At 44.1% G+C, this 57,671-nt stretch carries 36 protein-coding genes (1 of these 36 only partly in view); 24 read left to right on the top strand and 12 right to left on the bottom strand.

The window, feature by feature from the left end; genetic code table 11:
* The 10 genes from B4G81_RS06715 to B4G81_RS06670 all read right to left on the bottom strand — a co-directional run.
* Positions 1-2,593: the 5' portion of a SusC/RagA family TonB-linked outer membrane protein gene (locus B4G81_RS06715; RefSeq protein WP_294081217.1), read on the bottom strand. The gene continues 533 nt to the left of window position 1, outside the view; only the first 2,593 of its 3,126 coding nucleotides appear in the window; it begins with the start codon at positions 2,591-2,593; its stop codon lies off the left edge, out of view.
* A 392-nt stretch (positions 2,594-2,985) separates the two neighbouring features.
* Positions 2,986-5,016, bottom strand: coding sequence for a hypothetical protein (locus B4G81_RS06710; protein WP_294081216.1), 2,031 nt, complete (start codon positions 5,014-5,016; stop codon positions 2,986-2,988).
* Positions 5,017-5,080: 64 nt separating this feature from the next.
* Positions 5,081-8,320, bottom strand: a complete 3,240-nt coding sequence (locus tag B4G81_RS06705; RefSeq protein ID WP_294081215.1) for a glycosyl hydrolase — start codon at positions 8,318-8,320, stop codon at positions 5,081-5,083.
* A 66-nt stretch (positions 8,321-8,386) separates the two neighbouring features.
* Positions 8,387-10,156 carry an alpha-L-rhamnosidase C-terminal domain-containing protein gene (locus tag B4G81_RS06700; protein WP_294081214.1) on the bottom strand — a complete coding sequence of 590 codons (1,770 nt, stop codon included), beginning with the start codon at positions 10,154-10,156 and terminating at the stop codon, positions 8,387-8,389.
* 21 nt (positions 10,157-10,177) lie between these two features.
* Positions 10,178-11,086 carry a glycoside hydrolase family 43 protein gene (locus tag B4G81_RS06695; RefSeq protein WP_294081213.1) on the bottom strand — a complete coding sequence of 303 codons (909 nt, stop codon included), beginning with the start codon at positions 11,084-11,086 and terminating at the stop codon, positions 10,178-10,180.
* A gap of 157 nt (positions 11,087-11,243) precedes the next feature.
* A complete protein-coding gene (locus tag B4G81_RS06690) occupies positions 11,244-13,496 on the bottom strand; it encodes an alpha-L-rhamnosidase C-terminal domain-containing protein (protein WP_294081212.1) in 2,253 nt (750 codons plus the stop codon).
* Positions 13,497-13,535: 39 nt separating this feature from the next.
* Entirely contained in the window at positions 13,536-14,444 is a 909-nt protein-coding gene (locus tag B4G81_RS06685; protein WP_294081211.1) for an AraC family transcriptional regulator, read from the bottom strand.
* Between the two features lie 66 nt (positions 14,445-14,510).
* Positions 14,511-15,539, bottom strand: coding sequence for an L-rhamnose/proton symporter RhaT (rhaT, locus tag B4G81_RS06680; protein ID WP_294081210.1), 1,029 nt, complete (start codon positions 15,537-15,539; stop codon positions 14,511-14,513).
* Positions 15,540-15,542: 3 nt separating this feature from the next.
* Entirely contained in the window at positions 15,543-16,808 is a 1,266-nt protein-coding gene (locus B4G81_RS06675; protein WP_294081209.1) for an L-rhamnose isomerase, read from the bottom strand.
* Positions 16,809-16,856: 48 nt separating this feature from the next.
* On the bottom strand, positions 16,857-18,341 hold the full coding sequence (locus B4G81_RS06670) for a rhamnulokinase (RefSeq protein ID WP_294081208.1): 1,485 nt from the start codon (positions 18,339-18,341) through the stop codon (positions 16,857-16,859).
* Between the two features lie 255 nt (positions 18,342-18,596).
* Between B4G81_RS06670 and B4G81_RS06665 the strand changes: the two genes are divergently transcribed.
* The 7 genes from B4G81_RS06665 to B4G81_RS06635 all read left to right on the top strand — a co-directional run bounded on the left by B4G81_RS06665 (position 18,597) and on the right by B4G81_RS06635 (position 29,728).
* Entirely contained in the window at positions 18,597-19,895 is a 1,299-nt protein-coding gene (locus tag B4G81_RS06665) for a class II aldolase/adducin family protein (protein ID WP_294081207.1), read from the top strand.
* A 543-nt stretch (positions 19,896-20,438) separates the two neighbouring features.
* Positions 20,439-21,014, top strand: a complete 576-nt coding sequence (locus B4G81_RS06660) for a DUF3575 domain-containing protein (RefSeq protein ID WP_294081206.1) — start codon at positions 20,439-20,441, stop codon at positions 21,012-21,014.
* A 9-nt stretch (positions 21,015-21,023) separates the two neighbouring features.
* Positions 21,024-22,466 (top strand): OmpA family protein, encoded by a 1,443-nt coding sequence (locus B4G81_RS06655; protein ID WP_294081205.1) that lies wholly within the window; start codon positions 21,024-21,026, stop codon positions 22,464-22,466.
* Between the two features lie 119 nt (positions 22,467-22,585).
* Positions 22,586-24,193, top strand: coding sequence for an Mfa1 family fimbria major subunit (locus B4G81_RS06650; RefSeq protein WP_294081204.1), 1,608 nt, complete (start codon positions 22,586-22,588; stop codon positions 24,191-24,193).
* Between the two features lie 87 nt (positions 24,194-24,280).
* The gene (locus B4G81_RS06645) at positions 24,281-25,240 is read left to right on the top strand and encodes a FimB/Mfa2 family fimbrial subunit (protein WP_294081203.1); all 960 of its coding nucleotides are present in this window, start codon (positions 24,281-24,283) and stop codon (positions 25,238-25,240) included.
* Position 25,241: 1 nt separating this feature from the next.
* Positions 25,242-26,738, top strand: a complete 1,497-nt coding sequence (locus B4G81_RS06640) for a hypothetical protein (RefSeq protein WP_294081202.1) — start codon at positions 25,242-25,244, stop codon at positions 26,736-26,738.
* Between the two features lie 56 nt (positions 26,739-26,794).
* Positions 26,795-29,728 carry a hypothetical protein gene (locus B4G81_RS06635; RefSeq protein WP_294081201.1) on the top strand — a complete coding sequence of 978 codons (2,934 nt, stop codon included), beginning with the start codon at positions 26,795-26,797 and terminating at the stop codon, positions 29,726-29,728.
* Here B4G81_RS06635 and B4G81_RS06630 read toward each other — a convergent pair.
* Positions 29,721-30,695, bottom strand: coding sequence for a hypothetical protein (locus tag B4G81_RS06630; protein ID WP_294081200.1), 975 nt, complete (start codon positions 30,693-30,695; stop codon positions 29,721-29,723). The two genes, B4G81_RS06635 and B4G81_RS06630, sit on opposite strands and share 8 nt — an antisense overlap.
* A gap of 283 nt (positions 30,696-30,978) precedes the next feature.
* On the opposite strand from B4G81_RS06630, the gene B4G81_RS06625 reads away from it, so the two are divergent.
* The 10 genes from B4G81_RS06625 (at position 30,979) to B4G81_RS06580 (ending at position 44,352) form a co-directional block, all read left to right on the top strand.
* Positions 30,979-32,361, top strand: a complete 1,383-nt coding sequence (locus B4G81_RS06625) for a dihydrolipoamide acetyltransferase family protein (RefSeq protein ID WP_294081199.1) — start codon at positions 30,979-30,981, stop codon at positions 32,359-32,361.
* A 269-nt stretch (positions 32,362-32,630) separates the two neighbouring features.
* Entirely contained in the window at positions 32,631-33,983 is a 1,353-nt protein-coding gene (lpdA, locus tag B4G81_RS06620; protein ID WP_294081198.1) for a dihydrolipoyl dehydrogenase, read from the top strand.
* 42 nt (positions 33,984-34,025) lie between these two features.
* Positions 34,026-36,485, top strand: a complete 2,460-nt coding sequence (locus tag B4G81_RS06615; protein ID WP_294081197.1) for an alpha-ketoacid dehydrogenase subunit alpha/beta — start codon at positions 34,026-34,028, stop codon at positions 36,483-36,485.
* Between the two features lie 8 nt (positions 36,486-36,493).
* Entirely contained in the window at positions 36,494-37,645 is a 1,152-nt protein-coding gene (locus B4G81_RS06610) for a PHP domain-containing protein (protein WP_294081196.1), read from the top strand.
* Between the two features lie 11 nt (positions 37,646-37,656).
* The gene (locus B4G81_RS06605) at positions 37,657-39,627 is read left to right on the top strand and encodes an SDR family NAD(P)-dependent oxidoreductase (RefSeq protein ID WP_294081195.1); all 1,971 of its coding nucleotides are present in this window, start codon (positions 37,657-37,659) and stop codon (positions 39,625-39,627) included.
* 50 nt (positions 39,628-39,677) lie between these two features.
* Positions 39,678-40,001 carry a four helix bundle protein gene (locus B4G81_RS06600; RefSeq protein WP_349678741.1) on the top strand — a complete coding sequence of 108 codons (324 nt, stop codon included), beginning with the start codon at positions 39,678-39,680 and terminating at the stop codon, positions 39,999-40,001.
* A 77-nt stretch (positions 40,002-40,078) separates the two neighbouring features.
* Positions 40,079-41,347, top strand: coding sequence for a zinc-binding dehydrogenase (locus tag B4G81_RS06595; RefSeq protein WP_294081194.1), 1,269 nt, complete (start codon positions 40,079-40,081; stop codon positions 41,345-41,347).
* A gap of 77 nt (positions 41,348-41,424) precedes the next feature.
* Complete coding sequence (gene tal, locus B4G81_RS06590; RefSeq protein ID WP_294081193.1) at positions 41,425-42,381, top strand: transaldolase; 957 nt, start codon at positions 41,425-41,427, stop codon at positions 42,379-42,381.
* Positions 42,382-42,559: 178 nt separating this feature from the next.
* On the top strand, positions 42,560-43,624 hold the full coding sequence (locus tag B4G81_RS06585) for a substrate-binding domain-containing protein (protein ID WP_294081192.1): 1,065 nt from the start codon (positions 42,560-42,562) through the stop codon (positions 43,622-43,624).
* Positions 43,621-44,352, top strand: a complete 732-nt coding sequence (locus B4G81_RS06580; protein ID WP_294081191.1) for a lipoate--protein ligase family protein — start codon at positions 43,621-43,623, stop codon at positions 44,350-44,352. Before B4G81_RS06585 ends, B4G81_RS06580 begins: the two co-directional genes overlap by 4 nt.
* A gap of 78 nt (positions 44,353-44,430) precedes the next feature.
* Here the strand turns inward: B4G81_RS06580 and B4G81_RS06575 are convergent, their stop codons facing one another.
* Positions 44,431-45,804 carry an MATE family efflux transporter gene (locus tag B4G81_RS06575; protein ID WP_294081262.1) on the bottom strand — a complete coding sequence of 458 codons (1,374 nt, stop codon included), beginning with the start codon at positions 45,802-45,804 and terminating at the stop codon, positions 44,431-44,433.
* Positions 45,805-46,089: 285 nt separating this feature from the next.
* Here B4G81_RS06575 and B4G81_RS06570 point away from each other — a divergent pair, with 285 nt between their 5' ends.
* The 7 genes from B4G81_RS06570 (at position 46,090) to B4G81_RS06540 (ending at position 57,532) form a co-directional block, all read left to right on the top strand.
* Positions 46,090-47,742: a DUF6377 domain-containing protein gene (locus tag B4G81_RS06570; RefSeq protein WP_294081190.1), complete on the top strand. Its 1,653-nt coding sequence runs from the start codon at positions 46,090-46,092 to the stop codon at positions 47,740-47,742.
* 250 nt (positions 47,743-47,992) lie between these two features.
* Complete coding sequence (locus B4G81_RS06565; protein WP_294081189.1) at positions 47,993-48,520, top strand: DUF5004 domain-containing protein; 528 nt, start codon at positions 47,993-47,995, stop codon at positions 48,518-48,520.
* 96 nt (positions 48,521-48,616) lie between these two features.
* On the top strand, positions 48,617-49,711 hold the full coding sequence (locus B4G81_RS06560) for a hypothetical protein (RefSeq protein WP_294081188.1): 1,095 nt from the start codon (positions 48,617-48,619) through the stop codon (positions 49,709-49,711).
* 11 nt (positions 49,712-49,722) lie between these two features.
* Complete coding sequence (locus B4G81_RS06555; RefSeq protein ID WP_294081187.1) at positions 49,723-52,653, top strand: SusC/RagA family TonB-linked outer membrane protein; 2,931 nt, start codon at positions 49,723-49,725, stop codon at positions 52,651-52,653.
* Between the two features lie 20 nt (positions 52,654-52,673).
* Positions 52,674-54,188, top strand: a complete 1,515-nt coding sequence (locus tag B4G81_RS06550; RefSeq protein WP_294081186.1) for a RagB/SusD family nutrient uptake outer membrane protein — start codon at positions 52,674-52,676, stop codon at positions 54,186-54,188.
* Between the two features lie 12 nt (positions 54,189-54,200).
* Positions 54,201-55,457, top strand: coding sequence for a glycoside hydrolase family 71/99-like protein (locus B4G81_RS06545; protein ID WP_294081185.1), 1,257 nt, complete (start codon positions 54,201-54,203; stop codon positions 55,455-55,457).
* A 71-nt stretch (positions 55,458-55,528) separates the two neighbouring features.
* Complete coding sequence (locus tag B4G81_RS06540) at positions 55,529-57,532, top strand: glycoside hydrolase family 97 protein (protein ID WP_294081184.1); 2,004 nt, start codon at positions 55,529-55,531, stop codon at positions 57,530-57,532.
* Positions 57,533-57,671: the final 139 nt, after the last annotated feature.

Below are 57,671 nucleotides of genomic sequence, written 5' to 3'. Positions count from 1 at the left end.
TGTCGTTTTCGTCAATCTTCCCGTCTTTGTTGATGTCTTTATATTTGATATCTCCGGCACTATATTCTCCGAACGTCTGGGTGGGCGAATTCTTTACTTCCTCGTCGTCCAGGAACAAGCGTTCGGCAATATACCCCCATCTTTGCGATATCTTTTGTCCGACATGCGAACGCCACGGTGTTGCCGAATAGTCGGATTCTTCATACAGATCGTATTTGCTCGTGGCATACGTGAAGTTCCCCCTCAATACGGCCCATAAGTCGGGCGTGAAGGATTTGTTATAGTCTAAGGATACTTCTACACCGTCCCCGCTTGCCTTGCCTATATTCGCTTTGGGCGTAGCCTGTAATCCCATTGAGGTAGGGATATCCGCCCGGGTTTGCAGTATCTTGCTCCGCTTTTCGGTAAAATAATCTACCTGGAGTTCCAGACTGTTCCACAAATTGAGTTCCAGTCCCAGGTTACTTTTTTTGCTGACTTCCCAGGTAATGTTGAAATCTTCGTAACGCGATATGGAAATTCCCGGGCGGTTGTATCCCCACGTGTCGCCAAACGAAATACCCCTGCCGCCATCGCTCATGTTTACTTCCGACAAATAATAAAACCGGTCGCTGTCACTCCCGATCTGATCATTGCCCACTAATCCGTACGTTGCTTTCAATTTCAATTTTGAGATGGTCTTCTCGAAAGGTTTCATGAACGCTTCGTTGGATACGATCCAACCGATTCCCGCGGAGGGGAAAAATCCCCACCGTTCGTTTTGGGCAAACCGTTCCGACCCGTTATAACCGAAGTTCCCTTCGAAAAAATAGCGGTCGTCGTAGCTGTAGGTCGCCCTGCCGGCCAGACCTGCATTGCGGAATGGAAGTGATAGTTGCAGCGTGTTGTATGTATTGTTCTTTTTTTCCCGTACCGTTCCTACCAGCAAACCACTAACGGAATGTTTTTTGGCTATGGTCTTATTATACTGCGCGGCTCCTTCGAAATACATGGTGTTTTCCATTTCCCGGTCCCCCGGCACATAGTCGAGGTAGTCCGTTCCGCCATCAGGGTTCAATGCGGTCAACAGGTGTTCCTTGGAAAGGGTCTCTGACATGGCATAATAAAACGGAGTATATTGTCGCCTCACCTCTAATTGGGCGAACCGGTTGACATTGAGCATCGCCCTTGCCGAAAGGCCTTTTGTGATAAAATCGAAATTTTGTTTCAGTTCAAACTGTACATACATCGAAGAGCGGTCATTCGATTTATACCCTTTCAGCAGATCAGCATAAGGGTTCAGGTAGTCTCCCGATGCGGTGTTGCCAAAAAGGATGTGTTTGGTATGTATGTGGGCTGCATCCGGTTCGTAATAGGGCAGGAAATAAACGGGATTTGCCAGCACGGCTTTGTTATACATGGCCGTTCCTCCGTCCAGCGGTCCCTGGTAATCGTCGAAAACGCCGTTTAGACGGACTATTGCTTCAGTTGTCGGGGTCAAATTCACGTTCACGTTTGAACGCAGGGAGTATTTGTTGATTTTGATGTTATTGTTGAAGTTTTGCCGTTTATCAACTTTCAATATCCCCATGTCCCGCGTGTACGAGCCTGCTATATAGTATTTGGCAATTTTTCCTCCACCGCTGATATTCAGGTTGTAGCGTTGGTTAAAAGTGTTTTTGTCAAACAGCAAATCCTGCCAATCCACGGCCGGATAGAGTACCGGATCGATACCCCTTTCCGTATAATTGATTTTCTTTTCATCGTATGGGAGCCGTGTTTCGGGTGTTCTTGTCCGGACGGCTTCATTATGAAGCTTCATGAAAGTGACGGGATCGGCCAACTTGATATTGTCCGTTGGGGAAGAGAATGAACCTTCTGCCCTGAACTGCACTTTCGCGCTTCCTTCGCGTCCTTCTTTGGTAGTGACAAGGATTACCCCGTTTGCGCCGCGCGCGCCATACAGGGCGGTTGCGTTGGCATCTTTCATGATGGAGAAACTTGCGATGTCGTCTGTGGTCAGACGTGAAAGGTCTTCCGTGGTCATTTCTACCCCGTCAATCAAAATGAGCGGATCTACTTTCCCGGTTCCGAAACTTGTTACCCCGCGGATAAAAAACTGGGCGTTGTCCTGTCCAGGCTCCCCGGTCCGTTGATAGGAAATCAGTCCGGCAATTCTTCCCGCAAAGGCTGTGGTTAGGTTGCTGGAAGGTACTTTCAAATCCGATGGTTTAACGGTGGAGACGGATGCAATCACACTCTCCTTTTTCTGTTTTCCGAAAGCTACGACGGTAACCTCATCCAACTCACTGGTTTGTGGTAGCATCTTTATTTCGAAAAAAGTTTCATTGTTTACGTGCACAGATTGGCTCTGCATACCCAAAAATGAAAATATCAATTTTTCGGAAGGAGTCACTTTAATTTCAAAAGTTCCGTCCAAATCGGTTATGACTCCTCTTGTAGATTTGTCTACCAGTACACTGACACCCGGTAAAGGTTCGTCAGTTCCTGCTTCTATTACTTTTCCCTTCACCGTGACCTGTTGCTGGGCAAACAGATACAGCGGAAAAAGGAGAAGTGCGAATACAACGTAAATGTGCTTTCTACTTTTCATTCTTTCACTTGTTTAGATAAATAAGTACAGTTGTTTAATGTGTTGATATTTTGACTGTTAGTCAAGCCTTGCTCTTTGCCCTTTCAATCATACTAAATATGATATTTTTGATTAACATAATACAATTATAGTGTGTGAATATTAATTTTTAATATACAAAATGATTTAAGAGGTGAGATGGATGATATTTAACAAAAATATGTGATGAAAATATAATCTGCACATCACTGACATGCTGATGGTACAGCCATTGCGAACGTAGCAGTTTTTCAAACTATTGATCAATTGTTATACACAGTGTAAAGATGTGAGCAAAACATTTCATACGATGGGGGAAAACCGCCATCACATTCATTTATCTGATTTTTTTAATACTGATTCACATATTTATTTTATTTTTTCCAGATCAACCTGTAATTGAATCTTCTGTTGGGAGCTGTATCTCCGTTCAAGCAGAAGGAAATAGGATATGCCAGTTCCTCCGGGTTATCACTCCATTTAAAGTCGATCACCAGTTGATCCCGGCTGATATTCATCAGGCTGCGAGGAATCTCGATTTCCATTTCGTTACCTGCATAGTGGTAAGCAAGGTCACCGGCTTCAATCCACTGTTGGCCGTCATATTTCATCAGGGTTGTCAGGTTTTCACTCTTCACATTTTGGTTAACTATATAATCATAGCCATACCATCCTGTTTCGGAGTTGTTGTCGGCATCTATCAGCAAGAGCATCCAGTTGCTATCGGTATGTGGTGTAAGGGGTTCTGTCGTTTCCACGTAGAAATAGATATATTCTTTTCCCACTGCGACTTTGCTGGTGATGATATCATTCCTGCCCGAATTGTTGGTATACCTGATTCCGGCATAACCAATCGCATCCCTGTGGTAGGTGTCTCCGCGGGTATCCCTGAATTCATTCCTGATTTTTTTCCAGTCATTGAATTTCCCATCAACTTTGATTTTATCAAACCCCTTTTGTTCTGGAATCGGACGAGCGCCCTTATACCGCCTGATATTTTGTGCCATTTGCATATAATAGTTATCGGTATAACCCCCTTTCATGGGATGAATACCCCGGTTGAATTCGGCATTGTACTGGTCTACAAAAAAGAAAGGATTATCCCTACCCAACCAGGGAGTGGTTTTTCCTCCCTCGGGATGATATTTGCCGGCAGTCCACTCATTCCAGTCGTTAATATACAGGAATTCGGGATTGGCTTCCAACGCTTCATCCCATCTTTCCTGAAAATAGATGCCGTAGTCTGTCGGATTCTCTACCTCTTTTCCCAGCCATGGCACATAAGCTGATTTGGGCATGTCCTGCTCATTCAATTCGGGTTGGCCGAATTCCCTGGACCATGATTTTCCTACTCCCATATTCTCATTGGTCATGGTGACAGGGTGCTGTGCCGTAGTGACCGCTGCCTGCTCCCTTTTGCCATTATGCAATGAGAGAAGTTCTTCGGGAGGAAGGCTCTTCACACGAGGATCTGCCATACTGTAACCGAAACTCCAGTTATCTTCAGTACCGACAAACCGTTTTCCGCCCCATTCATAGTATCCCCACCACATGGTACGCAGGGTGAAGAACTCTTTTACTTCTTTGGTGTAGTCCTGATAAAATTCCTCCGCATAATCGGGATCCTGGTAATGAGGATGCGCAGGGTCTGTGGCCGCGGCCGGGTCATAATGGGGATTGGGATGCTGGATCCCTCCCCTGTTGGCATCTAATGACGGTGTTCCGTTATAGAGCAACAATGGCTTGCCATCCCAGTAAAACCAGAGGTCTCTGTACTTGTCCTCTTTGTAAATCCTGTCGTAGAGGTCTTGCACTACTGTGATAGCAGGGCCGTTAAAGGACCAGAATGCGAATTGAGGCACTTTGTTTCCCTCTTTCTTCATTTCTTGCATGATACGGAAAGTGACATCCCATTCATCCCAGTATCTGACCGCGTTGGTCACATCCATGATGAGCACGTCCACTCCGGCGTCGGCGAGCATCGACATATCCTTGCGGATCACATAGTCGTCCTGACTCAGGAAATAACCCATTTCCGGTTCTCCCCAATGATAAGAGTTGGTGTACCATAATGGATGGTCTGCTTTGAGTCGGGCAGAGGGATCTTTTTCCAATATTTTAGTCACATCCGCATTGTAGGGTTGTTCCAGGTTTGCAAGCCCCTGTGTATGCCATGTGATATAGAAGATCCCGACCACCCTTCGCTGATCTTTTTTCAGATCACCTACTTTCTGGTGATCAGGCATCTCCCTGCCGACACCATCCGTGGCTACCCAGGTGTCGGAAAAGATATCTCTATAATAACTCTCTTGCCCGCTGCCATTTCCTTTCTCTTGCGAAAGGGCACATGATAGAAGGAACATTGACAGCGAGAGGGACAGGATGATAAATTTGAATATATGCATATGCTTAAAAATTAGAACCAAGATTTTTAGAACCAAGAACCAAGACTTTAGGAATTTTACATTCTCAATACTTCACCGACTGGATGGTTACGGGACCGAAAAGACCGGAGGGTTGTAACGGGCTCTTTGCATTATATGGATTTACAAAGCACCATGTCTTCCTTTGTGCTTCAGGGAGCTGTTGGTCACCGATCAGACGGTTCATCCAATTGTTGACCACCTCGATTTCCAGTTCATTCTCTCCCGGTTCCACAAAATCAGAGATATCGAGTTTGTAGGGATAGGTCCAGACACCACCCGCGTAACTGCCATTCACACTCACTTTTGCCATTGCGGTGAGATTGCCCAAGTCGATTTCGACAGCCTTATTCTCTTTGGATTCCGGCATAGAGAACTTGATTTTGTAATGTGCCGTCCCCGAGTAGTATTTGATGGATTCATCCGATGATGTGGTCCAGTCATGAAGCGTTTCAAAGATCACCGGTTCGGCAGGTCCCCTGAATGCGGGGTTGAAACTGACACTCCATGGGCCTTTTAAATCCTCAATGACGTTAGGAGCAGGATAATTATCCTGAATATCAGTTAGGTTACTCTTTTTGGCTTTCTCCCTGAATACCATGAAAACGCTTTCATACGGAGCCAGTTTGGTTGGTACGGAGGTTGTTTGTGCCTTTATTTCAAAAGCAGGGAGGGTACGGATCGATCCGGAGGTTGCCTCCCATAATTCAGGCTGTTTTCCGGTTACCCTGAATTCAGGATGGATAATTTTCTCCTCCCCGGTCTGGTTGGAGATAAAGTAAATATCAATACCTCCCAGCGACCTATGGCCGTAATGAATGGAATTGTCTTCGGGCAGTTTGCAATCGGGTGGGAGTTGGATCATGCCAAATACCTCTTCCAGGGTGAGTCCGTTCATAATCTCCCCTTTTCCATATTTTCTGCTTTTCACGTTTACACCATCCACTTCACCCCATAATTCTGCGGCCATTTCCCGGACCTGCCGGTCGGCTTCCGGTTGGTTCTGGAGGCTGGGGGAGCGGTCTGGCGCCGCCCCGAGTACTATGGCTCCCTGGTAAACCAGTTCCTTGATTTTTGCCAATAACTCCGGCCGCATAGTCTCCTGTTTCGGGAGAACCAAGACCTTGTACTGCGTACCATGGGGTAGGGTTACCAATCCATCCTTCACCGTCATATCCCTGATGATTACTTCGGCATTCATATAATCGAACTGGTAGCCTATCGGTAGGGGAGGATCTGCCACGCCTGTCATTTTGGGGGCATCTTCACCGATAAAATAGGCGACATCGGCCACATTGAGCCCTTGTTGCAACATGAAATTCGACCGTTTAAGATATTGTGAAAAGAGATCCATTTGTGAGAACCATGTGTTCTTACGGTCGAATTCATTTCCGAACCAGGCATTCACTCCCGGATTCTTATCTTCATAAGGTTGCATGATATAGAGATGCAGCAGGGTGTTATTGATTCCCTCTGCAAAGAAGCGGTCGGTACGTTGTTTCATCATCGCCGGATAGCGTGAATAGGCAGGACCGCCCGATGTGTTGGATTCGGCGGATATCTTGGTTTTTCCGTAGATATGCCCGGCAGAGGTAGCCGCCCGGTTTTCAATATCACCCAGTTCACCCTGGCTCCAGAACTCCCCACCGATCTCATCGGACTGTCCGCCATACATCAGGAACTCTCCGGGGAATCCCCAATGACCGTAGTTCTCCAGCCAGGTGGTCAATCCATATTGGTGGCTTACGTCTCTCAGACCACCCACGTAATCATATGCCACCTTGTCCGCTATCATTCTCCTTAAATCCCATAAGAACCGGTCCGATTCCTGTGGGCTGTTCACCACATACCCCCTGTAGACCGGCAAGTAGGGAAGAGGGTCATAACCGTATCTTCCTTTGAATTCTTCCAAGAATCCATCGGTAAAGTTCTGGCCTCCGGTTTCATAGCTGTCCTGCACGACCACCTTGAATGTTTTCCGGTCGGCTTCCGGGATTTTCCTGAGTATTTCACCGATAAACGCGTCGAAATGAACGGCAACCCATTCCTTGCTCATTTTGTCTATCTCGAGGCCGGTCGCCTCGGGTGAGGCAGGGCCGTTGGTTACCTGTGTGGGAGTCATCCCCATACGTAATATTTTCCATTCTCCTTCCGGCACGTCCCAATTCAATGTTCCGTCGGGAGACATCTTGTCGGAGATATCAAGCACCTGATCGGCCGTGATCATCAGCGACTTGTCATCCACTTCCGGTTGATCTGCCCACATATAATCGCCCCAGTAGGGTAGTGGTGTAGGATGCATTTTTGCCAATATTTTTTCACTATAGCGTTCCACACGGGGGATGGCGCTCAGGTTCACTTCCGCTAGTCCCGCGTTCTGCGGATGGTAATTCAATACCAACCTGAATTCCGAAGCAGAGGTGGCCGGTAAAGAGATCGTGACCGGTGCATAGCGATCGAAGCCGACGTTGAGAGCAGGATTTGACCTGTTAATCACAAATCGGGATACAGTGCTGAACTCGTTATTATTCCCTTTTACCTGTAGTTCGGCATCTGCCTTGAAGGGCGAGGGGGTTGTCTGGATAGTCAGGCTTCTGGCAGTAAACGGTTTGTCCGTTGTAAAGGTGATTGCCATATTATTGCCGGGTAAATTGATACCGGTCCGGGGATTGTTATCCGTCAACGCCGATAGGTTGGAGATGACGGGAGATGCCACAATTTTGGCGTTGTTACTATTCAATACCATCCCTTCTCCGTTTATGGACGGGATGGCGATGACTTTCACATCCTGGAACATCTCATGTGGCTGTTCGAGCGGTTGTGTTATTTTCCGGGGTCCTTTCACCACTACTTCCGAGGAGGCGAGATAACGCATCGCCTGTTCAGGTTTGACCCATGGTCCACCCGATTGGCTCCAGCCGGGAGAGTTGAAAATGCCAATCTCTATGTCCAGTTCCGTAGCCGTTTTCAATGCGGTATGCAATATTTCCCACCACTCGTCGCTCAATACTTTGATCTTCCCGAAAGGGAGGTCGTCCACCCCAATATTCCCGATAAAAGCACGGTTAATCCCGGCTTCCTTCATGGCATGCAGGTCTTTTACAGCACCCTCTTTCGAAATGTTATCGGAGATCCAGTACCAATAGACACTGGTCTGGATTGAATCGGGCGGAATTACAAATCCATTTTCTAATGCAGCAGATAATTGCTCTGATCTTATTTCTGGATTATATGTACATGATCCACAGATAAGAAGTGATATAGTAAGATAATGAGTGATCTTCATTGGATTATATTTTACTTATATGGGGCATTTTATCAACAATTGTTACATATGATGATGTTTTAGTATTCATCTTACAACCTTTATCTCCTTTGGCGCATCTACTTCACTCTTTATTTTGCCGTCGGCTTGTTTTACATGCTTGACTGTCACAATACCATATGGTGTAGGGAATGTGCCCTCTGCAAAAGAGAGGTCGCCCAGATTGGGTTGAATTCGGATTACTTTAGCGCCCGGCTCCACGACCTGGATACCCAGTACGTGTGCGGTCAGCCAAGCAGTAGGTCCCGATGCCCATCCATGGCAGAGGCTGGCCCTGAGGCCGACATAACAATGGTCACCGCCATCGGCGTGGATATTGAACTTCGATGGTTCGGGTAGTTGGTCGATAGGGGTGGCATTCACGCGTTTGGCATAGTTGAAATCTTCCCAGAAGGTGGTGGCGCCCAAATCGAGCATCGCGCCCCAATAATCGGAAATAATATCCATCGCTTCCCGGTATTTACCGTCTTTAGCCAATGCCTCCAGCATGTAATAGCCGTAGAAGGTGGCAAAATCATTGGCTCCGTTGTTGAGTATGACCGGGGATGCCTTGGTAGGAGACAATATACCGGCCAAAGCGAGTAGTGAAGCGGCTTGTTTATTTCCATGATCAACCGGGCGATGTTTTCTCAATGATCCGGCTGTTTCTGCACATAGTTTGCTGATTTCACCGTCGTTCAGCCATCCGGCAATATCCTTTCCGGCTTCCATGGCCATAAGCGTCAGGGATTGGAGACCGGCGTGGATAACATCCTTCTCATTAGCCGTGGGCCAATCAAGGAAGCGCCCTCCATCAAGATTTTCCTTGCCGTTTTTATCTATTTTTGAAATGATCTGATTGAGCAACCCGGAGAGATAGGGCTGTTGCGCTTTCAAATAATCCAAGTCTCCGTTATAGAGGTAGAGATCGCGATGGGCGATGATCCACCATAGTGAGTAGGAGGAAATGCCGTTCATCCATCCGGGCAGGGGAGTGGTGTCCCTTCCGAAATCAAGACTTTTCCTCACCACTTCCTGATCACCGAACACGGTGCTGATGGTCATGATCTCCGGATGTATATCTCCCAGCCACACCAACCTGTCACGCTTTATCCCGTCCCACAGGTATTCCTGCATATTTAGGTGGACGGTATAGGCTCCCGTCTCCCATATTTCATTCAGTTGTTCGTTATCACATTTGAATGAACCCAAATAAGGGATGTCCCTGTACCGGAAGATTCCTCTTACAGACCGTATCGGCAGGTTGACATCCTTGTCCAAGAGGTCTATCCTGACAAATCGGAATCCGGAATTTCCCACCTCCACAGTGCCCAGCCAGGGTATCTCCAGCGTATAATCTCTTAACGAGTGGTCATTGGTGGCAGAATTCATCCCCGGTACACTATTGTCTATCGCGTTACTCATTGCTTCGGAAACCGATTCACCTAAGCGTACACGGACTTTCAACGCTTTCTTTTCTTCCCTTATCGCGGCGGCTATTTCTATTCCTCCATATATCTCCGTTCCGAAATCTAGTAGTATGGATGCCTGTGCTTCGTCATCCGACCGCAGTACGCACATGCCTGATCCATTAGTGGATAATTGCCCGTCGAATTTTGTAAGAAGCACTTCCGTATTTTTTACCTGTTGATTTTTATTGTCTGATTGCCATACGACTTTCACAGGGGTGATGTAACTCCTCGTAATTTCATCCTTGTCCAGATTATTCCGGAAATTTTCAGTCAGGACATTTTTTTGCGCATGGATACTTCCTGTAAATAATAGCGCGAAAGAGAGGGTGATAAAAATATTTTTCATATGGTTGTATATTTTTTTATTTTATTCTTTTTCTATACGGAGGTTTCCGTCTTCATTGAAATAGAGTTTGCTTATATATGCAATGCGGTCATCCGTCGGCTTCGGCGCATCGAAATCTCGATGTGCATGATATACAATAAACAACTCATTACCGTCGAATGATTCTACTATGGAGGAATGCCCGGGAGAGGAAATACGCATCTTTTCATTAGTGGAGAGTACGGGATTATTTTCGTCCTTGATCCATGGACCGAGTGGATGTTCAGCCCTCGCGGTTCCAATCCCGTAATGACTATAAGAAGTGTGGTTTGCTGAATAGGTCATGTAATAATTCCCTGCATATTTTAATACAAAAATACCTTCATTGCACCGGTTGGTTGCATAGTCCACTTTCTCCCATTCCTGTGAGGCTTCACCCACAAGCACCGGTTCACCTTCGAATCCTGATAAGTCTTTAGTTAAGCGCACAGCGTAATTTTTCCCATAGGAATAATTATCCTTTACTCCATTTTGACTGAAAAAGAGATATGGTGTTTGATTCCGGTCATCATCCACGAATATATGGCAATCGATGGCAGATTTCCCGATATTGAACCAGGGTGCGTAAAGTTCACTGAATGGCCCTTCCGGCTTGTCGCTTACGGCCAATGCGGAGAGGAGAAGACCACTCTCCTTGTCAAGGGATGAGTAGGTGAGATAAAACTTTCCCTGATAATATTTCACCTCGGGCGCCCAAAAGAATTCTTCCCCAAAATGATTTTCAGAAGGACGAAAAAGTGGCCCTTTATATTCCCATGTTGTAAGATTATTTGAGATATAGTAATCGAAGCCATTGTCGGGATTAGAAGTGCCGGTCATATAATAAGTTCCATTATGTTTGTATACAAACGGATCTCCAAGTGCGACAGATTCTCCGTCGCTTGTTTTCAATTGTATATTGAACTCAGAATGATGATTTTTACCCGTGCAATTAAGAAAAATCTGTATGATAAATAATAAAAGAGAGAAATTATAAAACTTCATTAGACATTATATTTATTCAAGAAATAAGTTAAATGATAATTGAATGATGATCGTAAATTTTTATTCAACGTTCTACTACAAAAGTCCATTTTCCTGAGCCAACATCCTCCATAACTGAAAAATTTCCTTTTTGTATATATTTCGCCGACTGGCCATTGATATATATAGTTTGGCTTCCGGTATAGAAAGGGAGGTATATCTCTGCGGTTGTATTGGCAGGAATATCCACTTCAAGCCGGAACGACTGTCCGGGATTATTGGTGAAACTGACCGTTACATCGCCTCGAATAGTGGGATGTTTGATTTCGGCCGATTTGAGTGGACCCGGCTGTGGCTTGATGCTGATCTTACGGAATCCCGGTTCCAGCGGTTCGATACCCATTAGTTTTCGCGGAATGAGGTTGGCAGGCGCGGCACCCCAGGCATGATTCCAATCCTGGTTAGGTTTGTATTTGTTGTCCCATGCTTCCAATGTGATCGTGGAACCTACCTGGATCATGTTGTACCAGCTCCTTTCTCCGGTAGATGTCAGTAGCTGCAATCCGTATTCCGGATCATTGGCATCATAGATGGCGTCAAGCAGGAATTGTGAGCCGTAAACACTGCAGGCCATCCCACGGGAACGGATAAATTTCAATACCCCGTCGATCTGTTTTTCGGGCACCAGCCCAAAAGCAAGCGGGAACATATTGGCATGAAGTGACGCATGATTCGTTCCGATGCCATCCATATACACGCCTCTTTTGTGATCGAAAAGATATGTATTAAAAGATTGCTTTAGTTTGGCGGCACGTTTGTCATAAAACTTCCGGTCATCTGTCTTACCCAATGTTTCCGCGATTTGCGCCATCAAAACCAGCGTCCTGTAATGGAAAGCATTGACTACCGTGTTGATATCGGTGAAGACAAATCCATCGGTTTCACCGCCTTCTTCCTTCTCCAACCCGAGAATGCCGGTATGGGGCCAATCGATAATATCACGTATTTCCCCGTTGAAATGGACTGATTGAAGTACTTCCGGCGTTACCTTCCCGGTACGTGTACTGATAAATCCATTCTCATCGGAGAGCGCCATCAGGGTTTTTGCCTGAAGGTCTTCATAAAAATGTGCCAAAGAGAGTGTATTACCGGTGTACATATAGTCCTCCCATGCTATGAGAACAGACTGTAGGTGCCATTCGGTCGGCCATGTCGGTTTCCGGATGAGGTATTCATGTGTGTATCGCGCCATGCTGTAGTCGCGTGCCACAGCGTAATGTGATAGTTGATTAATTAGCGCATCCGCCTCGTAGGGAATTCTTTCCCGGTCCCCATCGACATATATGCCGAGGAAAGAGGTCGCTTTAATAGAGTATTTGCTGATATCCCACACTTGGTTGAGTATGGTGTCGGAACTATGGAAGTGAGAGTCGAAATCGTTGAACGGATAAAAAACTGTCTCCCTTACCAAGTCCTTTTCCTGTAATGGATGGTTATAATTCTCAATTTCACAATAGCGGAACGGAGTTACTTCCCCGATATATTCAGGCATCAGTACCGCTTGTGCTCCGGTATTTCTTTTATCGGGACGAATGGTGACCAGATAAGTTTTCCACCCTTTATTCAATCCGATCTTGTATTGGGAGTAACGGATTGAAGCCCCCGGGGAGCGGTTCACTGCACCGTTTTTTTCTGTTTCACCCAAGTGGATGATTACACTGTCGGTTCCGGTATCAGAATAGAGATTCACCCTGATTCTGCCGAAAGCTGCTTTCCCGAAATCGGCAAAATGACGGATCTCGCCAATCCTGTTGATTTTTACGGGATATTCGTCTTGTTTCTGTATCGGGTATCGGTCTGTGGCGTAATCAGTTAGTTCCTCGGCTGTTTTAAAAGCTGAAATTTCAGAAAACCCTGATTCTTCACCCTGCTGATTCCACGTTTTCACTTTCCAGAAATAGACCTTTCCCGGTGCAAGTTGTTTACCGCTATAAAGAACATTGGCAGAACTGTTTTTATCCACTTTTCCCGAATCCCACAGATCAGCTGAATCTTTCAGTAAGAAATCCTTCCGGGAAGCAACCAGTAACCGATAAGCTGTTTGCCGAGTATTTTCTTTTTGTGCGGGCACTATCCATCCGAAGAATGGCACCCGGGCACTTATCTCTGTAAACTGGAAATTTTCCCTTTGTGAAACAGCTTTTTCTATGGGTGTAGTGGACGGATAACCGTTCAGGTACACCTTTCCGGTCCGGGATAACAGATTAACTGTTAATCCATGAGGAACAGATTGCTTCTGTGCATGAACAACAGTCAATAAGAAAAAATGTAAAGACATGAGTAATATTATTTTTTTTATGCCCATGTATGACTGATGTTAGCTGTTGTTATATTTTACCCTTCCCGCATTTCTGTATTCCATAGGGGTGACTCCGACTCTTTTTTTGAAAAATGATAAAAAGTATTCATAGGAACTAAAATTCAACTCGTAAGATATCTCCTTTATTGAATAATTGGTTTCAGCCAGTAATTCTTTCGCTTTTCTTAATTTCAACTCTTGAAAATATTGTGAGGGGGCATAACCGGTATACTCTTTGAATGATTTCCTGAATAAAGAGTAGCTGATTCCCAAATTCGTGGCGATACCTTGGATGTCAATATCTTTATGAATATTTTCGATCATAATGACTTTTGCCCGTTCAATTTTTTGTGCAGATTCCTTCGATTCGAAATTTCTGTTTTGTGCCAGCGAGAGAATGGTTCCTAAGATATTAAACACAATCCCTGCCAGATTCTGCTGGGCTGCCGTTTTATCCTCTTTCGCTACTTTGATGGCTGTAGAAAACAGGTTCACAAGATCTTCGTTCACACCTACATTCAGGATTTGATTCTCCGGAGATATGAACCCATTCTCTACAATATCATCAATGATTTTTCCTTCAAGGCCGATATAATATTCGTTCCACCCGGTTTCTTTCAACGGGCAATAGGTATGCCACTGGCCCGGGAAAAGGAAAATGACCTGCCCTTTGGCAATATTCGTCTTTTTAGTGGCATCGGAGGAGAAGACGCCTTTTCCTTTACTGATATATACGATCTGATATTCTGATAATACTCTCCCGCTATTGGGAGTGAAGTAGTAACTTTTAGGATGATCGGTGGAAGGATAGACCATATTAGGCGTTATGGGTTGAAAACCCACTGTGCTGACAGTCAATCCGAATTTTTTATCCCTTTCATTGACCAAAAGGTATTTAAAATCAATGCCGAAATCATTGTATCTCATGTTTTCTCCGTTTAGATTTGCCTTTTATTTCTATTGTGGTCGAAAGATAAAAAAAAAATCTATAAGCTAAAACATATTAGGTATCACCAAAGAGAATATCAATACCGCCATACCGATGACCAGGAAGAAGACTGCTTTTCTTCCTGCACCTTTCCATTCTTTCAGGATAATACCCCATACGTTGCTGAAAACTACATTCAGTGACATCAGTATACTCCATGAAAATGCCATCATCACGCTGCCCGGTTCAAAGAAGCTCTGTCCCATACCCAATCCGAAGAACTGGGTGTACCAGAGAAGTCCTGCCAGTGCACAAAACAGAAGATTATTTATTAAAACAGGTCGCGATGAACGTTTTATCTCACCACCGGTTTTATTTTTCCGGTTCATATAGAGGCAATAAACCAGATTGGTTATAAATCCGCCAATGGTGACCAGCAGCGTGACGGGATTCTGTGCAAATAGTCCTTTTGCTCCTGCTGCAATGGATGCTTCCTTTACCGGTGCTCCTGCACTCAATCCCAGATTGAAACAGGCACTCATTACGCCTGCAAACAACGCGATGAGAAGTCCTTTCTTGAGTGCAAAATCCTTGATTGCTTTTTTTCTTTCTTCTTCGGACATATTTTTCGAACGAAGGCTTCCGGCATACCCAACCAATGCGATACCTGCCAGGGTGACGGCAACGGCTAACAATAAAACCAATCCTTTGGGCGAGAAAAGATCCGTACCGGTAAGCATCGCAGGAATAATTGTACCGAAAGCGGCACAGGTTCCCAAAGCTACTGATTGACCGAGAGCAATGCCCAAAAAACGCATACTCAATCCAAAAGTCAATCCTCCTACACCCCAAAGTATTCCGTAACCTATAGCTTGCCATGAGGCAGAGGCGTTGGCGGTATAAATTCCGATTAAATCGGAAGGATTATTGGCCATGACTGCCCCCAAAAGAGGGAAGATCAGCCATGCGAAAACTCCCTGCATCAGCCAGAAGTTTTCCCACGACCATTCCTTTATTTTATTGATGGGGACGTATGAGCTTGATTGGCCCATACTTCCCACAGCAATAATGATTAACCCCAGAATTGTATTCATCGTTTAGACTCGTTTAGAGGTTACCCTGTCTTCATACTCCTGGATATCATTGATATATGCGTCACCGATAGGCCTTTTCTTCTGCAGGCAATAGTAGTTGTAAACAGTATTCCAAGGCATCGATTTCAATTCTTCCAGATAAGCCATCCGTTGGAAATTCTTATCCTGCTTCTCGAATTCCCTCAGCTTTTCAGTCGGTTCGAGAAACGCTTGCAGCATGGCTTTTTGTGTGGAGCGGATACCTACTACATAAGCACCCAGACGATTGATGGCCGCATCAAAATAATCAAGACCGACATGCACACGGTCGGCTTGTCCGGAGCGGATAATTTCCTGAGAGAGAGCCATTAGCTCATCGGTCAGGATTACCACATGATCACTGTCCCAGCGTTCCGGGCGACTCACATGCAGATTCAGTTCCGGAACAAAATTCAATATGGCAGAGATTTTGTCAGAAATTACCTCGGTTGGGTGGAAATGTCCTGCGTCGAGAGTCAGCATCATATTGTTTTTTACTGTGTATCCCATGTAAAATTCATGTGATCCCACCACATAACTCTCGCTGCCGATACCGAATAGCTTGCATTCCATACAATCTTTTAGATAATCGGTACTGATCTTTTCAGAAAGAACGTCATCGAGGGCTTCTTTTAAGAGTTGCCTGTGGGCGAAGCGGGAAACGGTTTTATCCTTCTCTCCGTCGGGGAGCCAGATGTTATGGACACAAGGATCCCCTTGTTGGCGTCCCATCTCTGCGGCAATGCGTCGACAACGGCGGAGGTGTTCTTTCCAGAATTCCCTGATCTCGGGGTCGAAATGCGACATGGTATATCCGCTTTCACTTTTAGGATGGGAGAAGAAGGTTGAATTGAAATCGAGTTTCACACCTACTTTCTTTGCCCAGTCGATCCATGATTGGAAATGTTTCGGTTCAATCCGGTCGCGATCCACGAACTCACCTCCAAAATCGCCATAAATGGCATGGAGGCTTATCCTGTGTGTGCCGGGAACTAATGAGACCACCTTCTCCAGATCGTTTCGTAACTCCTCTATTGTCCTGGCTCTTCCGGGATAGTTGCCGGTTGTTTGAATACCGCCGGAAAGCCCGCCGCCCGGATTTTCAAATCCCAAAACATCATCTGCTTGCCAACAATGGATGGATATGGAGAGATTGTCCAGTTTCTCCATGGCTTGCTCCACATCTACTCCTAAGGATGCATATTGTGCTTTTGCATCTTCATACGCTTTTTTCAATTGTTCTTCTTTCATACGATTATTTTATTTTTACATTCAATCATCATCACATCACCGAATCATCTATATTTCCCTGTAAACACTTAAGTAATCATTGTAGTGATTATTCCATAGTACTCTATCTTCGGGCTCGAATATGTCAAGATCAACAGAATTCCGTACGATTTGGCGCATCTCTTGTTTATTGTGGACTATGCCGGCGGCTTTAGCCTGCAGTAAAATATTTCCCATCGCCGTAGCTTCCGACGGTCCTGCTACTACCGGCATGCCGATAGCATTTGCCGTAAAGGCGTTGAGTAGTTTGTTTTGGGCGCCTCCTCCAATAATATGTACAGTATCGATAGGGAATGTGGCCAATTCTTGCAGATTTGCTAAAACCTGTCTATAACGGAAAGCCAGACTTTCGTAAATGCAACGGGCTATTTCTCCCATTGTTTGAGGAATAGGCTGGTTTGTATCTTTACAATAAGTCTGTATGGCGGTGGTCATAGAGCGGGGAGCTGCAAAGCAGGGTGAGTCGGGATTGATAAAACATTGAAATGGTGTTGATTGTTTTGCTGCAGCCATTATCTCCTCATACCTCACGGTTTGTTTATCTTCCCATTCCTTTTTACATTGCTCAATCAACCACATTCCACAGATATTTTTTAACAGGCGGATTGATCCGTCCGCTCCCCCTTCATTGGTGAAATTCAATGCAAAAGTCTCTTCGTTGATGACAGGCTCTTCCGATTCTATCCCCATCAGCGACCATGTTCCCGAACTTAGATAAGCGAAGTTTTCATTTCTTGCCGGTGTAGCCAGAACTGCCGAGGCGGTATCGTGACCGGCTACGGCAACGACGGATAAATCCTGTAATCCTGTAAGGCGCTGTACGGAAGAAGATATATTCCCTATTTTGTATCCCGGAAATACTTGCATGCCAAAGTGATTACTATTCAGTTGCAAGGCTTTGAGGAATGACTCTTCGAACTGTTTTGTGTAAGGATTGAGCATTTGTGCCGTGGAGGCGATCGTATATTCAGTGACCATTTCTCCTGTCAATAAATAAGAAAGCGCATCCGGCATAAATAATATCTTATTGATTATGGGGTAGATAGGTGAATTATCTCTTAGCAGGGTATCCAATTGGAACAACGTGTTGAAGTTCATGATCTGAATTCCTGTTTTTTTATATGCCTCTTCCCTGGGAATCTTGGTGAAAAAATGTGTCGGAGCATCCATTGTGTGGGGATCCCTATAACTATAAGGCATACGCAACGGCTCACCGTCCTTCCCGAAGCAAACGAAGTCTACCCCCCATGTATCAATACCCAGCGATTTGACAGGTAACTTATGTGATTTAACTTCCCGCAATGCCTCTATTATTTGATTGTACAAATGAAACAAATCCCAATATAAACGACCGTTTATTTCAATGATCGGATTGGGAAAGCGGCTTATTTCCTTCAACTCCAACTTGTCGTCCTGCATGGTTCCCAGTATGGCTCTACCGCTGCTGGCGCCTAAATCGATAGCCAAGAATGATATTGAATTATTTACGCTCATGATGAGGTTAGATTCGATTTTTTTTTTAGATTGTTTGCAAACGTACACGATAAATTGAATATATACAATCAGATAAATGATTTTATGACTGTGTTTTTTGATAATGCATCACGCATTTTTTTTATGCCAAAAATAATAGAAGAAAAATCAATTATTGAATGAACGGAAGAGCTGAATGCGATATATTTGTCAGGATTTTCACTTTTAATTATTAACTTAAAAAATCTTGGTTTTTGACTTTTGATTATAAGATATATGAAACAATTAGATGTCAATTTGATGCATCCGGTAGAACAAATCAATGTGATCATCGGAAGAATATATAGTAGAGGGATGACCACTACTTCGGGAGGAAATGTCTCTATTAGGGATAAGAACGGTGATATCTGGATCACCCCTTCGGGAGTGGACAAAGGTTCGCTCACTACCAAAGACATTATGCAGGTGAAAAGGGACGGAACCGTTCTCGGGTTGCACAAACCTTCTTCGGAACTCCCCTTTCATAAGGCTATTTATGAATCCAGACCGGAGATAACGGCCATTATCCATGCACATCCGCCGGCACTCGTCGCTTTCAGCATCGCCGGCATTGTACCGGATACCAAAATTGTCCCCCAAGCACATAATATTTGCGGTGATATCGGTTTTGCGCCTTATGGTACCCCGGGAAGTGAAGACCTGGGCGAGAAGATTGCTTTTGAATTCAAGGATAACCGTTATAAAGCGGTGATTATGGAAAATCATGGAGTGGTATTGGGTGGAACAGACATGATGGACGCCTATCAACGGTTTGAAACGCTGGAGTTTTGCTGCCGTACCATCGTGAATGCCAAAAGGCTGGGGCAGGTAATTTATCTGAGTGATGAACAGGTATCCCAATATGTAAATCACCTGCCAACCAATATTCCTGGTTTTATGGATATCGAGCATCCTTCTGAGGAGCGGGCAATCCGCACCGAAATGGTGAACATTATCCGCCGTGCTTGTGATCAGGGTTTGATGATATCAACATACGGTACGGTATCGGTACGCTGGAAGGGCAATGATTTTCTCATTACCCCCCGTAATGTGGCAAGATGGGATATTGTGCCCGGGGATATTGTGCAGGTAAAGAATGGCATGGCCGAAGCGGGGAAAACACCCAGCCGGTCGGTTGCCCTGCATCAACGTATTTATCAGTTGAACCCGCATATCAACTCTATCATCTGCACTCAGCCCATAAACTTGATGGCGCATGCGGTGAGTGGATCAAGATTTGATGTACGCACTATCCCCGAAAGTTGGATTTTCCTGCAGGACGTCCCCTCCATACCATTCGGGCTCATTTATAATGATGTGGACAGCGTGGCAAAAATGTTCAACAATAACCGGGTTATCCTGGTGGAGAACGACAGTGTTTTTGTCACCGGTGATAAATTATTGAATACTTTCGATTACCTGGAAGTGGCTGAATTCTCAGCGAACTCTCTGGTGATGGCCGCTTCAATTGGATCTCTGCAACCTATAGGTGACAAGGAGATCGATGAATTAAGAATTGCATTTAATGTAAAATGAGTGGGGACTAAGAAATATTATTACATGGAAAATCCGGTCCTACATACTTCATACTGTACGTAGGACCGGATTAAAAAATATATTTTACAAACAAGCCATGAAGGCAATAACATAAGTCTTGGGGAAATTCTTGCATTAATCTATTTATTCTATTTATTTTCGATTGGTTTCTTTTAGCGTTCACATTCATATTCTAAATATCATTTATTGCTTGCTGTTTTTTCGTATTTAGACTGTAATTTAAATTATTGTTTCGATAATCGAAATTACAAAAACTATTCATCTGTTTATTTCCTATATAAGCCATTTTTTAAGTCTGTCTGTTCCCTAAATAGAAAAATATAATTGGGGAAAACCTGAAAACCGGACGACTTATATTCTTATGGAATCATACTTTTGTGTGGCTCTATTGGAGCATGCTATGGTTGATAGAATGAGAAGATATATTCATATTCTTAATGTTTACGTGGTTATCGGTGGGTTCTCTTGTGATTAGAGATTGAAATTAAGGAATTACAGCTTTTTTATCGAAATAGAAGTTATATGTCAAGAAAGTTACGGATTTGTTTCGGAATCATATCGTTACTGATTTCGATATGTTCTAAATCCCAGACAATTGGGATAAAAACCAATATCCTTTATGATGCGTCCACCACCATTGCCGTGGGGACAGAGTTTAGAACCGGAGGAAAAACAACTTTGGATGTTCCTTTGGGGGTAAACTTATGGACTTTTTCCCAAAATAGGAAATTGAAACATCTGATGATCCAGCCGGAAATAAGATATTGGTTCTGTGAGCCTTTTATGAAACATTTTGTAGGATTACACCTTCATGGAATGCAATTTAATGTGGGTGGCATGGATATCCCGATGGGAAGATTATCCAAACTGAAGGATCATCGCTACGAAGGCTATCTCTATGGGGCAGGTGTAAGTTATGGATATCAATGGTTGATACATCCCCTGTGGAATTTAGAGTTGAGCATGGGAGGAGGATATGCCCGAATACATTATGATAAGTATCCATGTCAACATTGTGGTGCTAAAGTGAGCGAAGGAAAATATAACTATTTCGGAGTCACAAAAGCGGCTGTCTCCTTAATTTATTTTATAAAGTAAGTAACGATTATGAAACTAAAATACCTGCTTTTTCTATTATTGTTTTTTCCGATAGTTGTTCCCGGTCAAACAGGTTACTTACAGTATATTAGGGTCGATAATCAAGAATTCATTCAAGAGGAAGGAATGCTGTCGATTGCTTTCGATCTTATTCTAGACAGGTTGGAGGTTAAATCGGAGCAGATGATGTATATCACACCAAGATTAACCTCATCCCAAGGGGACCGGGAGATAATACTTAGTCCCGTGTTACTGGTTGGTTCCGCCAGAAGTAAAGTCCTGGAGAGGATGCAACGTTTACAGGGTAAGCTTGACTTGGATCCTATGCCCCGACAGATCATCAAACGGAGCAATGGGCGCCCACAACAGGTAGTGTATAGGGAAATCATTCCTTATGAGCCATGGATGAGAAAGTCTTCGCTAGACTTGTTGGCAAACCTCACAGGATGTGCTTCATGCGATGAAGGGAGTGATATCCTTCTTATCGCTGACAATTTCATAAAAGAGCCATTTATTCCAAAGATTAACTATGTATCTCCGGTAGTGCAACCGACCAAGAGGGCGGTCAATTTCTTGGGAATAATCAATTTTAGAGTAGATGAGGCGGATATACTACCTGACTATAAAAATAATGCTGTACCCATCAAGCGCGCCAACGATCTGGTGAGTGGAGTTAAAAATATTGAGGGAGCCCGGATCACAGCTGTCGAAATTGTAGGATATGCTTCTCCTGAAGCCTCGATGGATTACAACAAAAAGTTGTCGGTCAGAAGGGCTAATGCTTTTGCCGACTATATTGCCGCTGAGCATGAATTGCCAAGAAATATGATGCGTGTTTCCGGTCGCGGTGAAGATTGGGAAGAATTGAAATTGCAGATTGAGGCCTCTTCATTGAGGCACAAACAACAAGTATTGGATATTATTGACAATATCGCCAACCCCGACGAAAGAGATGAACCATTGAAAAAACTGGATGGCGGAAGTGTGTATCAAATCCTGCTTCATGATTACTACCCCCGGATAAGGCGTATTGAAATGAATATAGACTATGAGGTAGAGGAAAACTTCAACCTCGCACAAGTGAAGGAAAGATATAAGGAGAGACCGTCAGAGATGTCGCTCAACGAATACTATTTCCTGTCTCAGCAATATCAAGCCGGAAGCGACCGATTCAATGAACTCTTTGCTGAAGCTTTGAAACACCATCCCGATGATGTGATTGTCAGTCTGAATGTAGCAGTTGCCAAAATCGAGGATGGTGAATACAGTGTTGCGATAGAACGTCTGAAGCAATTCGAAAATGAACCAAAGGTATGGAACGTGTTGGGTGCAGGTTATGCGCTGATGGAAGATTATGATAAGGCCAAAGATTGTTTCTTCAAAGCGGCTGAGGAAGGGGATGCTCTTGCAAAACAGAATATGGAGCAACTGATAAAATATATAGGAGAATAGTCATTTTTATGAATTTTTATTTTGATGATTGGCTAATTTAAAAGCTTTGATAGCGTTTCGACCAATCTGATATATAGCGAATATAGAGCAATTTTAATTTTTTTAATTTTTATTTATTTATGAAAATAAGCAGATTTTTTTTGATGGGTGTCATGATTGCTGTTGCGGTATCTTGTTCCGACAAGGACGAAATCGACAACGGTGGAAATATGGCAAAAGGAACTACTTACTCCAGTGTAAGTATAACAGTGAAAAAGAATGGTACCCGTGCATTGGATGATTCTCAAGGAGACAATGCCGGAACCAATGCTGAACAGACAATGCGTACTCTCAAAATGCTGAGTACGGCAGGCAATGCAAGTTGGGCTTTCGCTGACAATGCGGGTGCCGATAATACTTTTTGGGCTGAAGGTAATACTAAATACAATACTGCCCCTTGGGCAACCAAAGAGGGTAAACACAAAATGGCCTTGGTATTTAATGACAATGGAGTTGCATTGGGGAATGCTGAAGCCACCGGTACCACCGTATATGAAGGAGAGGTAACACGGTTGATGTCTCCTAACTTCACCATGACTTCAGCTATGTTTGAAAAAGATATCCAACCGGGTATCACCAAACTGCAGGCAATGAATGGTACAAACGAAGATGATAACGTGTTTGCCGGAATAGCGGTGGAACGTGTTGTCAGCAAGGGAATCGTGAGGAAGTCGGCTGATTTTAATGGTGATATTAAACAAGGAAATACCAAAGTAGCTACTGTCAGTGATCTCACTTATGCGGCGGTGAACGGTGCTACCAAAACATATCTTTTTAAAGATAATGCAGGGGAGAGGACCTTGGGCGAAGAGGATGATAACTCATATGCGGATTTTACTTCGGCAATCCATGAGATAGCACCCGTTAAAGAAAGTGATGCAGCTTATACGGCCGGATTGGTTCGTCTTGGTGTTGATAACGTTTCTAAAGATATTTCTACTGCTAAAGAGGTAAACGCTGCGGGTGCCGCTGTAGATGCCGTTACTACCCGGGTGTTTTATTTCCTTGAAAATTCCGGCGATATCTCCGGAACCGATATGAAGGATTTGGGTTACTATCGCTTTGCGTATGCAAAAGTGTATGCTACTTATCATCCTGAATCGGTACTTACAGTCGATGGTGACGAATCGAATCTGGTATCCAAAGAGGGTACAGGGAAATATTATGTGAAGAATGATGATGGAACTTATAGTGAAGCCGGTAAAGACGACGCCGGCGCCGTTGAAGGTGTATTGGTATGGAAGTTAACGAGTGGATCAATAGAAAAAGGAAAAACCTTTTATAAAGGGGTGGAAGATGGACTGCTATATGCCTCTTCTAAGGCTGCCGAATCGAGCGTGACTGCACCGGGACAGAAATATTATACTTATACCGACGGACGTTGCGGTTACCGTACACTTTGGAATCGTCAAACGAAAGATGGTAGTAAACCCAACGTGATTGTAAATGCCGACACACGTCGTAATAATGCTTATATGCTGGATATTCTCGAGTTTGCAGGTTTAGGATTTCCTTGGGATGAATCAGATCCCAACGACCCGAACTTACCAAGACCTGAAGAAGATGAGAAAAACGATTTGCCGGATCCTACTGATCCCAATGTAGAACCTACCGAAACCTATATGAGAGTGGAAGCGGTTGTGCTTCCTTGGAATGTAGTAATACGCGAAGGTATTGTCCTGCAATAATTACTCTATTCAGATCGATACAATCAAACGGGAATTTCCCGTTTGATTGTGTTGATATTTTATCCTGTCTGCCAAATATAAACTCAAATGCGAAGAAAATTAAATATCTTGCTAATCCTGATTGGGATGCTGTTATTCACAACAGGATGCGAATCTCTTTTGTACGACGATTTAAAGGATTGTCCACAAGGTGTCTACTTTAGCTTTTATCGACAATCACCATGTGCAAGCGGGAGGGAATATCCCGAGGAAATCAAGCAGGTGAAAGTATTTGTATTTGATGAAAATGAAGTTTTGGTTGAGATGTTCCAAAGCGACAATATTAAAATTTCTGCCGATTACCGGCTTATGACATCATTCTACAGGATAGGAACATTTACATTTGTGGCATGGGGCGGAAGCGACCTGTCTACTTATGACTTTACACCATTTAAAAAGGGCGGAACAAAGAAAAATGAACTTTTGGTTGCCTTGCAAAGACAATCGTCTGAATATACCGGAAAACCTACGGTAATTTATTGGGGAGAGGCAGATCCTTTGACTATTGAAGACCGAACGGGTAAAGGAACTGTTTTCGATGAGGTCGAATTTAACATGCAGGAGCTCACAAACCGTATCCGTATTACTATTCATGGTTTATCTGAGAGTGATGATTATAGTGTGTCAATTACCGATAATAACGGAGTATATGACTTTAACGGTGATTTTGCCGAAGACTCACGTTTTGATTATTTGTCGACTGTCAGCCGTAACGGTAAATTATTAAAAACCGATTTTGTAGTGATGAAGTTAGCCGAAGGTAGGAATGTACGACTTGCCATCACGAATACTACAACCGGAAAGGTGGTATATGAGGTGAATATGGTAGACGATTTAATCATGTATCGGGGAGACTCGGGTGAACCTCCCTACAAATTGGAATGTGATCATGACTTTAATATTGTGATCGTTTTTCAGGAGAATCCTGAAAAAGGAGAAAATTATATGTTGATGAAAGTGGTCGTCAACGATTGGAATGTGATAAAAAGAGAGGTTATAGTTGAATAATATGCAAAAGAAATTGCTGCATAATTATATTTATCTTATTCTCTTTGTCTTATGTGCTTTGATTGAAGGGTGTGAAGTGGGAAGTGAGCATCTTTTGGCAGGAGAAGAGATGCCTGTCAGGATTCTTGCAACCATTGATGTCGGCTATGCGAAGCCTATGAATGGCGATGCTTCCTCTATCAGGAGTGGAATGGTGAATGAGGAGACTGCCGGATATGAAGAGCAAGAAGAAGAGGGAACTCAGCTGGAGAATAATATAGGTACTGTGCGTGTTATGGCTTTTGACCAAGACGGAGCGATACAACGTAATGTGTTGTTTAAAAAACCGGGAGTAGTAACCGACCCGGGAGAAAAATCTTATCAATATGCTGATGGTACCGGGACGACAATTACCAAGATTCAGATGGAACTGAAAATAGAACCGGCCGACTATCTCTTTGTGCTGGTTGCCAATGAGAAGAAGGAGTGGAAATTAGAGACAATTATCCACCAACAGGAATTACAAGATAATCAGCTACTGCAGAATATAGAAAATACCATTACCACAACGGAAGAATTATCTCTTGCGGTGACAGGCCGATCGGGTATCCCGATGCTGGGATTGCAAGAGATGACCATACCCTACGATCAATCGGCCTCCGAACTGACCCCGGCAGTGATAAATCCTGCCATAGAGCTCAAGCGTACGATTGCTAAGGTGGAGGTAAATATAAGTAATGTAGACACACAGACCGGAATGTTGTTCGAGACTGCCAAGTATTATACGATAAAGTCTGTCTCTCTTTTTAATGCCAACCGTCAATATGCACTACTTGAAGAGTTGACAGAACCGATAACCGAAGACAATTACGATGTGACAAATGATGTGTTCCACACAGAAGGCGCACCCTTTACCGGAAACATTCTTAACCGGTATATGGCGGAACGGAAAAATATTGATGGTAGCGAAACAGATGCCACAAAAATCAGAATCGTGGCTTCCGGTGGAGGTGAGGACTTTAATTACGATATTCCTCTATTCCAACACAGCGGAAATGGGAGGAATTATGATATCCGCAGAAACACAATTTATCGGCTGAATACATTGTTGCATGGTAAGTTGCTTACCTACGAACTGGATGTATATAATATAGTGGAAGGATGGAATAATATATATGGTGAGATTAATATTGCTGTACCCAAAGAGTCTTTCGTCGACATCAGTTCCAAATATATGCCTGTTACATCTGTAGCAAGCGGCGGCTTTTCCGGAGAAAAGCAATTCATTATATACACAAATCTTGATTTGACAGAGAGTGATTTTTATGAGGTGCAAGAGAGTGGTTTTTCATTGGAATGGACTGCGAACCCTTCCGGTCATCCCGGAGCCTCTTACCTGTTGACCGTCAAGTACCGGGGAGATGGCTTTGGAGGTAAAGAAAAAGTGCCGGTACTGGTCCATTTTTCCACAGCAGGGAAAAAAGTGTTCAGCATCACAATTGAAGCGGTTGTTGTTTGATTTTGGTTCAGACCTTTTCGAAGGTGTGCAGTATCAATCAGTCAAAAAATAATTATATGAAGATAAAAGTATTATTGATTTGGTCTTTGGCGCTACTCCTTTGCTCATGTATAAGTGAAGAAATTGACTCACCACATGTTGTGCAAAGTAATACTAATTTCAGTGTATATATTACAACTCCGGACGAGATACAGGTAGAGGGGGAAGTAAGAGCATCCCATGATGGACCTCATGACGGTGAAGGCCGAATAAACTCTTTGTGGCTGCTCGTGTTTGACGGGGCAGGGGAAGACAATACACTTTTAGAGAAAAAAGCTGTTACTTATACTACTGTAGAGGGAACGAAAATCAATGGAAAAGTTGAACTCGACAGCCCGTCGAACAATAACACGACGATTCGTTTTCTGGCAAATACGGCAACCGAAGATATATCCGTAGGACAAACCTGGACCGAAATTCGAAAATTGACCTATGCCGTTAATAATGGCAACGGACAACTCTTCCCGATGACCGGTGAGATACAAACCAATTTTCGTACCCAGACCTCGATAGGTACTGAACAGAACCGCATACGGTTAATCCGTTCATTGGCCAAAATTACTTTTAATATTCAAGAAGGAGGTGACTTTCAGTATTTGGGGAACAGGGTCTTTCGATTGAAAGATAAGGGGTTTGTTTTTCCTACCCCTGAAAATGATGCCCCCAACGAGGCGGAATTCTATAATGAGGCTGGTTATAACAAATATACTGTCACTTACTCGGCGGAACGTCTCAATGTTGCCGAGGAAGCGGAAGATGAAAAACTTCCGTTGGATAATCGCACATTCTTTATGCTGCACGGTCGTTATAAGGGAAAAGAGGGATTCTATCGCATAGATTTCTATAATGAGGCAAAAAAGGAATACCTCAATTTCACACGAAATACCAATTACAACTTAAAAGTTACTGTCAACGGATATGGGTTCGATACCGAAGCGGAAGCACTGGAGCATCCTCTCAACGGAAGTGTGGTACATATCATCGCGGATGTAAGTGATGCCTATAATTTTATTACAAACGGAGCAGGGAATTTTCTCGGGTTCTCTAATCTGGCAGTTACTATTTATGGGAAACCGACCTATTTTACCCGAGGGTTTGCGGGAAACAAGACGCGGTATGAATACGTATTGACTACCATTACCAATGAAAAAAACGGTGGATGGGATTCTTCCGACATCACAATCCTCAATGCCGGAAGTGTTTTAAACTCCCGAATAGTTGTGGTTGATAAATATGACGAATTTGGCAAACCTGTACCGGGAATGAAAGAATATCTGTTGGTGGGGAGTTTGCCTGATAATTTTAAGGCGGGAGATGAGACATCAGTGACAGTCAAATATACCACCTTGGCCAAAGATATTAAAGTCAGACGAGAGCAATATATCGATTGTCATTTTACCAATATTGCTTATCCTGCCGGTACTGCCTCTCCTTCTGTCTCTGATGTGAGGCTCATGCCAACGCGTAAAAGTGATGGAGGCTATGTGGAGAACGGCAAATTTCCTGCTGATGCCCCCACACATCTCAGCTGGGTGATGTTGGCTGATGCTCCTTCAACTTTTAATTGCAGGTCGACAGACTATAAAAATAGAACAACGGTCGAACAATGGCGCAGATCAAATAATGGACCTGTGAGAATACAATTCCATGAACATCTCAATACGATGAGGATGGGACGGTTTGCCGCAAAGAATGCCGAATTGGAAGGATTCAGATTTGCAGATGTGTATGTCTCGCTCAGTAAAGAAGGTGAGCGTCATAAATTGATTTTGGCACAAGCCAATGCCGATCTGGTGGGATTCTTCGGCCACGAAAGTATAAGACCTGATTATGCACGATTGGCGGCAAATGGCAGGTCTGTATCAGGTAATTACGGTCCGGATAAATATCAATACGATCGTTATCTGGTGGTGGAAAGAACGACTGACACTTATATCACGGGTAGTCTTAAGAATATTGCAGATTATTGTCGTTCACATTCTCCGGCCGATATAGAAAATTTGTGGTATGCACCCTCTTATTCGCAATTGTTGGGGGTGTGGGTGGCAGATAACAGTGACAGCCGTCATACCTCTCCTTTTCGAACAGAAGAAATGGCTGCCAGTGGGGATTATTCATCTCCTGCTTTCCCCTATTTTGCCAGATCTAACTTTAATAGCACACATGAAACTGCCTATCCCCAAATTAATGAACAGTTGCCCCCCCTGTTCGGTGATACAAATGTTCCTTGCGTGAACTTTGTATACGGAGAAACGATGAGGGGTTACCATTCAAAAGAATATATTGCTGTGAGGTGCGTCAGGAATTTGGATCCGAATCTGGAGCCTGACGGTTTGACCAATAACAATAGCCCTGTCAGTGCCGGGCATGAGGTGACGATGGATCCAAAAGATTTTTTGAGTGATGATTATTTTACCAATGACTCATGGAATGAACCCCAAATCAGAAACAACAAAGTTGCCCGGAAATTTTGGGTGGATCCCACACATCGCAGTGAACAAAATGTATATCGTTTTACGGCCAATCCCCCAAGATATACATCCTATTCGAGAAGAACAGAAAATGTTGAAGGAGAAGTAACTTTTAATGCGGCTACTCGAGAAGCGGGAAATGCCAACTTACGATTGCCTACAATGCGTGAGCTTAATTTGATCTACATTTATAAAGATTATTTGGAGCAAAACAGTAGATTTGAAAAATTTAATGTAGATATGCCGGATGCTTCAGGGATGTATAGTGTGGATGCAAAGTTTCCTCGTATCCTCAGGTATCCGGCAGCCGGAGCGTCCACTGCGCCTACCTATTTCTATTGGTCTTCAACGTTGAGAAATCCGGATCTTACCTATCCCATGCGCATGAGTATGGTGGTAGGATATGTAAATACAAGAGGAGCCGGTTACGGAGAAAATGACCAGTTAGATCATCGCAGATTTGTAAAAACGATCAAATAAAGGTTGAAAGATCGGTCATATTGGCGATATATTCCCTTTGGGTTTTCATGTACCTTATCCGCTCTATCTCCCCACTTTGGGAGATGAGTGTGGAGTACTTGATGAGGATATCGATCCATGATTTTTGTTTTCGGCATATATCCGGATTTTGTGACATAATCATGTTCATCGAAAAAAGCACCTGGTGACCGAAATAATAGGGGCCATATTCGATATATGCATGTGAAGAGGTGAAATCGATGTTGGAAAGATAGACCATTACCTTATTCCCATTGGGAAAACATCCTGACACAGTAAATCCTTCCAAATCATCCACTGCCCTGTTGAGTTCTTTTTGGATCTCCTTCATTTCATCCAAATTCAGTAATCCCAATTTATAAAAATGCTGTACCTCGTGGATAAATGAAGGAAATACAGTCCAGTCTATTATAAAAAAAGTGGATTTTATATTACGAAGAAGAGTGGCTATGTGATGTTGCTTCCGGCTCAGTTGACTTGGAATTGGTATCTCGGAATAAGGTGCGAACGTTGAATCCGATTTCAGCTGATATACATTCTTATATAAAAGAAAACGGAACAGCTCGTCATAATTGAGAAAACAAGAGGGTGGAAGGGAATTATAAACAATCATTAGTTTGGAGTTGTCATAAGATTCCACCTCGGTGAGTAGCTTGATATAATAGTCAAAAAAATGGGTGTAGTCTCTGACCATATCGGTCGAGTCTGGAAACTGCAATTCAAATACACCTCTGTTCTCCGACTTTACGGAGACGATTTGGTCTAATGAGATATTCAAAGCAAGGGCTATTTTGCCTGCTTCTGTAAAAGAAAAAGGCACTTCATCTCTCAATCGCCGATATACAGCTTCTTTTCCAATTGATAAGATATCAGATAACTGGTTCGCTATATTTCTGTTTGATTGAGCATGCTCAATGATGGCCTCAATAAGTCTATTATTCAGCGTCATGACTCGTAGTTCGGTTTTGCTTTAAATCAACAATATAACGGGAAAAGCGTGAAATTGTTCATAAAGGGGTTGCCACAAAATAAATACCTCTTCATCTTTTGACAATATTGAAAGGAATTCTTGTGATTGTAGATTAATTCTTTTTCTGTAGCAAAAATCACAGATAAAAAATCAATTATTTAATCGGAGTGAAGGACTAATTTCCATACTTTTGTCAATATTATCTGCAAGATTTGTATTCATATAGTGAAAGGAATGGATATGTACTTAAATCATAGTATAAATGGCAGTTGTAGTAATTATGCCCAAACAGGGCCAATCGGTGGAGAGTTGTATCATAACGGAGTTGAAGAAGAAAAAGGGCGATGCCGTTAAAAAAGGGGATATCCTTTTTTCTTATGAAACGGATAAGGCTTCCTTCGAGGAAGAATCTCCTGCGGGAGGTGTCGTGCTTGAATGCTTCTACAGGGAAGGCGACGAGGTGCCGGTTCTTGAAAATATGATGATTGTTGGGGAACCGGGAGAAGATATTTCTTCCTTGCTGATAGGGCATAAAGAGCCGAAAGAGCTGCTGAAGGAGGTAGTTGAGCCGGTTAGTATGCATTCCTCCGGAGATGATGTTACGGACCCGGAGGTAACTACTCGGTTAACCGGCGAAGTGCCGGGACAGAGGGAAAATCTTGCTCTGCAAAACGTACAGTCCGGTACAAGTCCGGTTTCACCCCGTGCCGGGAAATTGGCAGAGAAAAATGCCATTGATACTTCTGCCCTGTTAGGGAGCGGTCCCCAAGGGCGTATCATAGAAAAAGATGTACAGGCGATTTTGCAGAACCGACCGAAGATGACGTCACTGGCAAAGAAATTGGCTGCCGAAGAGGGTCTGTGTCCGCAATCATCCGGAACAGGCCTCGCCGGTACGGCTCGGGCTTCCGACCTGTCATCTTCTGTGAGCAGTGGCTACGGTAATGATTATGAAGACCGGAAAATATCCAACATGCGCAAGATTATTGCCCGGTCGATGCATGCTTCCTTGCAGCACTCGGCACAACTTACCCACCATCTGGGAGCAGATGCAAGGAATATCCTGGCATTGAGGAAAAAAATGAAAGCGATGCTGGATGAGGGTCAACTCGATACCAACATAACCCTCAATGACATGGTGTGTTTTTCGGTAATCAAAGCCTTAAAGAAGTTCTCCAGTGTAAATTCCCATTTTCTGGGTGATACCATCCGTTATTTTAATAAAGTGCATCTCGGACTGGCTGTAGATACCGAAAGAGGACTCATGGTGCCGGTGGTGCGAAATGCCGATGACCTGTCCATAACCGGTCTGGCCCGCCGGTTCAAGGAAATCGCTGCTGCCTGCAGGAATGGAAGTGTGAATCCGGATATCCTTTCCCCGGAAGCGGGCACTTTTACGGTGTCGAATCTTGGTAATTATGGGGTGGAGATGTTCACTCCTGTGATCAACCTTCCCCAATCGGCCATACTGGGCGTGAATACCGTCGTGCCGCGTCCCAAGGATATTGGCGATGGTGTGTATGCTTTTGTACCCTTTATAGGATTGAGCCTGACTTATGACCACCGTTCACTGGATGGCGGGGAAGCTACCCGTTTCCTGAAGCAAATTGCGATTGAAATAGAAAACCTGGAATTGGATATATAATGAGCCAATTTTCTTAGGAACGAGTGCATAGCCAAACTTGTTTGAGCTTTGTCGAGTGACGACAGAAAATGGACGAAGTCAATGTGACTAATGTGCCAATGTGTGAATAAGAAAATGCAAGTTTTGGTGAACAGTTTGGCGTTAGATTGTTATATATGGTAGAGCCTTTGGAAATTTTCACAATAACAAATTATGCCGATAACCAGTTTGAATATCGCTTTTAAAGTCTTGGCTCTTGATTTCTGGTTCTTGGCACTAAAGAAAATATTATGTATGATTTACTGATTATCGGTGGAGGTCCCGCCGGGTATGTGGCGGCAGAGAGAGCCGGACATAAAGGGTTGAAAGTGGCGTTATTCGAGAAAAAAGCGATGGGGGGCGTATGCCTGAATGAAGGATGTATTCCCACCAAGACCTTGCTTTACAGTGCAAAAACCTATGAAAACGCTTTGCATGGAGACTTGTATGGCGTTTTTGGGGATAATATCCGTTTTGATTATGCAAAAATGATTTCCCGCAAGAAGAAAATTGTCCGGAAGCTTGTACTCGGTGTGGAAGGTAAGATGAAATCCAATAAAGTGACGGTGATAAAAGGTGAAGCGCTTATCAACGGTCGCTCATCGGAAGGAATTGAAATAATCGGAGACGGTGAAAAATATATTGGAAAGAATCTCCTTATCTGTACCGGATCGGAAGCATCCGTACCACCCATACCGGGCCTTCAGGAAGCGGGTGAGATTATAGTGACCAATCGCGAGATATTGGAATTGACCGAACGGCCGGAATCGCTTGTGGTTATTGGCGGAGGTGTGATCGGAATGGAGTTTGCCAGTTTCTATAATAGCTTGGGGTCTAAAGTGACTGTGATAGAGATGCTTCCTGAGATACTCGGTGGTCTCGACTTCGAAATATCTGCCATGCTTCGGGGAATCTATGCAAAGAAGGGTATTACTTTCCACCTGAATGCGAAAGTAACACAGGTAGATGGTCATAAGGTCATTTTTGAGAAAGACGGGAAAACCGATACGATAGAAGGTGAAAAGATATTGCTAAGTGTCGGTCGACGCCCCGTTACACAAGGCTTCGGATTGGAAAACCTGGGGGTCGAACTGGTAAGGGGTGGCATCAAAGTGGACGAGAAGATGCGTACCAACATTCCCGGTGTGTATGCCGCGGGTGATGTGACCGGCTTTTCATTGCTGGCCCATACGGCAAGCCGCGAAGGTGAGGTAGTGGTGAATAATCTTGCAGGCAGGGCAGATATCATGCGTTATAATGCCATTCCGGGGGTGGTTTATACTAATCCCGAAGTGGCGGGAGTGGGGGAGACTGAAGAGTCGGCCAAAGCCAAAAAGATAGCGTATAAAGTACTTAAATTGCCCATGGCCTATGCCGGACGTTTTGTCGCTGAAAATGAGGGCGGAAGCGGACTCTGTAAAGTGCTGGTCGGTGAAAAGCATGGCGAGGTGATCGGTGTGCATATGCTGGGTAATCCTGTCAGTGAAATTATTTATGGAGCCTGTATCGCGATTGAGCAGGAAATGACGCTGAAAGAGATGCAGGAAGTGGTCTTTCCACACCCCACCGTGAGTGAAATTATCAGGGAAACCGTTTTCTTATGATGTGATGATAATTAAATCAATAAACCAACAAATCGAAATAAAATGCCCAAAATACAACTTATAGATCCGGCTGAAACACGCAAACCTGGATTTGTGGAGTTTCAACCGATACCTGTAAACCAGTACCGGAAAACAGTGCAGGACGAGAAAGAGAATTTTACCGCAGAGGAGTTCAAGGCGATCTATCATGATATGGTATTGATCCGTGAATTTGAAACCATGTTGAATCTGGTCAAAGTACAGGGTGAATACAATGGCACACCCTATAATCATCCCGGTCCGGCGCACTTATCCATCGGACAGGAATCGTCAGCGGTGGGTATGGCCTGGACATTGACGGTGGATGATTTTATTTTCGGGAGCCACCGTTCGCATGGAGAGATCCTGGCCAAGGGGATGTCGGCCATTCATAAACTGGATGACCGGAAGCTAACGGATATCATGGAGAATTTCTTTGATGGAGCGGTCTATAAGATTGTGAAAAAAGATTTTGAAGGATCGGTCAAGGAACTGGCGAAGAGATTCCTTGTGTATGGCACACTGGCAGAGATCTTTGCCCGTAAGACCGGGTTCAACAAGGGTTTGGGAGGGTCGATGCATGCCTTCTTCACTCCGTTCGGCGTGTATCCTAACAATGCTATTGTAGGCGGATCGGGCGATATAGCCGTCGGTGCTGCCTTGTACAAGAAAGTGAACCGGAAACCGGGGCTTGTGGTGGCCAATATCGGTGATGCCTCTCTGGCGTGCGGTCCTGTATGGGAGGGAATTACCTTCGCTGCGATGGATCAGTTTAAGCAACTCTGGGAGGGTGATATGAAGGGAGGCCTTCCGGTTATCATCAATATAGTGAATAACCAGTATGGCATGGGAGGCCAGACCTGTGGCGAGACCATGGGGTATGGTATCGCTGCACGGGTTGGGGCCGGAGTGAATCCGGAACAGATGCATGCCGAACGGGTGGATGGATATAACCCATTGGCCGTGATCGATGCTTATAAGCGTAAACGTAAAATCATAGAGGAAAAGAGAGGTCCTGTATTATTGGACGTGCTGACGTACCGTTACAGCGGTCACTCACCCTCCGACGCGTCGTCGTACCGTTCCAAGGAAGAAGTGGAAGCTTGGGAATCGCAGGATTGTATCCGCAGTTATGGCTTGCAGTTGCTTGAAGCGGGTGTCGCTACGCAGGCCGACCTCGACTTGATCTCAGACAATATACGCATGCTGGTCAACGAGATGTTCCTCAAAGCGATTGATGACGAGGTTTCTCCCAAGATGGAAAACCCGGATTTGATCGGTGATATGATGTTTTCCAACGGTTCAGTGGATAGTTTTTCCGATGAGGAGCCGGAAGTACTGATCCCGATGGAAGAAAATCCACGGGTGAAGAAAATCGCCAACAAGGAACGATTTGCTTTCGACGCCGAAGGCAAGCCTTTCAGCAAGATGAAACAATTTCATTTGCGGGACGGTATTTTTGAAGCGATCATCGATCGTTTCTATAAGGATGCTTCTTTGGTTGCTTACGGTGAAGAAAATCGCGACTGGGGCGGGGCGTTTGCCGTCTATGGGGGACTGACCGAATCGTTGCCTTATCATCGATTGTTTAATTCTCCTATTTCGGAAGCCTCCATCGTGGGAACTGCCATAGGATATGCCATGTGCGGCGGGCGGGTGATCCCCGAAATCATGTATTGCGACTTTATCGGACGTGCCGGGGATGAGATTTTTAATCAGTTACCCAAATGGCAGGCGATGAGCGGTAATGTGCTGAAAATGCCGGTGGTGGTCCGTGTGTCGGTAGGATCGAAATATGGTGCGCAGCACTCCCAGGACTGGACGTCGCTCGTAACTCATATTCCCGGCCTGAAAGTATGCTTCCCGGTGACACCTTATGATGCCAAGGGGTTGATGAATGCAGCCCTGCAGGGTACTGATCCGGTGATTTTCTTCGAAAGCCAGCGTATCTACGATATAGGCGAGCAATTCCATCAGGGAGGTGTTCCTACCGGATATTATGAGATCCCTATCGGTGAACCGGACGTGAAGAAGGAGGGTGACGATATTACTTTCCTGACTATCGGCCATACTCTTTATCCTGCTTTAAAAGCGGCGAAAGAACTGGAAGATAAATACGGCATGAGCGCGGAGGTGATCGATGCCCGCTCATTGGTGCCATTCAATTATGAAAAGGTATTGGAGTCGGTGAAGAAGACCGGAAAGATCATTGTGGCGGGCGATGCCACTGCGCGCGGCTCTTTCCTTAACGACCTTGCTGCCAATATCGGCCAGCTCGCGTTCGACTATCTCGATGCCCCTGTCTGTGTGTTGGGTTCACGCAACTGGATCACTCCGGCACACGAACTGGAAGAGTCGTTCTTCCCTCAGCCCAGCTGGTTTCTGGATATGGTCAACGAACAGATCCAACCGCTTAGGGATTATAGTCCGGTACAGAACTTTACTGGCGGGGAGTTGATAAGGAGAGCGAGAAAAGGAGTTTAAATGATGTGATGATGGTGAAAGTAAACGCGCATATGCATACGCCGTACTCGTTCAGTGCGTTTCCCAATGTGGACGATGCACTGGACAGGGCGGTGGCCGAAGAGGTGAAAGTAGTGGGGATCAATGATTTTTATACTACCGAGGGATATCAGGAGTGGGCAGATGGATGTGCCAAGAGGAAACTCTATCCACTCTTTGGGATAGAATTCATCAGTCTTAATGAGGAAGACCGGAAAGCCGGATTGCGGGTGAATGATCCCGCCAATCCGGGACGTACCTATCTCAGCGGTAAAGGATTGTCGTATCCTTTTCGGCTGGAGGAACCCTATGCAACCATCTTGTCCGATGTTCGGAATGAGGCCAATCGACAGGTGGAGGCGATGTGCGGTAAACTGAACGAATTGCTTGTACGGAAAGGGTGTAATTTTACGCTTGATTTACGTCAGATAACCGATGAATTGACCAGAGGACAAATTCGTGAACGCCATCTGGCAAAGGCGTTGCGCATAAATGTATATGAGGCTTGTGACAATGACGAATTTCGAATAAAGGAGTTGTTGGAGTCGCTTTTCGACGGAAAGTCGCTGAAGTCGCCATGGGATAATCTTGCCGGTGTGGAGAATGAAATCCGTGCCAATCTGTTGAAAACAGGTGGCGCCGCATTTGTGCCGGAAGAATCTTCTGCCTTCCTTCCAATGAAAACTGTGCAGGAAATCATCATTGCCGGCGGAGGGATCCCTACCTATCCCTTTTTAGCGGATGATGCCAACGGGAATTATACTGATTTTGAAAATGACCTGGAGCGGGTGACGATACAACTCTCTGAAAGAGACTTTCATTCGGTGGAGTTTATCACCACCCGTAATGATGTCCGGCTTTTGGAAAAATACGCTGCCTATCTCTATGACCGGGGTTTTGTGGTGACTTTCGGCAGTGAGCACAACACGCCCGCCATGGAGCCCATCGAGTTGTTTGCCCGGGGAGGTGTTCCCTTGACCGGGAAGCTTCTGGAGATTAATTACAAGGGAGCTTGTGTTATTGCCGCACATCAACATTTAATGAAGCTGGGGCTGAGCGGATATATAGACCATACCGGTCATGCCGACCGGTCTAAACGGCATGAATTAGAAACGTTGGGGGATCAACTCATTTCAAATTGAAAAAGATAAAGATGGAAGACAGTTTGGGAATACGCGATTTGATTGCTGTATCGCGGTTTTACGGACAACACAGCCGTTATGTGATAGCCGGTGGAGGTAATACATCTTACAAGAACAGGGAAAAGCTTTGGGTGAAAGCAAGTGGGGCGGCATTGTCCACAATTACTGAAGAGGGCTTTGCCGTGCTTGACAGAAACAAGCTCGACAGCATGTCGGAGAAAGCATATAGCTCTGATCCGGCGGAGCGGGAAGAGCAGGTGAAGAACGACTTGGCCGATGCAACCCTCACCAAAGGGAGACGGCCTTCGGTGGAAACATCGATGCACAATGTGATCAATTACCCTTTTGTAGTGCATCTGCACCCGACGGCAGTGAACGGATTGATGTGCGCACAAAATGTGGAATCCGAACTGAAACGGCTTTTCGGAGAAAAAGCATTGTATGTGGAATATACCGATCCCGGTTATGTGTTGTTCAAAAAGGTATATGAACGAATTAAAGAGTACCGGATTGAATATAATGAGGACCCTCAGGTAATCTGGTTACAGAACCATGGTATTTTTGTCGCCGCGCCCACCATCGCAGAGATACAAAAGATTTATTCCGATATATTTCAGACACTGGAACAGACTGTCTCTACACCGTTACCTGCCGGAGAAAGAGATACCTGCCGTTGTACCGGAGAAATTCTCCCTGCGTTGAGGATGATGCTGTCAGCGAACGGCTTGAAAACCTTGAAGGTGAGGAAAAATGAACTGATCAAATATTACTACGACAGCCCCGAGAAACAGATAGATATTGCTAAGCCGTTTACGCCGGATGCCATTGTCTATTGTAAGTCGAAAACTATTTTCCTGAACGGTGAAACACCCGGAGCGGTATTGGAAGAAGCTCAGAAAGTGATTCCTGCCTTTATAGAGAAATTGGGTTATCAACCTAAGGTGATATTGATAAAAGGAATCGGACTGGTGGCCATAGGCGATAATGCCGGGCAATGCGACATCATCTTGGATGTGTTCGAAGACGCGATGAAAGTCGCCTATCTCGCCCATTCATTCGGCGGGCCACACCCGATGACGCAGGAGCAGATCGATTTCATAGACAATTGGGAGGTGGAAAACTATCGCCGTAGTGTGGCAGCCGGGATATCCCGGGGGCGTGCGGAAAATAAAACCATCGTGATTACCGGCGCCGCCCAGGGTTTCGGAGAGGGGATCGGGCGATGCCTGTTACAGGAAGGAGCCAATATCGTGATTGCCGACCTGAATGAGGAGGCAGGTAGTGCCACAGCCGAAGAATTCAACCGTATAGCGAAAAGTAACCGGGCTTTTTTCGTAAAGACCAATGTGGCTGAAATAGCCAGTTTGGAGAATCTTGTCCACGAAACCATTTGTCAATTCGGGGCAATCGATTGTTTTATCAGCAACGCAGGAGTGCTTCGTGCCGGTGGTTTGGAGGATATGACACAAGAAAATTTTGATTTTGTTACCAAAATAAATTACAATGCCTATTTCTATTGCACGAAAATGGTCAGTAAGGTGATGAAATTGCAGACAAAATATGCTCCAGCAGATTATTATACTGATATTATCCAGATTAACTCCAAGTCCGGGCTGCAAGGCAGCAAAGCCAATTTTGCGTATGCCGGTGGAAAGTTCGGAGGCGTCGGGCTTACCCAGTCCTTCGCGCTGGAACTGGCGCCATACCGTATCAAGGTCAATGCTGTTTGTCCGGGAAACTTTTATGAAGGACCTCTCTGGAGTGATCCTGAAAACGGCCTCTTTGTGCAATACCTGAAAGCGGGTAAGGTGCCCGGAGCAAAAACTATAGAGGATGTGAAAGCGTTCTATTTATCTAAAGTCCCAATGAGAAAAGGATGTACACCCGAAGATGTGACCAAAGGTGTGCTGTATCTGATGGAGCAATGCGGCGAGACGGGGCAGGCCTTGCCGATTACCGGAGGGCAGGTGATGCTTTCGTAGACAAAAGATATAAGACCGGTTGAGATGCATAATTTTAAAAAAAATTAGACATTTGGAATAGATCCGTAGAATTTGTTGCAGATATATATCGGTTTGTAAATACGTTTTCCCAGATTGAACGTTTCGGATTGGTTGCTCAAATGCAGAGAGCGGCAGTGTCCATACCAACTAATATCGCCGAAGGTTCAGCGAAATCAAGTAATAAAGACTTTGCTCGATTTCTTGAAATATCACTGGGATCCGCTTATGAATTGGAGACAGAATTATTGATATCTTTTAAATTATCCTATATTGAAACTGGAACATACGAACAATTTCAACAAAAACTATCAGAATTGCAGCGTATGATAAATGGTTTTAAAGACACTTTGTAGTATAAATTAGTCATGGACTATCCATCGTCTTGAATCTTGAATCTTAGTTCTTGGTTCTTGACTCTAAAAAAGAAATAATGAAAACGAGGGCAGTAAGATTGTACGGTAAAAAGGATTTACGTCTGGAGGAATTTGATTTGCCTCCTGTCAGGGAGGATGAAATTCTTGCCAAGGTGGTGACCGATTCGTTGTGTATGTCGTCCTATAAGGCGTCTTCACAGGGGTCTGACCATAAGCGTGTTCCCAATGATATAGCAGAGAACCCTATTATCGTCGGACATGAGTTCGCCGGTGAACTGCTGGAAGTGGGTTCCAAATGGGCGCATAAATTCAAGATCGGGGATAAGTTCTCCATTCAGCCGGCGCTCTATTACGAAAATGGTCCCGTGGGCATCCTGAGCGCACCCGGTTACAGTTACCCCTATATCGGCGGAGATTCCACCTATGTGATTATTCCCAATGAAGTAATGGAACAGGATTGCCTGTTGAAGTTTACCGGAGAGGGATACTATCCTGCGTCGCTGGCTGAACCGCTCTCCTGTGTGATCGGTGCCATGCATGCCAACTACCATACTACTCCCGGCAGCTATGAGCACAAGATGGAGATTGTGGATGGAGGAAAGATGGCCATTCTCGCGGGTGTCGGTCCCATGGGACTTGCAGCGATCAATTACGTGCTCCATCGTGAGGATAGAAAACCGTCACTTCTGGTGGTGACCGATATGGACCAGGTGCGGTTGGACAGGGCTGCCTCTATCTATACCGTTGATTTTGCTGCTTCGCGGGGAATTGATCTCCGTTATGTCAATACGGGAGTTATGGCTGATCCTGTAAGAGGATTAAAAGCTCTGAGCGGTGGTACGGGGTATGATGATGTATTTGTCTTCGCACCGGTAAGACCGGTGGTTGAGCAGGGAGATGCTATCCTTGCATTCGATGGGTGCCTGAATTTCTTTGCCGGACCCCATGATCCCAATTTTAGCGCCGCATTCAATTTTTATAATGTACATTATGCTTACACGCATATTGTCGGTACCAGTGGTGGCAATAATGATGATATGGTGGAGGCACTCGATATAATGAGTAAAGGTCTTGATCCTGCCGGACTGATTACCCATATCGGTGGGCTGAATGCGGTGGCTGATGCGACGAATAACCTGCCCGATATCCCCGGAGGAAAGAAACTTATTTATACCCATATCGATATGCTGCTCACTCCAATATCCGACTTTGAAAAGTTGGGTAAAACCAACGAACTTTTCAGGGAACTGGCTGTTATTTGTAACCGTCATAACGGATTGTGGAGCGTGGAAGCGGAGGCTTATTTACTGGCTAACAGCAAATAATGATGTGATAATTTATTGATCTGATGATTCCGATGAATCGGGACAGGTAGTAATAGTTAATTAAATATCAATGACCTATGAATTTATTAGAACAATTGAAGCAATATACCAATGTAGTAGCTGATACAGGTGATTTTGCTTCTATTGAAGCTTACAAACCGGTCGATGCTACTACGAATCCTTCTTTGATTTATGCTGCATCACAAGACCCGAAGTATGCTTCTTTAGTAGATGATGCAGTTGCATATGGTAAGAAACAGATGACAGGAAAATCCGGTCAATTGGCAAAGGCAATGGATAAGTTGGCCGTTAATTTCGGATTGAAGATTTTAGAGATTGTGCCCGGACGGGTTTCTACCGAAGTGGATGCACGATTATCTTTCGATACGGAAGCATCAGTAGTCAAAGCCCGGGAGTTAATTGCTCTTTATGAGGCAGCCGGAAGTTCGAGAGAGCGAATATTAATAAAACTGGCATCTACTTGGGAAGGAATAAAGGCGGCCGAGATACTCGAGGAAGAGAAAATTCATTGTAATCTGACACTTCTCTTCTCAGTAGCCCAGGCGGTGGCATGTGCCGAAGCGGGGGTTCGTCTGATCTCTCCTTTTGTAGGCAGGATTCTGGATTGGTATAAAAAAGAATGGGGCATTCAGGAAATTCCTGCGCAGGAAGATCCGGGAGTACTTTCTGTAAAGAAAATCTTTAATTATTACAAGAAATTTGGCTATAAAACTCAGGTAATGGGTGCCAGTTTTCGTAATGTTGGGGAGATAATGGAACTTGCCGGATGTGAATTATTGACGATTGCTCCTAAGTTTCTCGAAGAACTGAAAAGTACTGAAGGAATTCTGGAACAGAAATTAAGTGAAGAATCGGCCATACGATCGGAAAGTGAAAAAATTACTGTCGATGAAAAAACATTCCGATGGATGATGAATGACGATGCTATGGCAACAGAAAAACTGGCTGAAGGAATTAGAGCCTTTACAAAAGACCTGGAAAAATTAGAAGAACAAATTATGAAAATATTGTAATATATCTTCTTCGGCATACCAAAACAATTACATTACCGGATATTTCCCTTTTATCCGAACCGTTCCTCTGTTTTTATAAAAATTGAAAATTAATTCGTTACTTTGTAAAACAATTATCCCTGCCTTGTTTATTTGCTAACAGGGAGGGGTGTTTTATATATTTATAAATCCACCTTATATGCAGCGAAAAGTTCGTATTAAGGATATTGCGGAAATGGCCGGCGTTTCGGCCGGTACGGTTGATCGGATACTCCATAACAGGGGGAATGTCTCTGAAGCGGCACGTATAGCCGTCGAAGGGGTATTGGAAAAAGTAAATTATAAGCCTAATATCCATATTTCCGGGTTATCTTTAAAGAGGAAATATAAAATAATTATTACCACTCCCCATGTGATGGAAGGGGAATACTGGGAAAGTATCCATGCCGGTATCCGGCATGCATTGGAAGAATTTGAGAACATCAAGATCCAATGTTTGGTATATACTTATAACCAATATGATATTTATTCCTGCCGGGATGTATATGACCAGGTTGCACAGTTAAATGCGGATGCAATTATTATTGGGGCTACTTTCAAGGAAGAAACTTTGGGTTTGACAAATCAATTGGAGAAGAAGGAAATTCCGTATGTTTTTGTAGATTCACCTTTGGACCATACGATGCCACTTGCATTCTTTACTTCTGATCATTATATTTGCGGTTATCTGGTGGCCAAACTGATTACTTCTATCATTCCGTCAGGCAGAGATATCGGAATGTTACAGGCGGTGAGGATAGGAGACCAGAGTGCCAATACGAGCATATTGAGGAAGCAGGGTTTTAACGATTATCTGAAAGACAAGAATATCGCCAACAATATACACAAAATACCATTCACTGTCATGGATCCGGAGAATGTTGATCAGCAGCTGGCGGCATTCTTTCAGAGCCAACAGAATATAGGAGGTGTAGTCGTACTCAATTCGAGGGGCGGAGTCATTTCTGATTATTTTGCCAGAAATAAGATCAATGGTATCAGATTAGTTTGCATGGATTTAACCGCATCCAACATAAGAGGATTGAAAGACGGATATATAGATTTTCTGATTGGTCAGGAGCCTGAACATCAGGGATTCATGGCAATGAAAACGTTGATCGAGTATCTTGTATACCGCAAGCCGGTAAAGACGGATAATTATACGCAACTCGATATCTTGACAAAGGAAACTGTTGATTACTATAATCAGTTTAATTTTATATGAATAAAATTATCCTGTCGGAGTCTACTTTACCTTCATTTAACCTGGCTGCTGAAGAATATCTGTTTTCAAGGCAGGGTGAAGATTTTCTATTGTTGTATGTCAATGAATCGAGTGTCATCATCGGTTCCAATCAGGCGGTATTGAATGAAGTGGATCCGGATTTTTGTATAGAGCATGATATACGGATTGTGCGTCGTTTGTCAGGTGGAGGGGCAGTATATCACGATACGGGGAATCTGAATTTCAGTTTTATTCATGGTAAGACTGGGGAGCCGTTGAGTGCCCGTTTTCTTGATCCGGTAGTGGAAGCACTTCGGGCGTTGGATATATCTGTAGAAGTAAGAAAGAGGAAAGATCTCTGGCTGGATGAACACAAGATATCGGGTACCGCATCACATCTTTCCAAAGGGAGGGAACTACATCATGGTACATTACTTTATGATACCGATCTCACACTTTTACTAAAGGCGTTGAACCCGGAGAAAAGGAATTTGGTAAGTAAAGCGACTGCCTCGGTGACCAGCCCGGTGAAAAATATCCGGTCATATTTAAGGGAAAATCAGAAGAGTGATCCTGAACCGGCGCACTTTTTTCGTCAATTTGCCCGACAAATGGGATTATTGTTCGGGAGGGAGTATATCTATACTTTTGAGGATGATGAGATCGCAAAGATCGAAGAATTGCGGAGAGATAAATATGCGCAGAGAAGCTGGAATTACAGAATGTAGGTGGTTCTTGGGGAAACCTTACAAAAAATGTTTTATTCTTTCTTATTAAACATCACCTAATTCTTTGAATATAATGGGTTACCGGTGGGATAACCTCCTCTGCAGGATCAGGTACCAGGTGAATGAAACAATCCCTTTGAAGATAGAGGTGATGGAGATGGCCCACCATACGCCGGAGACGCCCATGCGGGTGCCCAGTATCATGGCTATAGGTATCCGGAGTGTGTTGAACACAATGCTGATGATGGCGGGCGGGGTAGTCCTGCCCAAACCGTTGAACATGCCTTGGGTAGTAATCTCCAACATCATGAAGATTTGCGAAACCCCAATGATCAATAAGTATTCACCGCCGGCTTCATAAGCTGCCTGCTCAGGCACAAAAAGTGAGAAGATTCCTTTCCCGTACAATACAAAGGCCAGGGTTACAATGATTCCCAATGCTCCCATCATCGTCAGCGTATAGCGGAAAGCCCTGTTGGCACGACTCATCTTGCGCGCGGCAAAATTCTGCGCAACAAAACTGCCTAATGCTGTGGAAAATCCGTTAGAGGTATTCCATGTGATTCCTTCTATTTGCCCGCCGGTAGTCTGGCTCATCAAGCCCAGGTGCCCACCATAGATTGAAGCGGTCCGTGCCAGATTCATATTGATAAAGGCAAAATAGGCATTCATGGCGGCAACCGGTAATCCTAACTTCAGGATATTCAACGTATATTTTCTTCGGGGACGGATCAGGAACCGGAATTTTCCGAATAACCCATCCCTTCTTTTCAAATGCCGTATGAATAGGAAAAGTACGACCCCTTCTGAAAGAATAGTCGCAAGCGCTGCTCCCTTTACACCCATAGCCGGGAAAGGACCTATCCCGAAAATCAGGAGGGGATCCAGTATGATATTGGAAACAAGTCCGATGGCATTGAAATAAAAGGGGATGTCGCTTCGTCCGGAACCTATGTAAATGCCGGAAAAATTGAGAATTAAAAATATGATAGGAATCCCCAGGGAAATGATTTGCATGTATCCCGTTGCTTCTATGGCAATCTCCTCATCCAGTTTATAAAATGAGATATAAGGATCAGGGAAAAGGAGGAAGAACAGCCCGAAAGTAACTCCCAATATTATGGCGATAGTGGTTGTATGAGAAGCATATAGCGAAGCCTGATCCAATCGCCGGGCACCAATAGATTGGCCTATAGAAATTTCGGCAGATACCTTGGAAATAAGTGCCACCGAGTTCATCATCCACATAAGCATCCCCACGGCACCTATCGCTGCCACCGATTCACTTCCCAGCCGGCCAATCCAGATAATATCCACAAGGTTGTAAGCCATCTGGATAAAGCTGATTGCCATCAACGGAAGTGCCAATGAGAGCAATTGGTGGAAAATACTTCCGTTGGTAAGATCGCGTACTGCTGTAGATGTGGGTATAGAAGGGGATTCCACTAATATCTTTTTATTAAAAAAGGAAGTAACCTATTGATGTTACTCCCTTAGATTCTGTTTTCGGGTTCAAAAGTAGTTATCATTTTTTATTTGTGCAAATGTTTTTTCTTATTGCTGCGTGCCGCTTATGGGATGATCCCGGTTTCGGTTGTTTTGCCTTGTAATCGTACGCTTTTTCAAACATAAGCTGTATATTTGTAGAATATAAGATGCGCCTCAGGCAACTCAAGCATGCTTGGCTTGCCTTTCGGCTTTCATTATATTTGTAAATATAGGGTGAAAATAATTTTCATGAAGGTTTTTGTGTCTGTTTTGTATATCCTTTTATTCCTGGCCTTAACCGGTTTGTCTGCGGAAAATAATGCAACCCTGGATTCTTTATTGGTTGAGGTGGATAACGCCATAAAGAATCAGGATTCCTATATCGATCAAAAGGGAAATTATATACAAAAGATCAAATGTCAATTGAATAACTCCCTACAGACTGCCGAAAGTCGCTATGTTATATATACCCAGATCGTGAATGAATACGAAGCATTTCAGTCGGATTCCTTGAGAAAATATTCTATAGAGAGATTAACAGCCGCCGAATTGGCAAATAATGATTCCTGGTTGATAGACAGTAAAATAAATTTGGCTTTGGTGGAAGCGCAAAGAGGGTTCTTTCAGGAAGCGGTCGATATACTGGATGATTTAGACAGGAGCCTGTTTACCGGCCAACAAATAATCAATTATTATAAGGCACTTTACAGTACATATGTGTATTGGGTAGAGTACCTTGAGGATTTCGATACTTTGGCATTGCTGGAGAAAAAACAGGCAAGCCGGGATTCACTGATCGAGTTGCTTCCTCCCGACTCTTACGATTATGCTGTGTACTTCGGAGTGAAGTGTATGGAACAAGGGGAGTTTGATAAAGCTGAAGCCGTCTTCAAACCGATATATGCACAGTTCGCGTCCAATAACCGGGATTATGCCGTGCTTACTTCCCTTATGGCAAATCTCTATGAACGAAAAGGAGATGTGGAGACACAAAAGGAGTTTCTGGCCCTTTCTGCATTGGCCGATATCCGTGGAGCAATCCTTGAAAATACCTCTTTACGAACACTGGCCTTATTGCTGTTCAATGAAAATGAAATACAACGGGCAGACAGGTATATAAAGAAGAGTATGGAGGATGCGAATTTTTATAATGCCCGGCTCCGGAATTTCCAGACAGCTAAAATACTTCCGATTATCGATAGGGCGTATCAACAAGATCGGGTAAGACAGCAGAAAAAACTTACCGGTCTTCTGGTGACCATCAGCGTACTCTCTTGCATCTTGTTGGTGACGGTATTTTTCCTTATACGCCAAATGCGAAAACTGGCAAAAGCACAAAAAGAGATTATGGAGATCAACTCCCGACTGAATGTGTTGAATACCGAACTGAAAAAAGCCAATGAACAGCAGTCGCTCACGAACAAATCATTGGCAGAGGCAAACCATCTGAAAGAAAGGTTTATCAGTAGCTTTCTTGAAATATGCACGGAATATATTGAAAAACTGGAAAAATTTAAACAATCCGTTCATGTAAAACTAAAGGTGGGGCAAACCAATGATATATTGAGAATGACGAGCTCCACGGCCGATTCCTCCAAGGAATTAAAAGAACTGTACGAGAATTTTGATAAGGCATTTCTGAATATATATCCCGACTTCGTGGAAGAGTTTAATAAACTGTTGCGTCCCGAAGAACAATATACCCACACTCAAAATAATACCTTAAACCAGGAATTACGCATCTTTGCCTTTATCCGTCTCGGCATTAACGACAGCAATAAGATGGCTGTCTTTCTTCACTATTCCCTACGCACGATCTATAATTATCGCAGCAAAGTAAAGTCAAAAGCATTGGATCAAAAAGAGGACTTTGAAGAAAAAGTAAGGCAACTTTGCAGCTAAAAATCACCTTCTATATAAATGCTTTATTTACTTAGCATCTGGCAAGATGTTTAGGAAGTATTTTATTTTCAATTATTTAAAAATATTGAATATTGAAAAAGTTACATAGATGTTACCTTCGGTTGGAAAAAAACGGGCCGGCGGATATCTTTGTATCAATTCAATATTTAATACAGGCACTTATGCACACACTAATATAGATATTTTCAACGTACAATTAAATTATTTTATGTCCAAATTTTATTTAATCATGAGAAAAAACAATGGGTTCATTGTGCTTTTTCTGATCATCGGATGTCTTTTGTTCACGGCATGCGAGCATACCGATGATGGGAAATATGTAGAACCAATTACCATTAGTGAAAGGATAAATGGAACATGGAGCCTTGTCGATATCAAGCAAATTGATGAGACAGCTAAAACACTGGGCCTTTCATCCACGGAAATCAGCCTGTACGGGCAGTTCTCGTTCGACAGCTTCCAAATGACGCTGAATACTGATGAGGAAAACAAACCGACTACTTACAAAGTAGAAAGTTCTTCTCCTGAGCTATTCCCATTCGAAGGATATTGGGATCTTAGCTATTTCTATCCTCAACCCAGCGGAACAGCGTCGGTCGTGAATCTCTACTCGGATGCTGCCAAGTCTGCCCTGATAGGGCAATTGACCCTCGTTACCATTCCTGGAACCAACCCCACCATGGCATTAAAGCTGACCCGCAGCAGCGGAGGGGTTCCCTTTGTTTCTTATAATTACGAACTTACAAAAATTAATTAAGCTTCAGTATGAAACGAGCATCTAAATCATTAAACCCAAGAACATGATTAAAGCGAGTTCTATACGATACATTTGAAAATAAATAGTTTTAATCATATGAAAAAGACGATATATATACTTCTGTTTTTCGTGTCATTAGCTACCGCCTTAAAATCTCAATCGCTGCCCGACCCCGATAAGATATGGATAAGCCCGGCTGTATATGCTATGGATGAAGAGGTTACTTGGTATTTCGATATGTCATCGGCCAATATTCCTGACGATTTCCCGCTTGCATTATGGATATGGGGACCCGGATCCCCCGCATGGCAAGAGCAAGGAGAGGCAACCCCTCTTGTTTTTTGTGGTGATAAAATATGGAGTTTAACCATGACGCCAACCGTTTTCTTTAATAAGACAGCGGATGAATTATTCAATAATGGCGACGGAAACTACTGGTTTCTGCTCCGTTCAGAGGATGGCAGTAGTTTATCAGGCACACTTTCCATTCCTAAAATCGATCATGTCACTGCTTTCGAAAAGACCGGTAAAGTATTTGACTATAAACCGGTTGATTTTCAAGTAGGAAATTCATTGTCCATATTGTTCAATGCCAACGCTGTTGATGGATTTATGCCCATTTCTCATTCATTGCATTTGCATAGCGGCTTAAACGACTGGACGGATGTGCAATCTTTCGATGCTTGGGATGCGGACGCAAGAGCAAAAACGGAGTTTAAGGATTTGGGCAACGGTATTTATAAAAAAGACCTCGTACCCGAAACCTACTACGGAGTTGGCAACGAGTATAAGATGGAAAACCTGGTTTTCATTGTGGTGAAATGGGATGGTATAGCTGACTGGGGAGGTAATACGGACACCTATAAGATTTTAGCGGAAGAGGTAGAGGTTATTCCACCGGTATTTAGCATATTTCCACAAAAAATAAGTGAAAATGATATCCTGATCATTACTCGTGACAACAATGACCGCAATCAACAATTGTCCTATACCATTACCGGCGGCAGTAAAACGATAACGGGAACACTCACGGGCGACAACCCAATAAGACGTCAGCGGGCATTTATATCTGTCAGTGATGAATTTAAAGGAATGAATATTTCAAAAATAAGTTTATTGATCAACGATCAGCACAATTCTGAGATATACAAAGGCGATATTCCATTGGTGAAAGTTGATAATCTTAAATAATTAATATCGGTATGAATTTAAAAAATATATATACGAAATATCTACTCTTACTATTTGTTGTGTGTATGGGCGGCCTGCTGTCAGTTTCAGCCCAGGATAAAATAACGGTAAATGGGAATGTGGTGGACGAAAGCGACCTTCCGTTGATTGGCGTGACTGTTACCACTGAATCGGATGCTACAATAGGAACGGTTTCGGACCTGGATGGGAACTTTACACTGACGGTTTCGCCCGGTGAAGTGCTTGTTTTCAGTTATGTTGGTTTCAATTCGTTAAAAGAACCCGCGAAGGCTTCGATGAAAATTCGGATGAAAGAGAATAATGTGATGCTGGATGCGGTTACTGTCGTGGGGATTGGATATGGCTTGATGCGAAAGACCGATCTCACCGGTGCAATTTCCTCTGTGAGCGCCAAGGACCTGAAAAAAGGTGTTGTTACCTCCACCGAGCAGCTGCTGCAAGGGAAAGTGGCAGGGCTGTCGGTTACCCAAAACTCCGGCGATCCTGCAGCCGGTGCAGCTATGCGTCTGCGCGGTGGAACCTCATTATCGGCAAGCAATGCACCTTTGGTTGTGGTAGATGGTATTCCCGGGGTTGATATCAACACCGTTCAACCGTCTAACATCATTTCAATTGATGTGCTGAAAGATGCCTCGGCAGCGGCTATCTATGGTTCACGGGGAGCCAATGGGGTCATCATTGTGACTACCAATAGAGCTACCGACACCGAGCAAAAAAGCATAGAGTACAACGGCTATCTGGCAGTGGGAACGGCAGCTTCTAAAATTGACTTGCTATCAGCAAACCAATGGAGGGCCTATGTAAGAGACAACAATATAACTTCGGCAATTGATTATGGAGGCAATACCGACTGGATTGACGAGTTGCAGAAAACGGCCATAACCCATTCGCACAACCTGTCAATGAATAGCAGTAAAGCCAACAGTGGCTATCGAGCTTCATTGACTTATCAGGAAAATGGCGGAATAGTGAAGAATACCTATATGGATAGATTGGCTGGAAGCCTTTCAGCCTATCAATATGGGTTGAATAATAGGCTGAAATTAGACATGGGGGTGAGTGCTACCTACGATAAATACCGTCAGGCCGATACCGGCTTTTACGGTATCTACAACTATGCCATCAACCAAAATCCGACGATGCCGGTGAAGGACGAAGCCGGAAACTACAACCAGGTAAGCGGTACCAATACCGCCAATCCGGTGGAGTATAACGAAAATTATTATTCCCAGCAAACACGTCACCGCTTATTGGGGTACGGCAAAATGGAACTGGAAGTAATAACTGATTTAAAAGCTTCGGTAAGTGGTTCTTATGAATATAATTCGTGGCAGGAGGGTTATTATGAACCATCGTATGCTTTCAGACAAAATGATGGTGGGTATGGCAGGCGCCAACAGTACGACAATAAAAGTTTTCAATTGGAAGCTTTTCTAAATTATGACAAATCGTTTGATGAAAATAAGCATACAATAAATGCGATGGGAGGATACTCCTACTTGCAATATACAGGCGAAGGTTTCGGCGCGCAACGTCGAGGTTTCGACACCGATGCGTTTATATACAATAATCTGGGGGCAGGCTCCGATTACCGGATAAGCGATGTGTGGTCGTCAAAGACAGCGGCCAACCTGGTCTCTTTCTTCGGGCGTGTGAATTATAACTTTATGAGCCGTTACATGCTTACGGCGACTCTCCGTGCCGATGGCTCTTCTCGTTTCGGGGACAATAACAAATGGGGATATTTTCCATCGGTTTCAGCCGCCTGGCGTCTGTCCGACGAGCCATTTATAGCACCGCATATCCCGTCGTGGCTGAATAACCTCAAACTACGCTTGGGCTATGGTGTGACCGGAAATCAGGATGGAATAGGCCAATATAGGTCATTGGCCATCTTGGGACCAAGCGGAGGGGCTTATTATGATCCCGCCACCGAAACATGGAAAAACTCGTATGCGCCCACACAAAACCCGAATCCGGATTTAAAATGGGAGTCAACAGCCCAATATAACCTGGGAATTGATTTTAGTCTCTTCAACAGAGTGAATGGAACCATTGAGTTGTATCATAAGAAAACAAGTGATTTGCTTTGGACTTATCCGGTACCGCAACCCCCTTACCTGTATGGGCAGATGATGGCGAATGTGGGTGATTTATCCAATAAGGGGATTGAGCTTTCGGTCAATGCCAATGTGATGAGCCTGAAAGATTTTTCATGGGATGCCAACTTATCATTCTCCTACAACAAACAGAAGATTGAAAGCCTTTCGAATGAAGACTTCCAGGATACAGGTACTCCGGCGGGTTCTTTACAGGGTTTGTCAGGCGTATCGAATCTGAACACCCAGATGGTGAAGGCCGGCTATCCTACCGGAGCATTCTTCGGTCCTCGTTGTCTTGGTTACGATGAAGATGGAAACTTCGTACTGGCCAATGATGGAGAATATGAATATCTTGGTAGTGCTCAACCTAAATTCAACCTTGGTTTAGGGATGAACTTCACTTATAGACATTTTGACTTTGGTTTTTCCGCCTACGGGATGTACGGTCAAAAGGTGCTGAATGCCACTGATATGAGCCTTTTTGTTTCCAATCGTCTGCCGGCACTCAATGTTCCGGACGACTATCTGTCGAGCGGTCTTAAAACTGCCAACGTGGTATATTCCGATTATTGGGTAGAAAATGGCTCTTTCTTTCGTTTGCAATCGGCAACATTGGGTTATACCTTACCCGTAGGGAAGAATATTGGATTTGAAAAAATACGTTTCTACATGACCGGAGAGAATCTATTTGTGCTCACAGGCTATACGGGGCTTGACCCGGAAGTAAATACAGACGGACTCTCCAATCCGGGAATAGATATGTTGAACTTTTATCCCCGTCCCCGCACATTCTCATTCGGGGTGAATCTTATTTTTTAATGATAAAAAGTTGTATCGAAATGAAGATAAATTTAAAATCTGTCATGATGGCTTCTGCCATAACTGTGACAATGGCCGCCTGTACCAATTTAGATGAAAAGCTATACGATCAGGTGTCGATGAACGATTATGGAAAAACAGACTCGGAAATAGCCACCATCGTAGGAGGTGCCTATGCTTCGCTGCGAGGATATTCAACTCCCGAAGGGCTTAATTGTTATGTGGCTTCTGAATTTGTATTTTTCCTTGACGAATGTGCCTCTGACGAAGCTTGTATTCCGACCCGGGGGAGCGACTGGTACGATAATGGAGTGTATCAAGAAGTACAAAGACACGATTTCAAACCCGGAAACAAGCTGTTTGAATCTTATTGGAAATACTGTTACAATGGCATAACCCGTGTGAATGGGATCATCTATCAAGTAGACAAATCAACCTTGGACGACGAGTCGAAAGAGAATGTGAAAGCTGAATTAAGAGGTCTGAGAGCTTATTATTATTACTTGTTGTTGAACAATTTTGGCGCTGTGCCCATTACCACCGATTTCGAGGAGGAAGGTTTGCCCGAAAAATCAACGACTGCCGAAGTGTATGAGTTTGTGGAGAGCGAACTTCTTGAGATAATGGATAGGCTTCCGGCGGCAGTTATTTACGGACGCTTTACCCAAAATGTAGCCAATGGAGTGTTGGCCAGACTTTATCTAAACTCCGAAGTATATATTGATACGCCGCGTTGGCAAGACTGTATAGATGCCTGCAATAAAATAAATGGATATGTTCTTGAGAATGATTACTATACCAACTTCAAGCAGAAAAATGAAGTGTCGAGGGAAATCATGTTTGCCGCCACATTTGATCAGGCAATGAATACCGTAGGAAACTTTTTGGCTCGAATGACTTATCATGGCTATCAGAAGTTTGCTGTAGATCCGGCCGGAATATGGCAGTGGTCGGCAAATGGTATTTGTGCCCAGCCGGGATTATATTCTTCTTTCGATGAAAAGGATATTCGCCGGAAGTCATTACTGATCGGAGAGCAGATTAATCTTTCAACAGGCTCGGTAATCATTACCGATAGGGGAGAGCAACTGATCTATACCGAGGAGGTGAACAGCATCAGCGATGCCGGCAACGTGGAGGGAGCCCGGCTGCATAAATACGAGATACTTGCTACCGATAAATGGGAAGCCGATAATGATTGGGTGTTAATGCGTTACGGTGAAATACTGATGATGATGGCCGAAGCCAATTTCCGGTTGGGCAATACAGCTGCCGCGCTGCCGCTAATCAATCAGATACGGAATCGTGCAGGTTTAGATGATTTAACAACATTGACTATCGAAGACATAGATAACGAATGGAAACACGAATTTGTATTCGAAGGCTTGCGTCGGACAGTAAATATCCGTTTTGGAACATTCTATCAGCCGTGGTGGGAAAAAGGAGAGACCGAGGCATACAAGAAGGTTTACCCTATTCCTACAAATGTATTGGCTTTGAATCCTAAGCTGGAGCAAAATCCTGATTATCAATAAATAATAATTTGAATGAAACACCGCGGAAAAATGATGAAAAAAGTAATATATTTCTTATTAGTACCAATTACCATTATTATGGCTGTTGCCTGCGGCAACGACAAACCGGGTCTGATAACTGCTGACGAGGGAGTCATTGTCCTTGATCCGGTTCAGGTAACGAAAACCAATTCTACCAAATTGTATGTACACTACATGCCTTGGTTTGAAACCAAGGAAGTGAGCGGTGCATGGGGAATGCACTGGACGATGGCAAATAAAAATCCGGATAATATAGATGCTGCCGGCAAACGGGAAATTGCCTCGCACTTCTATCCCCTGATTGGTCCGTACGACTCAAGCGACAAGGTAGTCCTGGACTATCATTTGCTGCTGATGAAGTATGCCGGCATCGAGGGAGTGCTGGTGGATTGGTATGGCTCACGGGGCGGAGATACCGGAGTAACTGTGGCCACCGAAGCCCTGTTGGATGCAGTAGAGCGTGCCGGCATGGAAATAGCCATTGTGTATGAAGATAGGAACAATCTGGATGGTGCAAGCAGCGTGGAACAAATGGTAGCTTGGGGACAAGAAGACATGAGGTACCTTGAAAAAAACTTCTTCAGCAAGAAATGTTATGCCAAGGTTGACGGCAAACCGTTATTGATGTGCTTCGGCCCCATTGCTTTGAACATCGGAGACTATGCTGATAGCCCGGCCAGGTGGACGAAGATATTTTCGGTATTGAATACCAAGCCCTATTTCATGACGTTATTCGGTGCTGCCCCCAATGCCGGCGATGAGAATGTATCCAGCGAATTTACGTGGGTTGATGCCAATAACAGTTCTTTCTATAAAGGCTTGAAAGATAAATATGGCGAATATATGGCTTCGGCCTATCCCGGCTTCCTTGATTTTTACAAAGAAGGAGGGTGGGGTGACAGTTACTCTAACCTCGATTATCGTGATGGTGACGAACTGAGAGAGCAACTTCAAGCCACTACCACTGCCGAAGCTCCTTTTGTACAGCTTGTTACCTGGAACGATTTTGGTGAGGGAACACAGATTGAACCCACGGATGAAGACCAGTATAAGTATCTGGAAATCATCCAGAATTATTCCGGAGTAACCTACGATGTCAATGCATTGAAGCAGATATACAGGCATTACGATTTGCGGAAGGAGTACAAAACAGATATAGATGCACAAAGCAAACTGCTTCAAGCATACTATTACCTCATTTCGCTGAGAATAGACGATGCAAAACGAGAAATGGACGAAATAAAGTAAAATAGAAACAGGCTCTTAATTTTCGCACATAGGCGATTTATGAAACTTGTATAAACCAAGCGATAAGGATTATGAAGCAATTAGTGTTACTGGGATGGGTATGCGCGTTGTGCTGCTTTTACTCATGCGGCAAGATGGAACAAAACGCAAAATTAAATTCTCCCGACGGAACCATTTCGGTTCAAGCGGGTATAGAAGATGGACAGATTTATTATACTGTTTCCAAAAATAATAAGCCGATCATCGAAAAATCATTGTTAGGATTTATCCTGAAGGAGGGTGATTTCAATAAAGGCTTCAAAATAACAGATATAACCCACTCTTCGTTCAGCGAAACCTGGGACCGGCCGTGGGGGGAAGAGAAGTCCGTGGATAATACTTATAACCGGATGACGGTGAACGTAGCTGAAAACGAAGGGTTGAAGCGTAAGTTCTCGGTAGTTTTTCATGCTTTCGACGACGGGATAGGATTCCGTTATGAATTTCCCGAGCAGGAAAACCTCAAGGATTTTGTTATTATGGATGAACTGACCGAGTTCTCACTCGCGGGAAATCATACTGCCTGGTCGTTCCCGGCTTATACCACGGAATATTATGAAGGATTATATAAAAAATCCTTTGTCAGCGAGTTGGATACGGTGCCTACACCGCTGACAATGAAAACTGATGAAGGGTTGTATCTCTCTATTCATGAGGCCAACCTTACCGATTATGCTGCCATGAACCTGACTCCTGTTCAGCAGACTTCTAGGCTGAAGATCGACCTTACTCCCTGGTCGACAGGTGAGAAGGTGTTTATGAATACACCGGGTGTAACACCGTGGCGGACGCTTATAATCGCGGATAAACCGGGGGATCTGATACTCTCCCGACTGATGCTCAACCTCAACGAACCTTGCAAGATAGAAGATACGTCGTGGATAAAACCCGGCAGATATATAGGTGTCTGGTGGGGCATGCATATGGAGAAATATACATGGGCACCGGGACCTAAGCATGGTGCCACCACCGAAAATACGAAGAGGTATATCGATTTTGCCGCGGAGCACGGTTTCTCAGGCGTATTGGTAGAAGGATGGAACTATGGATGGGAAAACGATTGGACAAAAGAGGGCGACAAGTTCAGCTTCACCCGTCCCTATCCCGATTTTGATATAGAAGAAATCAGCCGGTATGCTGCCGGTAAAAATGTAAAACTGATCGGACATAACGAAACGGGCGGCGCCACCATCAATTATGAATCTCAGCTGGACAGCGCATTTGCATTTTACAACAGGCTCGGGATAGATGCGGTTAAAACCGGTTATGTTAGTCCTCTGCTCGACCATAAGGAAAGGCACAGTAGCCAGTATGGTGTAAGGCATTACCGGAAAGTGATAGAGACGGCGGCCAACTATCGGATCATGATAAATAACCATGAACCGGTTATGCCTACCGGCCTGCAGCGTACCTATCCTAACCTGATAACCCAGGAAGGGGTGAGGGGACAGGAGTATAACGCATGGTCGCCCGATGGTGGAAATCCTCCCGAACATACCACCATTCTCCCTTTTACACGGGGGCTGGCAGGACCGATGGATTATACGCCGGTAATCTTCAACTTCAATAATCCCGTATTTCCCGATACAAGACCTCAGACTACTCTGGCAAAACAACTGGCTGAATTTGTGGTGCTCTACAGCCCTTTGCAGATGGCAGCAGATATGATTGAGAATTACGAAAATAATCCGGCTTTTGAATTTATTACGTCTTGTCCTGTAAATTGGTCGAAGACAGTGGTACCCGATGCCGAAATAGGGGAATATGTGACCATAGCCCGCAAAGACCGGGAAAGTGAAAACTGGTATGTGGGAAGCATCACCAATGGCGACAGCCGTAAGTTGGCCTTATCGCTCGATTTTCTGGACAAAGGAGCCACTTATCAGGCCAAAATATTCAAAGACGGTAAAGGTGCCGACTGGAAAACCAATCCCTATGCATTGGATATAGAGGAAATGGCCGTAGATTCAGATAGCATGGTTGAACTGGATCTGGCAACAAGTGGTGGAGCGGTCATCATTCTGACGAGAAAATAATCGTTTTATTGGGAATTTTGCAATCCTTCCATTGGATATCAAGATAAGAAAAAAGAGGAGAATCTTCGGCTACGCCAAAAGATTGCTCCTCTTTTCTTTGGAGCGGAAGACGGGGCTCAAACCCGCGACCCTCAGCTTG

The organism is Proteiniphilum sp. UBA5384, from assembly GCF_002410825.1.
Classification (GTDB): Bacteria; Bacteroidota; Bacteroidia; order Bacteroidales; family Dysgonomonadaceae; genus Proteiniphilum.
This window is presented reverse-complemented; position numbering and strand designations above follow the sequence as displayed.

Excerpts from the sequence above, each read along its gene's own strand:
- B4G81_RS06710 (WP_294081216.1), bottom strand. The coding sequence starts at position 5,016 with ATGCATATATTCAAATTTATCATCCTGTCCCTCTCGCTGTCAATGTTC.
- B4G81_RS06705 (WP_294081215.1), bottom strand. The coding sequence starts at position 8,320 with ATGAAGATCACTCATTATCTTACTATATCACTTCTTATCTGTGGATCA.
- B4G81_RS06700 (WP_294081214.1), bottom strand. The coding sequence starts at position 10,156 with ATGAAAAATATTTTTATCACCCTCTCTTTCGCGCTATTATTTACAGGA.
- B4G81_RS06690 (WP_294081212.1), bottom strand. The coding sequence starts at position 13,496 with ATGTCTTTACATTTTTTCTTATTGACTGTTGTTCATGCACAGAAGCAA.
- B4G81_RS06685 (WP_294081211.1), bottom strand. The coding sequence starts at position 14,444 with ATGAGATACAATGATTTCGGCATTGATTTTAAATACCTTTTGGTCAAT.
- rhaT (WP_294081210.1), bottom strand. The coding sequence starts at position 15,539 with ATGAATACAATTCTGGGGTTAATCATTATTGCTGTGGGAAGTATGGGC.
- B4G81_RS06675 (WP_294081209.1), bottom strand. The coding sequence starts at position 16,808 with ATGAAAGAAGAACAATTGAAAAAAGCGTATGAAGATGCAAAAGCACAA.
- B4G81_RS06670 (WP_294081208.1), bottom strand. The coding sequence starts at position 18,341 with ATGAGCGTAAATAATTCAATATCATTCTTGGCTATCGATTTAGGCGCC.
- B4G81_RS06665 (WP_294081207.1), top strand. The coding sequence starts at position 18,597 with ATGAAACAATTAGATGTCAATTTGATGCATCCGGTAGAACAAATCAAT.
- B4G81_RS06660 (WP_294081206.1), top strand. The coding sequence starts at position 20,439 with ATGTCAAGAAAGTTACGGATTTGTTTCGGAATCATATCGTTACTGATT.
- B4G81_RS06655 (WP_294081205.1), top strand. The coding sequence starts at position 21,024 with ATGAAACTAAAATACCTGCTTTTTCTATTATTGTTTTTTCCGATAGTT.
- B4G81_RS06650 (WP_294081204.1), top strand. The coding sequence starts at position 22,586 with ATGAAAATAAGCAGATTTTTTTTGATGGGTGTCATGATTGCTGTTGCG.
- B4G81_RS06645 (WP_294081203.1), top strand. The coding sequence starts at position 24,281 with ATGCGAAGAAAATTAAATATCTTGCTAATCCTGATTGGGATGCTGTTA.
- B4G81_RS06640 (WP_294081202.1), top strand. The coding sequence starts at position 25,242 with ATGCAAAAGAAATTGCTGCATAATTATATTTATCTTATTCTCTTTGTC.
- B4G81_RS06635 (WP_294081201.1), top strand. The coding sequence starts at position 26,795 with ATGAAGATAAAAGTATTATTGATTTGGTCTTTGGCGCTACTCCTTTGC.
- B4G81_RS06630 (WP_294081200.1), bottom strand. The coding sequence starts at position 30,695 with ATGACGCTGAATAATAGACTTATTGAGGCCATCATTGAGCATGCTCAA.
- B4G81_RS06625 (WP_294081199.1), top strand. The coding sequence starts at position 30,979 with ATGGCAGTTGTAGTAATTATGCCCAAACAGGGCCAATCGGTGGAGAGT.
- lpdA (WP_294081198.1), top strand. The coding sequence starts at position 32,631 with ATGTATGATTTACTGATTATCGGTGGAGGTCCCGCCGGGTATGTGGCG.
- B4G81_RS06615 (WP_294081197.1), top strand. The coding sequence starts at position 34,026 with ATGCCCAAAATACAACTTATAGATCCGGCTGAAACACGCAAACCTGGA.
- B4G81_RS06610 (WP_294081196.1), top strand. The coding sequence starts at position 36,494 with ATGATGGTGAAAGTAAACGCGCATATGCATACGCCGTACTCGTTCAGT.
- B4G81_RS06605 (WP_294081195.1), top strand. The coding sequence starts at position 37,657 with ATGGAAGACAGTTTGGGAATACGCGATTTGATTGCTGTATCGCGGTTT.
- B4G81_RS06595 (WP_294081194.1), top strand. The coding sequence starts at position 40,079 with ATGAAAACGAGGGCAGTAAGATTGTACGGTAAAAAGGATTTACGTCTG.
- tal (WP_294081193.1), top strand. The coding sequence starts at position 41,425 with ATGAATTTATTAGAACAATTGAAGCAATATACCAATGTAGTAGCTGAT.
- B4G81_RS06585 (WP_294081192.1), top strand. The coding sequence starts at position 42,560 with ATGCAGCGAAAAGTTCGTATTAAGGATATTGCGGAAATGGCCGGCGTT.
- B4G81_RS06580 (WP_294081191.1), top strand. The coding sequence starts at position 43,621 with ATGAATAAAATTATCCTGTCGGAGTCTACTTTACCTTCATTTAACCTG.
- B4G81_RS06570 (WP_294081190.1), top strand. The coding sequence starts at position 46,090 with ATGAAGGTTTTTGTGTCTGTTTTGTATATCCTTTTATTCCTGGCCTTA.
- B4G81_RS06565 (WP_294081189.1), top strand. The coding sequence starts at position 47,993 with ATGAGAAAAAACAATGGGTTCATTGTGCTTTTTCTGATCATCGGATGT.
- B4G81_RS06560 (WP_294081188.1), top strand. The coding sequence starts at position 48,617 with ATGAAAAAGACGATATATATACTTCTGTTTTTCGTGTCATTAGCTACC.
- B4G81_RS06555 (WP_294081187.1), top strand. The coding sequence starts at position 49,723 with ATGAATTTAAAAAATATATATACGAAATATCTACTCTTACTATTTGTT.
- B4G81_RS06550 (WP_294081186.1), top strand. The coding sequence starts at position 52,674 with ATGAAGATAAATTTAAAATCTGTCATGATGGCTTCTGCCATAACTGTG.
- B4G81_RS06545 (WP_294081185.1), top strand. The coding sequence starts at position 54,201 with ATGAAACACCGCGGAAAAATGATGAAAAAAGTAATATATTTCTTATTA.
- B4G81_RS06540 (WP_294081184.1), top strand. The coding sequence starts at position 55,529 with ATGAAGCAATTAGTGTTACTGGGATGGGTATGCGCGTTGTGCTGCTTT.